We start from the raw sequence: 54751 nt of genomic DNA on the forward strand, positions 1-54751 counted from the left end.
GTGGTCCGGTCCAGGTGGCGACGATGGTGGCTTCGGTCGGCCCGTAGGAGTTGATCATGCGGCGGCCGGGCGCCCACCGGTCGACGAGCGTGGCCGGGCATGCCTCGGCCCCGACGATCAGGGTGCGCAGCGACGGCAGGTCTCCGATGTCCGCCGGGTCGGGCAGCGTGGCGAGGGCGGCCGGCGGTATGAGGGCGTGGCTGATGCGGTGTTCGTCCAGGACGGCGGCGAGTTCGTCGCCCAGCCAGGGCCCGTTGGGCGGGACGACCAGAGTTGCGCCGGACAGCACGGAGATGAACAGCTCCAGCACGGAGGCGTCGAAGCTGGGCGAGGAGAACTGCAGCACACGGTCGCCCGGGCCGACGGCGTAGCGTTCGGCGGCCGCCGTGGCGAAACCGGCGATGCCGCGGTGGGTGACGGTGACGCCCTTGGGAGTGCCGGTGGAGCCGGAGGTGAAGATGACGTACGCCGCGTGATCGGGGAGCGCCCGGCTCGGGACCGGGTCCGTCTCCGGCTCCTGGCCCTCCATCAGTGCGCGTATTCGGCCGAGGTCGTCCAGGACGACGGCGGGAGCGGCGTCGGCGAGCATCAGCGCCCGTCGTTCGGCCGGGTAGTCGGGGTCCACGGGGAGGAAGGCGGCACCGGTGAGGGCCACGGCCAGCTCGGCGGCGATCAGTTCCATCGAGCGCGGCAGGACCAGGGCCACCGTCCGCTCCGGTCCGGCGCCGCTCGCGGCCAGATGGGCGGCGAGCCGGCCGGCCCGCCGGGCGAGTTCCGCGTACGACCAGGTGCTCCGGCCGTCGGTGACTGCGGGGGCGTCGGGGGCGCGCGTCACCCACCCGGTGAACAGCTCACCGAGCGGGACGTGACGGGAGACGTCGCATACGGGGGCCGGGGGGACGGTGCCGGCCCGTGGGGGGACGGGCATGGCGGGGCGCTGGGCGTGCGGGTCCGTCATCGGGGTGCAGTCCTTCGGGCGGGGGCGGCGCGCGGACCCGGCGCGCCGTTCTCGGGCGGCGCGTGGGCACGCCGGAGCGGTGCGGGTCCTTGCGTACGGGGGCGGGTGCGGGGCGCGATCGGGCCGTGCCGGTGGCGCGCACGGACGGACCGGTGCCGGTCCGGCGCACGGCGGGAACGGTGCCGGTTCGGCGCACGGCCGTCGGGCGGTGCCGGATCGGCACGCGGTCGTCGGACGGTGCCGAATCGGCACGTCGTCAGGCGGTGCCGGTCCGGCGCGCGGTCAGTGGGTGCCTGTGCGGCGCGCGGTGCGTCCGGAGATCTGCAGGCGATCGATGGCCCCGGTGGCGGGATCACGGTGGAAACGGCCGCCCGGTTCGACCCGGCCGGTGGCCGGATCCATCAGGTCGCAGGACAGGTCCGGATAGCAGACCAACGGGATGGGGTAGTCGCCGTCGACGGACAGGGTCGGCGTGTCGTCCCCGTCGAGTTTCACCACGTACTCGATGCCCCCGTTGCGGTAGGTTCCGGCGCACTCCGGGAGCGACACGGCGAGTCCGCGGCGGGTGTCGGCGGCCGGGGCGGTGGGCACGCGGACGCCGGTGAGCCGGGCGAGTTCCGCGGCCATGTCACGCCACAGGGCGGTGGCGGCGCCCGCGTTGCCGGTGAAGGCGACGACGACGCCGCTGTCGGGGTCCGCCCGCAGGTGGCAGGAGGTGCCCTGGGCGTTCCCGTCGTGGCCGCACCACACCCGGCCGTCCTGTCGGAAGAGGGCCAGGCCGAGGCCCCAGGAATCGGCGAGGGCACCGGGGTCGGCGGACGGTTCGGGGTGCCGCATCCGGTCGGCGACGGCGGCCGGCAGTCCGGCGGACCCGCCGATCGCTGCCCTGCCCAGGGCGACCAGGTCCTCGGCGCTCGCCAGCAGCGCTCCGGCCGGGGCCTCCACGGGGGCGAGGTTCTGGTGGGCCGGGCGTACCAGGCCCGTTGCCGTGTTGAGGGCGTGGCCGCTGGCGAGCGGCCGGGAGGGGGTGGCGTCGCCCAGGAAGGCGGGGACGATGCCCAAGGGCTCCAGGACGAGCGCTGCCACTGCTTCCTGCCAGGTCATACCCGTCACTTCGGACAGGATGCGGCCGGCGGCGACGTAGCCCGCGTTGGAGTACGAGAAGCCGGTGCCTGGCGGGAACAGGGTGTTCCGGGCGGTGCAGACCGCGGAGAGGTACCGGGAGGCGGTGGTGCCGACGGCGCTGTCTGAGTCGGGTCCGGTGGGGAGGCCGGCGGTGTGACTCAACAGGTGACGCACCGTCACCTCGGGTATCTGACCTGATAAGTCGGGCAGCAGTTCGCTGACGGGTTCGTCCAGGTCCACGTCTCCGTCGTCGGCGAGGAGCAGGACGGCCGCGGCCGTGGCGACCTTGGTGACGGACCCCAGGGGAACGGCCGTCTGCGCGGTGAACGGGGTGTTCGCCACCGCGTCGGCCGTGCCGGTGTGCGCGCTGAGGACATGGGCGCCTGTGTGGACGGCCAGTTGGGCGCCGGGCACGCGGTGGACGCGCGCGAGGGAGTCGAGGTGGCTGCTCAACTCCTGCTGCAAGGAGGTCGGCGGCCGGTGTGCGGCCGGAGCGGCGGTGGGGTACGGCATGGGGAGGGAACTCCTGGTGAGAGCGGGTGCGGGGAGGGGGACGCGGGCGGCCCGCGAGTGAGCGGTGCGGGTGTGCCCGTCGGCGCGCTTACGGCCTGGTGACGAGGACCGGCAGGTGGCGTACGCCGACGATGACGGCCGGATTCTGGTACGTGACGTCGTCGTACGAGGGCACGACGATGGAGGAGAAACGTTCCATCAGCAGTTGCAGGGCGATACGGGCTTCCAGCCGGGCCAGTGGGGCGCCGAAGCAGAAGTGGATGCCATGGCCGAAGGTGAGATGGGGATTGGGGTCGCGGGCCGCGTCGAAGACATCCGGTGCGGTGAAGCGGGAGGGGTCACGGTTGGCAGCCCCCAGGTGCGCCATCAGCAGGGTGTCGGCCGGGATCTCATGCCCGCCGAGCACCACCGGCCGGGTGGTGCGCCGGCCCAGCTCGGGGAAGGGCGGCAGCCAGCGCAGGACTTCCTCGACGGCGTCCGGCACCCGGTCCGGGTTCTCCCGCAGGGCGGTGAGCGTGCCGGGATGCCGGTCGAAGGTGACCATGGCGTTGCCGAGGAGCGCGGTGGTGGTGATGTGCCCGGCGACCAGCAGCAGGGCGACGAACCCGACGATCTCCTGGTCCTCGAGTCGCGTTCCGTCGACCTCGGCGGTGAGGAGTCTGCTCGTCAGGTCGTCACCGGGGTGGGTGCGGCGGTGCCGGATGTGGTCGAGTACGTAGCCGTTCATCTCACGCACGGTCGGGGCGATGGCCTCCAACGCCCGTTCCAGATCGGCCATGTCAAGACTGTCCCCGAGCTGGTCGCCGCCGAAGAGGGTGGCGGCCCACTCCTGGAACAGCCGGTGGTCCTCGGCGGGGATACCGAGGAGTTCGGCGATCACGATGATCGGCAGCGGATAAGCGAGGGTGTCGACCAGGTCGAACCGGTCGCGGTCGGCGACGCCGTCGAACAGCCGCTTGCACACGGCCTCGATGCGCGGTGCGAGGCCATGGACCACTCGCGGAGTGAAGGCCTGACTCACCAGGGTGCGGAGCTTGCGGTGCTCCGGCGGGTCCATGCCGACGAAGTTGCCCTGCCGGAAGGCCTCGAAGTCCTCCTGGGTGGGGGCGATCGGCGTCATGTCGGAGGAGTACGTCGCCGGGTCGGACAGGACCGCCGAGACGCCCTCGTGGTCCACGACGTGCCACTGCCGGCGCTCTTCGTCGTACGTCACGGGGCCGGCGTCGCGTAAGGACCGCCATCGCCCGGGTAACGCGTCAAGAGGCGATTCGGCCCCGGTCAGCTGTGTGCTTGTCACCGTTTCTCCTTGAGTGTGGGCGCGCGTGCCCGACGGTGGACCACCGAGGTGCGCGGTGGCCGACCGCGGGCAGTGCTGGCCGTCACGGGTTCGGCCATCGGGGGTGCGGCACGGCGGGGCGGTTGTCGCTCCGCGCCAGGTGGACCCTTGCGCGGCTCAGCCGGGTCGGCCCACCGAGGGCGGCCGGCTTGTCCACCCCTCAGGCGATGGCGGCCCTGGCGTCAGCGGAACCGAGGACTGCACAGGGGACGGTGGGGCGGCGGTTCCGAGTGGTCCGGACGCCCGCCGAGCCACGGACGAGCCTCCACCTGCGCAGCCCGGCATGACGCGCCCAGGGCACCTTCAGACACCACCACGTCCCCCATTGACTTCCCCGCGCAGCAGCCCTGCGCAGAACTCCCCTGCCCTTCGATGCACGTGTCAAGAACACACTTCGACACGATCATCTCGACCGATTGCGCTCACAGTTTTCACGTTGGGTCACAGGTTCGCAACCCCCCGAAGTTGAAGGGGATGTGACCGTTCAGCGACCCGCCAAAGAGGCCGTGTATCCCGCTCTTTCACCCTCAAACCAAGGCTCTGAAGAGAAAGTGGGACCGCGCTTCGACGCCTCGGGGCACCATCGCATCCGTCGTCCTTGGCCGCACAGCCACCCGCCTGCGGATTCCGTCACGACGGCCGGTAAATGGCGGTGTTGCCACAGCGGCCTCGAAAGAGCCACAAGGCGACCTACGAGGATCTGACATCGCGGCACCGCAACCACCGGCCCTGCCGCCTCTTTTGAGCCAACCCTGCCTCTCAGGACAACACGGTCCAGGCTCTGTGCGAGAAATGATCACCGTGGGCGGAGCCGGAGGACGAGTGAAGCGAACCGGAGGCCGGCGAGACACCGGGCGGCCGGCTCCTCGAAACGGGTGGCGACCGCCCGGGCCTGCTCGGCTCCTGCCGATACAGCGCCCGATGACCTCGCGGTCCTTGTACTGCTCCAGGTCGAAGTCCGGCGGCCGGTCCCGGCCCAAGCACGGCGCCGTCAACCCGCGACACCAAGGTGGAGACCGGCTCGGCGCGCTCGCACCCTCGGTTCGCGCACCCGCGTTCGACGACGGAGTGATGCATCACAACTTCCGCTTGCTACACGCACTTTCGGCCAATCAGCACTCGATGGTGTGCTCGGTAGATCCTCGATCGTGTTCTCGATCTTGCGGGCTGCCGGGCCCCGGTCGCGAATCTGCTCCCGGGCCTCCTCGGAGTTGTCGCACTGGGCCCGGTTGACGGTGAAGCGGGTGTCGTCGTCCCGCATCGCCTGCCGGGCGGCCCGGGGTCGCTGAAGCAGCTCGGAGGTGACGCGGGTGGCGACCTCGTCGTCGCGGGTCAAGTCACGGACCGCCGGCTGGGTTCGAGTGCCAAGCGGGAGGGTACGGCCCAGAGTGCTCGCGTCTTGAGGCTGTGGTCGCCGGGCCGGGGAGCGGACGGTGGCCGTTGGGGGGCTCATGTCGGATGTGATGCGAAGGCGGGAGTACCGGGCGTCCGCGTCCACCACCAGAACCGTGCTTGTCCTCATGGGACTCACTCTGGCCGGCGCGGCGGTGGAGATCGCGACTGTCGGAGGAATGCCGGGCCGGCTCAAGTTGACGGTCATCGTCTGCCTGACGGCTCTGTTCGTCCCTCTGCTCGCGTGGAGTCTGCGGAGCGCGACCGTCATCTCCCGCGAGGGCGTGACGGTCAGAGGACTCAGGCGTGAAAGACGGACGGCCTGGCGGGACATTCAGGGCATCGACATCGAGCCCGGCCCGGGGAGCCGTCCCAGAATGCTTGCCGTGATGTACGACCGGCAGGGGCACCGTACGGCGCTGCCGCATCTCGACGACCGGAACGTGGCGTCCCTGGAGGACGAAGTGCTCGCCCTTTGTGCGCAGTGGAAACGGCTGCGCGGTGGGGACTGGCAGCCGGTGCAGCAGATGGCCACCGCACAGGGATTCTTCCTTCACCTGGCGAGTTCGGTGATGGCCGGCCTCCTGGCCGCACTGGCAGCGATCATGTGGTCGGCCGGTGTCTTTGTCGTCCTGCTGTTCCTCGGCGTGCCACAGGAGGCCGAGGATTACGGCCAGCCCCTGTCGGTCCTCCTCTCGGCCGAGATGCTGCTCATCGTGCCTGCTCTGGCATTCACCGTCACCACGATCCGGGTGATGCTCCACCGCAAGCGTTGAGTCCGGCTCCCCCACGCACGCTCGCTTCCCGCGGCCTGGCCGGCCTCACGCGCACGGTAGAGCTGCGGAGGCAACACAGGGCGGCGAGTCATCCACCCGTCACCGACCACTCCGCCATTTCGCAGATCAGCGGGGCCGTCATGCCCGTCGCGTCGTCAAGACCAGGTGACCCCGGCACGCGCCAGGCGATCACGTACCCGCGCCCACTCCAGCGGACCCATGCCCTCGTCTTCGTACCGCGCGTCGTGCTCCGACACCGGATCCGTCGCTGGATCAGCCATCCGGACGATCTCAGTGATGAGTTATCGCGCCCGCACCCGTCACACATACGACGGGACACCACGAGGCGGAAGGATGACGTGATGAGCGCGGACACGCGACCGGAGGAACTGGGCGTGAACGGTCTGAGCGAGGCGGACGAGCCGGCGTTCTCGAGGCTGGCGGAGCGGCACCGGCGGGAGCTGCACGTGCACTGCTACCGGATGCTCGGGTCATTCGAGGACGCCGAGGACACCGTGCAGGAGACGTTCCTGCGTGCCTGGAGGCGGCGGGAGACCTTCGAGGGGCGGTCGACGTTCCGGGCCTGGCTGTACCGGATCGCCACCAACGCCTGCCTCGACCTGCTCGCCAAGCACCGCCCGCAGCCCGCGACCGGTGGTGAGGTGCTGTGGCTGCAGCCCTACCCGGACCGGCTGCTCGACGAGCTGCCCGCAGGGGACGCGGACGAGCCGGAGACCGTCGCCGTCGCGCGGGAGACGATCGAGCTGGCGTACGTGGTCGCAGTCCAGCACCTCGCGCCGCGCCCACGGGCCGTGCTGATCCTGCGGGACGTGCTCGGCTGGCCGGCGAAGGACGTCGCGGAGACCCTCGGAGACTCGGTCAACTCCGTGAACAGCGCGTTGCAGCGGGCCCGCGCCGGCATGCGGGAGCACCTGCCCGCCGAACGGCAGGACTGGACCGGTGGCGAACAGGACGCCGGGACGCGCGAGCTGGTACGCCGCTTCACCGACGCCAGCGTGGCCACGGACGTCCCGGCGCTCGCCGCGATGCTGCGGGACGACGTCCGGTGCTCGATGCCGCCGACGCCGGGCCTGTACGTCGGCCGCGACGCGGTGGTGAACGACTGGGTGGAGAGCGGCTTCGACGGCATGAAGGGCCTGCGCGCCGTCCCCACCTCTGTGAACCGGCAGCCCGCCGTCGCCTTCTACCTCTGGCGGGAGCAGGAGGGCGCATACCTGCCACTGACCATCGACGTCCTGCGCGTCACCGGTGGGGCGATCACCGAGATCACAACGTTCCACGACGACCAGTTCCCGCGGCTCGGGCTGCCCGAGCGCCTGCCGGCCGACGGCACGCAGTAATCCCGGCGTGGACGCTCGCGCAGCGCGGTGACGCGCGTGTCACGGTCGTCGCGGCGCAGCGGTACGACGCGTTCGACGTCGTGACCCGCGGGCGCGTGCAACCGGAGCTGCACAACGGCCCTGCCGCACGCCAGTCGACGCCCCGTACGCCAGTTAGCGAACGATGGAGGAACGACGTGAACAGCTTGAATGACACCGAGGTCGTCGCAGGCCCGGCTACGGGCCAGACCCGCCTCACCCACCGGCTACGCGGGCTCGCCGGCTCCGGCTTCATTGCCACGCTCGCAGCGATGGTGGCCACCACCCTCGCCGCGGCACTTGCCCAGGCCGTCGGCGTCGACTTCGAGGTCCCCGATGGTGGCGAGACGATCCCGTTGTCCGGGTTCGCCGTGGTGACCGGCTTCTTCTCGGTCGTGGGCATCGTCATTGCCGTCGCTCTTCGTCGTTGGAGCGCTCGCCCCGCCCAGCGATTCGTGTGGACGGCAGTGTCGCTGACCGCGATCTCGTTGGTCCCGCCCCTCCTCTCCGGGGCAAACACCGCCACCACCACCGCCCTCCTCGGGCTACACCTCGTCCCCGCGGCGGTGATGATCCCCACCCTGACGCGGAGCCTGCGCACCCGGACCGATTGACTCTCGAGTCGACGTCGGGCTTGAACCGCGCCAGGACGCGCTCGCAGCCGGGTCCACGAAACGAACCAGGGCCGAGGGGCCGTCGGCCCTCTGGTCAGCTATCCCACCGCACAGCACGCCCTGCTGCCCCATCAGCCACCGAGAGTCCCCATGCACGTCATGCACCGGCTCGTCGCCCGCAGCTGCGCGTTCCCCCCAGTGGCGATGGCTGGGCTGCTTTCGCTGATACGGTCCCAATCCCCCGGGGTTGGATCGAGGATCCAACCCCACTTCGGGGGCCGCACCTCGTCTTCTGCCATGTGATCGCAGGCGCCTGGAACGTGCGCCTTACCATTCTGCTTGATCAAGATGGCGTTGCCGGGGAACCGCCGCCATTCCTGTCGAACATGCCTTTCCTCTGGGTGTGCCTTGGGCACGCTGCCATCAGGAGGGCAGGCGCATCCCATGCCGATGATGTTGTCGCATCGCTCGCACCGCACCTCTTTCATGTGAACGAGTCTCCCATCCGAGAGTGCGGAGCTCACACCTAGCGGCAGGTCGAGTGCTGAAGGAACTGCTCTTCTCGGACCGGTCATGTGTGCTGTCCGACGGCCCCGTTTGCTCGTCATCGGCAGTCTGACGTTCGCGTGGGACCTGTGGCGCAGCCCCTCTTCATGTGCCCCGGCTACTCCTCTCCAGCGGGAAACCCGTGAGGGACAACGCAGGACGGTCGGCCGACTGACTGCCACCAGCCCGTCAGTCATTCCTACAGGTCAGCGGGTCCTTCCGCGCGGCTTAAGGGGGACTGGAGGCAGCGCAGGAGCAGGCAGCGGGGCGCCGTCGTAGCCCTTCACCTCTCCGAACCGCGTCCCCTCCATCCAGTCCCGGCGCGCCTGCTCGATCTCCGCCTGCGACCGTCCGATCCAGTTCCAGAACATGATCAGTTCCTCGTCGAACGGTTCACCGCCCAGCAGCATCAGGCCCGCCTCCGACTCCGCCCGCAGGGGCAGTTCACCGCGGCCGCAGCCGAGGTAGAGCATGGAGCCGGGCAGGACGGGGACGCCGTCGACGTGGGCCTCGCCGGACATGGACAGGACGGCGTACTCGAAGTCCGGTTCGAGGGGGAGGCGTACGTCCGCACCCCGGGTCAGGGCCAGGTCGGCGCCGACGATCGGGGTGTAGGCCGTACCGGGGGACGTCGCGCCGTCGAGGTCGCCGAGGATCAGCGTGGCCGTGAGCCCGGGGGCCGTGACGACCGGCAGCTCGGTGTGGTGTTCGAAGCGGGGCTCGGTGTGGCGGTGGCTGTCGGGGAGAGCGACCCACAGTTGCGCGCCGTGCAGGAAGCGGGCGTGGGAACGCGGGCTCTCCTCCGAGTGGCTGATGGCCCGGCCGGAGGTCATCAGGCCGAGTTCACGCGGGCGGATCGTCTGGAGGCTGCCGGTGGAGTCGCGGTGCAGCACCTCCCCCTCATGGAGCCAGCTCACCGTCTGAAGACCCATGTGAGGATGCGGCGGCACCTGCATGCCGGGCTCGTCGGCGATGTCGTCGGGGCCGTAGTGGTCGACGAAGCACCAGGCGCCGACCATCCGGCGGCCGAGGTTGGGCAGCAGCCGGCGGACTTCGCCGGACTCGCCCAGCCTGACCCGGCGAGGGCTGAGGAGTTCACGCACCGGCTCCGCCACCACGAAGCCACGGCCACCGCACAGGGAGGGGGCCGCCTCGCGCTCAAGATTGCTCATGACGCACAACCTAGTCCGGCGCGGAGGCTTGCGTCAGCGTCACCTTCGACGACGCCTCGACGCCTCGACGCCTCGACACCGAAGAATAGTAGCCATGTACATAGTATCTATGTACTGTATCCGGCATGAGCAACGGTTCCGAAGGTGCGACTCCCGGATTCCTCGTGTGGCGGCTGTCGACGAAGTGGCGGGTCGCGGTCGACCGCGCGATGGCTCCGCTGGGGCTCACCCACGCGCAGTACGCCCTGGTGGCCTCCCTGCACGGCATGCAGCGCTCGGGCGAGCGGCCCAGCCAGCGCCGCCTCGCCGACCACACCGGACTGGAGCCGCTCTACGTGTCGAAGCTGGCCCGAACACTGGAGACCGCCGGTCTCCTGGAGCGCACCCGTGACCCGCGCGACCCGCGCGCCGTGCAACTCACGCTCACCGAACAGGGCCAGGAGGTAACCCGGCGGGCGATCGAGGTCGTGCACCGTCTCCTCCAGCAGCTTCTCGGCCCGCTCGGCGGCCTCGACAGCACCCGCACCCGGGAGTTCACGCGTGAGCTGACGGTCCTGCTCGACGCACCTCTTGATCCCTCCAGCGAGAACGAGACGGAGCAGTCATGACCACCACCGCACCCCACGTCGACCCACGCGTCATCGCCCTGGCCCACTACGCCGGCCGCGCCCTGCTGGAGCACGTGCTCGACCGGCACGGGGTCACCTTCCAGCAGTCGGTCACCCTGCGGCTCGCCGCCCTCGCCGACGGCCCGGTCGCGCGCGAGCGGCTCGTCGACGGCGTCACCGACGCCCTGAAGACCGGCGCGGCCGAGGTGCACGGAGTGCTCGACGAGCTGATCGCCGCGCGCTGGCTGGCTCCGGTCGGGGCGTCGGACGTCCGGATCACGGACGCCGGGCGTGAGCTGTACGCCACGATCTCCCGCGAGACGGCGCCCGTCACCGCCCGGATCTATGCCGGCATCCCCGCGGAGGACCTGGCCGTAACGGGCCGTGTGCTGAGCCTGATCACCGAACGGGCCGGTGCCGAACTGGCCGTCCTGAGCCGCTGATCCGGCCCCCTCCGGCCGGTGGAATAACGGGCCGGCGGGCTCGGTTGTCGGCCTCGAAGGAGGCACCGAGTGAACACGATCCAGGACACGACGTACTACGCCCACGGGACTCCGGCCGAGCGCTGGGAGCGCGCGCGGCTGTTCTTCGACGCCAAGGACTACGCGGCCGCGGCGCGCGTCCTGGCCGGGCTGGTCGAGGAGGTGCCCGAGCAGACCGGGCCCCGGCTGCTCCTGGCGCGCTCCTACTACCACTCGGCGCAACTGCGGCGCGCCGAGGACGAGTTGCGGACGATCGTCGAGAAGGACCCGGTGGAGCACTACGCGCGGCTGATGCTCGGCCGCACCCTTGAGCGGCAGAACCGGCACGAGGAGGCGGAGTCGCACCTGCGGATCGCCTCGGCGCTCGCCGGTGACTTCGAGCAGGGCTGACCCACCCTCCGCCCCGGATGTCCGGCCTCACGTGAGGCCGGGCATCCGCGCGTCGGCAGGCGGTCCGCTACCCCTTGGGCGTCGCGTACGACCGCCGCCCCCGCCGGTGGGCGATCTCGCCCAGCAGGATGTCGACGGCGAGGAAGGCCGCCAGCGGGATGCCGAACAGCGGCAGGAAGTATCCGAGGACGGCGACCCCCGCCAGCAGCGGTACGAGGATCTGCGGCGGTACCTGCTGCCAGGCACCGCGCGGGATCGGACGGCCGAAGGCGCTGCCCCGGCCGCGCTGCCACCACATGCGGTATCCCCACACGATCAGCAGGATCAGGGAGCTCGCGAGCAGCATCAGGGCGATCTGGTTGGCCGGCCCGAAGAGGACGCCGGTGTGCAGGTCGATGCCCCACCGGGTGAGCTTGGCGAGCACGGGGTGATCGGCGAATCGCACCACGTCCATGACCTGGCCGTCGGCCGGGTCGATCGCGACGGCGTCCTGCTTCGAGGGCCAGCCGCGCTGCACCTGCTTCACCACGTACGCCGAGTCCGCGTCGGCGGGCGGCACGATCTCCACCGGGTCGCCGAGGCCCTCGGCCCGGGCCGCCGCCAGGACCTTGTCCAGGCCCACGCCGTGGGCCGCGTCGCCCGCGCGCCCGGTGGCCAAGTCGTGACCGGCGTGTTCACCGCCGGCCGCCGCCGACACCGACGGGGTGGCCTGGCCCAGCGAGGTCCGCAGCTCGTCGATGGTGGTGCCGGCGTAGGCCGACCAGGTCAGACCTGTAGCCGACAGGAAGAAGAATCCGGCCGCCGCCCATACGCCGACCGTGCCGTGCAGGCCGAGCGTGCGCCGGCGCCCCTTCGTCCCGCGTACCGTGCGCAGGGCCCTGCGGCGGGAGAACCACAGCACCAGCCCGCCGGCCGAGATGACCCACAGCCAGCTGGCCGCGAGCTCGCTGTACAGCCGCCCCGGCTCACCCAGGTGCAGATCGCGGTGGAACTCGTCGATCCAGGTGCGCAGCGGCAGCGCGCCCGTCGAGCCGTACTGTTCGAGGGAGCCGCGCACCTTCGCGGTGTACGGGTCGACGAACACGGCGAGGGTGTGGCCCTCGCCGACGCCCGGGACGCCGGACAGCATGACCCTGGTCGTCGCGTCGGCCTCGGGTGAGGGGCGTACGGCCGAGATCGTGCCCTCGGGGTGGGCCTTGCGGGCGGCGGCCACCTGCTCGCCGATCGGCAGCTTCTTCTCGCCGGCCGGGACGGTCAGCTCGTGGTCGTACACGAGCTTCTCGGCCTGGAAGGAACCGGCGTACAGCAGGCCGGTGACGGCGGCGACGAGGAGGAACGGCGCCACCAGTACCCCGGCGTAGAAGTGCAGGCGGAGGATCAGCGGGCGCAAGGGGGCCCAGCCGCCCTTCGGCGGTGCCGGGGCGGCTGGTTGCGGGGCCTCGTCCTTGGCGGTCGAGGGAGCGGTGGTCATCGGCGGGCTTCTCCGGGGACGTCATCAGGGCCGTTGCGGTGGGGGCGGTGGCCGTTGCGGTGCAGTAGTCGGGACGGAGGGGCGTCGAGTTCCCGGCGAACACGTGTGACGTGCGTCACGCTGGAGTGGGAGGTGGCGTGCCATCCTGGCGCGATGGGAACACCGAGCCATCGCCCGCCCCTGGCCGAGCGGGTCGAACAACTCCTCGAAGCGGGGCTCCCGTTGACCGTCGTCGCGGCCGGCGACCCGGTGCTGCGGCAGGGCACCGGGCCGTACGACGGGCAGCTGGGGCCCGGCCTGCTGGCCCGGTTCGTCGAGGCCCTGCGGATCACCATGCGTGCGGCGCCCGGGGTGGGTCTGGCCGCTCCCCAGGTCGGGGTGCCGCTCAGGATCGCGGTGATCGAGGATCCGGCGCCGGTGCCGGAGGAGGTGCGGGTGGCGCGCGGGCGGGTGCCGCAGCCGTTCCGGGTGCTGGTGAACCCCGCCTACGAGCCGGTCGGTGACGCGCGGGCGGCCTTCTTCGAGGGCTGTCTGAGTGTGCCGGGCTGGCAGGCGGTGGTGGCGCGGCCCGCCGAGGTGCGGCTGACCGGGCAGGACGAGCGGGGCCTGGCCCTGGACGAGGTGGTCACGGGCTGGCCGGCCCGGATCGTGCAGCACGAGACGGACCACCTCGACGGCGTGCTGTACCTGGACCGCGCCGAGCCGCGTTCACTGTCGTCCCATCAGGCGGTGGCGGAGCGCTGGGGCCAGCCGACCCCGCGGGAGGCCGCGCGGGCGCTGGGTTTCGAGCTGCCGTAGCGCGAGCGGAGCCGCTCCGCCGACATTCGGCGGCGCCCGTGGCGGGGTCCCCGTTACCGTGACCGCATGTCGCGGGACACGGCTCCCTGCCGCTGGACGAGCCGACGAACCACCTCGAGGGTGTCGGGATGGTCGGCGCCGAACGGTTACCGGGAGCTGTTGGAACCCGCGCACGGGTAGTCCCGGCCGGTGCCGTCCGGGGCGCCGGCCGGGGGCGGGTCACGCGTCCCGGTACGCCTCCAGCAGCCGCAGCCACACCTCGCTGATCGTCGGGTACGACGGGACGGCGTGCCACAGGCGGCCGACCGGGACCTGACCGGCGACCGCGATCGTCGCGGAGTGGATGAGTTCGCCGACGCCGGGGCCGACGAGGGTGACGCCGCGCAGGATCTCGTCCTCGAGGTCGACGATCATGCGGGCGCGGCCCTGGTAGCCGTCGGCGTACAGGCCGGCCCCGGCGACGGTGGACAGGTCCACGTCGACGGCCCTGACACGGTGCCCGGCCTGTTCCGCCTCGGCCAGGGACAGGCCCACGGCCGCGGCCTCCGGATCGGTGAACACGACCTGGGGCACGGCGGCGTGGTCGGCGGTCGCGGCGTGGGCGCCCCAGGGCTCGGCCGCGAGGGTCTCGCCGGTGGCGCGGGCGGCGATGGCGGCACCCGCGACGCGGGCCTGGTACTTGCCCTGGTGGGTGAGGAGGGCGCGGTGGTTGACGTCGCCGACCGCGTACAGCCAGTCGTGGCCGCTCACGCGGAGGCTGTCGTCGACCGGCAGCCAGGAGCCGGGGTCCAGGCCGATGGTCTCCAGGCCGATGTCGTCGGTGCGCGGGGCGCGGCCGGTGGCGAAGAGGATCTCGTCGGCCTCGATGCGCTCGCCCGTGCCGGTGACGGCCACGACCGTCCCGTTCTCCCGGGTCACCGACTCCACCGAGGTGCCCGTGCGGACGTCCGCTCCGGCCTCGGTGAGCGCCTCGGCGATCAGTTCTCCGGCGAACGGCTCCATCCGGGGCAGCAGGCCCTTGCCGCGGACCAGCAGGGTGACCTTCGAGCCGAGGGCCTGCCAGACCGTGGCCATCTCGGTGGCGACCACTCCGCCGCCGACCACGATCAGCCGGCCGGGCACGGTCTTGGAGCTGGTGGCCTCCCGGCTGGTCCACGGCTTGACCGCGTCGAGTCCGGGCAGGCCGGGCAGGGCGGCGCGGCTGCCGGTGCAGACGGCGACGGCGTGCCGGGCGGTCAGGACGCGTTCGCCGCCGTCCGGGCCGGTGACCGTCACCGTGCGGGGGCCGGTGAGCCGCCCGTGGCCGCGATACAGGTCGGCGCCGATGGAGTCGAGCCACCCGACCTGTCCGTCGTCCTTCCAGTTCGAGGTGTAGTAGTCCCGGTGGGCGAGGACCGCGGAGGCGTCGAGGTCGCCCCGCACCGACTGGCGCAGGCCCGGTACGCGGCGGGCGTCGGCACGGGCGATGACCGGTCGCAGCAGGGCCTTGCTGGGCATGCACGCCCAGTAGGAGCACTCGCCGCCGACCAGTTCGCTCTCCACGACCGCGGTGGTCAGCCCGGCCGCGCGGGTGCGGTCGGCGACGTTCTCCCCCACGGGCCCGGCCCCGAGCACCACGACGTCGTACGCGTTGGTTTCCGTTTCCGTCATGGGGTCAGTCTGGTGGGTGGTGTGCGCCCTGGCCACATGGGTAGGGGCGCGGAATACGTGTCCGGTCGGCCGTGTTGTGCCGACGGCTTGACCCCACCCCAGGAAGTAGGGATGTACGCCATGAGCAGCACCGTGGAGCTCACCAAGGAGAACTTCGACCAGACGGTCACGGACAACGAGTTCGTCCTGATCGACTTCTGGGCCGACTGGTGCGGGCCGTGCAAGCAGTTCGCCCCGGTGTACGAGAAGGCGGCCGGGGAGAACCCGGACCTGGTGTTCGGCAAGGTGGACACCGAGGCTCAGCCCGAGCTGGCCGCGGCCTTCGGCATCCAGTCCATTCCCACGCTGATGATCGTCCGGGACCAGGTCGCCGTGTTCGCCCAGCCGGGCGCCCTGCCGGAGGCCGCCCTGACGGACGTCATCGGGCAGGCCCGCAACCTCGACATGGACGAGGTGCGCAAGACGATCGCCGAGCAGCAGGCCCAGCAGCCGGCGGAGTGACCCGCCGGGCCCTTGTGACGGGCCCGGCGAGGGGCGGGGCGCGTCCTAGAAGGGGTAGGGGGCCACGTCTCCGCGTACCGTCGTCCAGCGCAGTTCGGTGAAGGCCTCCAGATTGGCCTCACCGCCGAAACGGGCGCCGGTGCCGGAGGCGGCGACCCCGCCGAAGGGTGCCACGGCCTCGTCGTTCACGGTCTGGTCGTTGATGTGGACGATGCCGGTCGGGATGCGCTCGGCGAGGTCCAGGCCGCGGGCCGGGTCCCTGGTGATGATGCCCAGGGAGAGGCCGTAGGGGCTCTGCGCGGCCAGCGCCGCCGCTTCGTCGGCGGTGGTGAAGGAGCGGACGGGCGCGACCGGGCCGAAGACCTCCTCGGTGTACGCGGGGCTGTGGTCGTCGACGTGGGCGAGGACCGTCGGCCGGTAGAACAGCCTGTCGTGGGTGCCGCCGGCGGCGAGCTTGGCGCCCGCGCTCGTGCTGGCCTCGACCAGGCCGCTGATCTTCGTGAGCTGGCCCGCGTCGATGATGGGGCCGAGGTGGACCTGGTCCCGGTAGGGGTCGCCGACGGCGAGTGAGTCGGCCTTGGCGGCCAGCCGCTCGACGTACTCGTCGTAGAGGGACGCGTGCACCAGATGGCGTCCGGTGGTCATGCAGATCTGGCCCTGGTGGAAGAACGAGCCCCAGGCGGCCGTGGAGATCACCGCGTCGAGGTCGGCGTCCTCCAGCACGATCATGGCCGAGTTTCCGCCCAGTTCCAGGTGGGCCCGCTTGAGGTGACGGCCGGCGGCCTCGCCCACGGCCCGTCCGGCGGCGGTGGAGCCGGTGAAGGAGATGACCGGCACCCGCGGGTCGGCGACCAGGGCCTGGCCGGCGTCCGGGCCGCCGGGGAGCACGTGCAGCAGGTCTTCGGGCAGGCCCGCGGCGGCGAAGACCGCGGCCAGGGACAGCCCTCCGCAGACGGCCGTGCGCGGGTCCGGCTTCAGCAGGACCGCGTTGCCCAGGGCCAGGGCCGGTGCGACGGAGCGGATGGACAGGATCAGCGGGGCGTTGAACGGCGAGATCACGCCCACCACACCGGCCGGGACGCGGCGCGTGTACGACAGGCGCGGCGCCTCGCTCGGCAGGACCTGCCCGGCCGGGCGGGAGGCCAGGGCGGCGGCCTCGTAGCACTCCTGGGCGGCGACGTGCAGTTCGAAGTCGGCCTTGCCGGGGACGGAGCCGGATTCGCGCACGAGCCACGCGCGCAGTTCGGCGGCGTGCTCGGTGAACAGGTCACCCGCCTTGCGGAGCACGGCGGCCCGGGCGAAGTGCGGGGTGCGGGCCCAGGCGCGCTGGGCGGTGGCGGCCCGCCCGGCGGCGGCCCCGACGTCCTCGGGCCCGGCGAGGGTCAGGGTGCCGAGGGCCTGGCCGGTGGCGGGCTCGGTGACGGTGTACCCGGGCCCCGTGAGGCGGTGGGGCTGCCAGCTCCTGGTATCGAGCAACGGCATGACGGCTCTCCGATCGATCGGTCACCGGCTGACGGGGCGGTCGGACTCCCGTACGTGCGCGGCCGGTTCGGCGGTCACATGGCGGGACGCGCCGAACGGACGCGGCGGTGTGCGCCTCGGCCCGCGGGTGAACACGTCCCCGTTTTGTTGAGCATGCAACATCCTAGCCGTGCCGCGGCACGAAAGCCCGGTCGCCGTCCGTCCGCCGGCCGGTCGCGTCGCGCCCCGTCGCGCCGGATCAGCTCGACGCGCGGTGCACCACCGTCGCGCCCAGCACCTTGTGCGTCTCGGGCGCGGTGGCGGGCTGGCGGACCGTGCGGTCGACCAGTTCGGCGAGTTCGCGGCCGGAGGGCAGCTCCAGGCGGACGGTGCTGAGCCGGGGCCTCAGCAGCCGGCCGAGCACCAGGTCGTCGGCGCCGATCACGGCCGTCTCCTCGGGGATGCGGATGCCCTCGTCCAGCAGGGCCCGCATCAGCAGCATCGCGTACTCGTCGTTGTAGGTGAACACGGCGTCCAGGCCGAGCCCGCGCCACCGGGCGGCGAGCCGCGCCGCGGCCTGCTCGTCGTAGGCGAGGGGCAGTTCGGTGAGCGTGGCGTCCGTACCGCGCAACGACTGGCGCACACCGTCGAGGCGGGGTGCGGAGAACGCCTCGAGACCGGGGTCCTGCGGCACGACGACGCCGATCCGGCGCCGGCCGCGGTCGTAGAGGTGGGCGCCCGCGCTGTGGCCGACGATGTCGTGGTCCATCAGCAGGGCGTGCGCGCCCTCGATGGTCTCGGGCCCGAGGGTGACGACGGCCCGCGCTCCCGAGCGCTTGAGCACCGCGACGCCGCGCGGGCCGAGCCCGGAGCCGGGCACGAGGACCGCCACGGGTCGTAACTCGGCCCAGGCGCGGGCGGCTTCGTCGCCGTGCGGACCGCCGGTGCCGTACTGCACGACCGTGTAGTCGAGCCCGGCGAGCGAGCTCTGGAGGTCGGCGAGGAACCGGCTGTAGAGCGGGCCGACGGGGAAGGTCGGCGCGGGGATCAGGACCATCCGGCTGTGCCCCGCGCGCAGGCTGCGGGCCGCCGCGTGCGGTACGTACCCGAGCTCCCTGGCGGCCTCGCGCACACGACGGCGGGTGGGTTCGCTGATCCGTACGGCACTGGTGTTGTTCAGGACGTAGGAGACGGTCGCGCGCGAGACGCCGGCCAGGCGGGCCACATCGGCGCTCGTGGGCACGGAGCGCGACGGTGCGGGGGACGGGGGCGCGGGCGTTTTCGGTATCTGCACCATGACGTACGGCATCTTGGCAGAAGCCCCAATGCGCGCTTTAGGCGGGGGAGTTGTGAGGAAGCCGTGAGCGCTCACGACGGCGGGCGGGCGGGAGTCAGCGCGCCGTGCCCGCCTCCGTCACCCGGTCGACCAGGTCGACCCACGCGGCCTCCAGGCGGGACAGCGGCAGGCCGCACTGCTTGGTCAGGTGATGGATCAGGGCCGGGTCGAGCTGGGCCATCAGCGCGTGGGAGAGGAGTTCGCCGTCCGCCTCGGGGACCGCCTGCCGCAGCAGCATCTCGATGTGGTGCCGCAGGACGCGGCGGGCGGGGACGACGTAGCGGCGGCTCGCGCCGGGGTCGGCCGCCAGTTGCAGCTCCAGCTCGTCGGCCGAGCGGCGCAGCATCGCGAGGCCGAACGCCCGCAGCCGCTCCACGGGCGGCGCTCCGGGCCCGAGGGGCGGCGGGCCGCTGAGGAACGCGGCCTGGAACTTCTTCTCGGAGTGGTCGAGCAGTGCCGTCAGCAGGCCGGTGCGGTCGCCGAACCGGCGGAAGACCGTGCCCTTGCCGACGCAGGCCTCGGCGGCCACGGCCTCCATCGTGACGGCCTCCGCGCCGCGCTCCGCCACCAGCCGTGCGGCGGCCTCCAGCAGCCGGGCGCGGTTGCGCGCGGCGTCGGCCCGCAGGCACGGTTCGTCGGCCTCCAGGGCGGTGCCGAGCTGGAGCAGCTCGGGGTGGTCGACGGGCTCCTGGGGCGTCGGGAGGGGCGGCGGGACGGCGGACATGAAGCCAGCGTAAAGCATCGGGAACAAAACTGGACCGCGGTCCGGTTAGGATGCTAGAACGTTAAACGGACCCCGGTCCGGATCGAAACGCACTGTCTCAGAGCAGTACCTCATACGTGGGAGTCAGCATGTCCGTTCGTATCCTCGCCCTCGTCGGCAGCCTCCGCGCCGGCTCGCACAACCGCCAGCTCGCCGAGGCGGCCGTCAAGCTCGCCCCCGAGGGTGCCGAGGTGGACCTGTTCGAGGGGCTGGCCGAGATCCCCTTCTACAACGAGGACATCGACGTGGAGGGCAACGTCCCGGCCGCCGCCGCGCGGCTGCGCGAGGCCGCGAACACCGCCGACGGTCTGATCCTCTTCACCCCCGAGTACAACGGCACCATCCCGGCCGTCCTGAAGAACGCCATCGACTGGCTGTCCCGCCCGTACGGCGCCGGCGCGCTGAGCGGCAAGCCGGTCGCCGTGGTGGGCACCGCCTTCGGCCAGTACGGCGGCGTGTGGGCGCACGACGAGACCCGCAAGGCCGTGGGCATCGCCGGCGGCACCGTGCTGGAGGACGTCAAGCTGTCCATCCCCGGCTCGATGACCCGTTTCGCCGAGACGCACCCGGCCGACGACGCCGAGGTCGCCGAGCAGCTGACCGAGGTCATCGCCCGCCTGCACGGCCACGCCGGCGCGACCGCCGCGGCCTGACCGCCCTCACCCCGTGCCCGCGGAGGGGCCGAGGCCGGCAACGGCCGTCGGCCCCTCCGGCATGCCTGGAGGGGCCGACGGCTCCCGGGGCGGCCTTTCCGGCATTAATCCGGAGCGGCCGACGGCTCCCGGCAGCCTCTCCGGCATGTCTCACAGGCGCTGACGGCTTCCGGCGGCCTCTCCGGGATGCCTCACAGGCGCCGACGGCTCGGCGGACGCTCCGGTATGTCTCACTGGCGCCGGCGGCTCCCGTCCGCACGCCGCTCAGACCGGCTGCGGCGCGCGCCCGGCGTGGTGGATCGGCGTGCCGGAGCCGGTGAGCGGCGCGCCCGTGCCGCCCTGCCGGACCGCGATGATCTCCGCCGCGATGGACACGGCCGTCTCCTCGGGCGTCCGGGCCCCCAGGTCGAGGCCGATCGGCGACCTCAGGCGGGCCAGCTCGCGCTCGCTCACGCCCGCCTCCCTCAGCCGCCGGTTGCGGTCCTCGTGGGTCCGTCGTGAGCCCATGGCGCCCACGTACGCCACCGGCAGCCGCAGCGCCCGCGTGAGCAGCGGGATGTCGAACTTCGCGTCGTGGGTCAGCACGCACAGCACCGTGCGCCCGTCGGTCCCGGTGCGCCGGAGGTAGCGGTCGGGCCAGTCGACGACGATCTCGTCGGCCTCCGGGAAGCGGGCCCGGGTCGCGAAGACGGGCCGGGCGTCGCACACGGTGACGTGGTAGCCGAGGAACTTGCCCATGCGGACCAGGGCGGCGGCGAAGTCGATCGCTCCGAAGACGATCATGCGGGGCGGCGGGACGGCCGACTCGACGAGCAGGGTGACACCGCCCGGGCAGTGCGACCCGTCCTCGGACAGCTCCACCGTGCCGGTACGGCCGCCGTCGAGCAGGGCTCGGGCCCGGTCCAGCGCGGCACGGTCGAGGTCCGGGGTGCCGCCGAGGCCACCGTCGGGTGAGCCGTCGGGGCGGACGAGCAGGGCACGGCCCAGGAGGCCGGAGGGGCCCCGCACCACCCGGGCCAGGGCCAACGGTTCGGTCCGGACGGCGGCCTCCAGCGCCGCCCTCTCGACCGGACGGCCGCCCACCCGCGGGGTGATCATGACATCGATGGTCCCGCCGCAGGTCAGACCCACCGCGAAGGCGTCCTCGTCGCTGTAGCCGAACCGCTCGACGAGCACCTCGCCGTCCCGGAGGGCCTGGAGGCACAGGTCGTACACGGCTCCTTCCACGCAACCGCCGGAGACCGATCCGACGGCCGTGCCGTCGGCGGAGACGGCGAGCGCGGCGCCGGGAGGGCGCGGGGCGCTGCCGCTGACGCCGACGACCGTGGCGACAGCGAAGTCCCGGCCCTCCTCGATCCACGCGTGCAGGGACCCCGCCAGATCAAGCATCGCCACCCGCCAGCAGCACACGGTCGGGCCGGATCGGCAGATGGCGGTGGCGTACGCCGGTCGCGTGCCACACCGCGTTGGCGACCGCCGCGGCCGCGCCGACGATGCCGACCTCGCCGATGCCCTTGATGCCGACCGGGTCGTCCGGGTCGGGGTCGTCCACCCAGTCGGCCTCGATGTCCGGTACATCGGCGTGCGCGGCGACGTGGTAGCCGGCGAGGTCGGCGCCGTAGAGGCCGCCGCTCGCCCGGTCCCGGACGGCTTCCTCGTGCAGGGCCATGGAGATGCCCCAGATCATGCCGCCGACGAGCTGGTTACGGGCGGTCAGCGGGTTCACGATCCGGCCGGCCGCGAAGATGCCCAGCATGCGGCGCACCCGGACCTCTCCGGTGCCCGGGTCGACGGCGACCTCGGCGAACTGGGCGCCGAAGGCGTGCCGCTCCTTCTGGGCGAGGGCCCCGAGGGCCTCGGCCGTGTTCGACCGTACGGTGACGCCCTCCGGCGGGATGTCCGCGCCCGGCGCGAGAACGTCGCGCAGTTCCCGGGCGGCGGCCGTGACGGCCCAGCTCCAGGAGCGGGTGCCGGCCGAACCGCCGGCGATCGACGCGGGCCCGAGGTCGCTGTCCCCGATCCGCACCCGGACCCGGTCGGCGGGCACCTCCAGGGCGTCCGCGGCGACCAGGGTGAGCGCGGTGCGGGCGCCGGTGCCGATGTCCGCGGCGTTGATCCGCACCGTGTAGGTGCCGTCCGCCTCAGCGGTCAGGGCCGCCGTGGACGGCATGGCCATCGTGGGGAAGGAGGCCGCCGCGGTGCCCGTGCCGAGCAGCCAGCGGCCCTCCCGGCGCACGCCGGGCCGCGGGTCCCGTCCGTCCCAGCCGAACCTGCGGGCGCCTTCCCGGAAGCAGGGGATCAGGTTGCGGCTGCTGAACGGCAGCCCGGAGACCGGGCCCACCGCCGGCTCGTTGCGGACCCGCAGCTCGATGGGGTCCACGCCGCACCGTTCGGCGAGCTCGTCGAGCGCCGACTCCAGCGCGAACGAGCCCGGTGCCTCGCCCGGCGCGCGCATCCAGGTCGGCGTGGGGACGTCGAGCTTCACCAGCCGGCTGGCCGTGTGGTGGGCGTCGGCGGCGTACATCGAACGGCTCGCCGCGGCGCTCGGCTCGACGAAGTCGTACACGGACGAGGTCTGGTTCAGCGACCGGTGCTCCAGGGCGCGCAGCCGGCCGTCCGCGTCGGCGCCGAGCCGGACCCGCTGTGCGGTGGGGCTGCGGTAGCCGGCGAGCGAGAACATCTGGCGGCGGGTCATGACGACCCGCACCGGGCGTTGCAGGACGGTCGCGGCCATCACCGCGGCCACCTGGTGCGCACGGGCGCCCTTGCTGCCGAAGCCGCCACCGACGTGCTCGGACCGCACCCGCACCGAGCCGCGGTCGAGGGAGAACAGCTTGGCGAGCTCGTCGGCGACCCAGCCGGTTCCCTGGTTGGAGTCGACGACCTCGAGCCGGCCCCCCTCCCACCGGGCCGCCGCCGCGTGCGGCTCCATCGGGTTGTGGTGCTCCTCCGGAGTGGTGTACTCCGCGTCCACCAGCACGGTGGACGCGGCGAGTCGGGCCTCCAGGTCGCCCTTCTCCACCACGGCCGGCATGTGCCCGTCGACCGCGTACGCCTCGGTCTCGCGCCCGGCGGAGAACGCCACGTCGTGCGGCTCCTGGTCGTAGTGCACCACGAGGGCGTCGGCGGCCTCCCTGGCCTGTTCGGGGGTTTCGGCGACGACCAGGGCCACCGGCCAGCCCGCGTGCCGCACCCGGTCGTGCTGGAACAGGCCGACGCTCGGGTCCGGTGGGACGCCCATGACGCCGATGTAGCCGGTGTCGACGCGCGGGGCGTTGTGGTGGTGGAGCACGGTGAGGACGCCGGGCATGCCGAGCACGGCCTCGGTGTCCAGGGCGCGGACGCGGCCGCGGGCGACGGTGGACAGCACCAGCCAGCCGTGGGCGAGGTCGGCGAAGGGGATCTCGCCGGCGTAGCGGGCCGCTCCGGTGACCTTGTCGCGGCCTTCCACGCGCGTGTGCGCGGTGCCGACGGCTCCCTTGGTCGCGGTGGTCATCGGGCCGCCTCCTCGGCGAGTTCGCTGAGCACGGCCACGACGAGGTTGCGCATGAGGGTCACCTTGTATCCGTTGTCGGGCAGGGGCCGCGCGGCGGCCAGTTCGGCGTCCGCGGCGGCCGCGAAGTGCGCGGCGTCGGCCGGTGCGCCGGTCAGGGCGCGTTCGGCCGCGTGGGCACGCCAGGGGTGGGAGGCGACCGCGCCGAAGGCCAGGCGCACGTCGTGGACGTGGCCGTCCCGTACGTCGAGTGCGGCGGCGACGGAGCCGATGGCGAAGGCGTACGAGGCGCGCTCGCGCACCTTGCGGTAGCGGGAGTTGGCCGCCGTGGCGGTGGGGGGCAGGGTGACACCGGTGATGAGCGCACCCGGCGGCAGGGCTGTCTCCAGCTGCGGGGTCTCCCCCACCGGCAGGTAGAAGTCGGCGAGCGGCAACTCGCCCGCTCCGGCGGCCGTTTCGTACGACACGCGCGCGTCGAAGGCGGCCAGTGCCACGCCCATGTCGGAGGGGTGGGTGGCCACGCAGTGGCCGGAGGCTCCGAGGACGGCGTGGTTGTGGTGCTCGCCCGCGATCGCCGGGCAGCCGCTGCCGGGAGCGCGCTTGTTGCAGGGTGAGGTGACGTCGGTGAAGTAGCCGCAGCGGGTGCGCTGGAGCAGGTTGCCTCCGACGGTGGCCATGTTGCGCAGCTGCCCGGAGGCGCCGGCCAGCACCGCCTGGGCGAGTGCCGGGTAGCGGCGCCGGACCTCGGGGTGGGCGGCCAGGTCGCCGTTGGTGACGGTCGCCCCGATGCGCAGTCCGCCGTCCTCGGCCGACTCCACCCTGTTCAGGGGCAGTTCGCGTATGTCGACGAGCCGGGAGGGCCGCTCGACGCCCGTCTTCATCAGGTCGACGAGGTTGGTGCCGCCACCCAGGAAGCGGGCCTCGTCGTCCCCGTCGAGCAGCGCCACGGCGCCGGAGACATCGTAGGCGCGCTGGTAGCCGAACTCCCTCATGCCGCCGCCCCCTTCGTCTCCCGCGCCGCGCGGGCCACGGCCTGGACGATCGACACGTAGGCGCCGCAGCGGCACAGGTTGCCGCTCATGCGCTCGCGGATCTCCTCCGGGGTGAGCGGTGGTGGCCCCGCTTCGGGCCGGACGTCGCCGGTGGCCGCGCTCGGCCAGCCGGCCGCGTGCTCCTCGATCACGGCGATCGCCGAACAGATCTGGCCCGGCGTGCAGTAGCCGCACTGGAAGCCGTCGAGGTCGAGGAACGCCTGCTGCACCGGGTGCAGCCGGTCTCCGTCGGCCACGCCTTCGATGGTGGTGATCTCGCGCCCTTCGGCGGCGACCGCCAGTTGCAGGCAGGCCACGCTCCGGCGGCCGTCGATCAGGACGGTGCAGGCGCCGCACTGCCCCTGGTCGCAGCCCTTCTTGGTGCCGGTCAGGTCCAGGCGCTCACGCAGGGCGTCGAGCAGGGTGGTGCGGTGGTCGACGGTCAGCGTGTACTTCTCGCCGTTGACGGACAGGGTGAGGTCGCTGGACGTCGATGGGGGCATGGAAGCCTTCTCTCTCACATCGCGAGTTCGTGGAGCACGGGCGCGCCGGACAGTGGTGCCGTCGCGCGACCCTGCGGGATGCGGGCGGGCCGGCCCGGGGCGCGACGGCCGCGGGCTGTGCGTACGGACGGCACGCCGATACGATGGGACAAGCGGACAGTTGTCCGTTACCGGGAAAACGTAACGGACAACTGTCCGCTTAACAAGGGTCCGGTTTCGGCCACGGCCCGCGAGGAGAGCGAGTGCGGCAGAACAAGGACGCTCCCCTGCGCTCGGACGCGCAGCGCAACCGCGAGCGCATCCTGGAGGTGGCGCTGGTGGAGCTGACGCGCTCGGCGGACGCCCCGCTGAGCACGATCGCCAAGAAGGCGGGCGTCGGGCAGGGCACCTTCTACCGCCACTTCCCCACCCGCGAGGCACTCGTCCTGGAGATCTACCGGCACGAGATGCAACAGGTCGCCGACACCGCGGCAGCGCTGCTGGAGAGCCGGGAGCCGGACCGGGCGCTGCGCGAATGGATGGACCGGCTCGCGCGGTTCGCCATGGCCAAGGCGGGTCTGGCCGACGCCATCCGCCAGGCCACCAGCGCACCGGGGCAGCCGGCGAAGCCCGGGCACGCCCGGGTCACCGAGGCGGCCGAACGGCTGCTCCGGGCCGCCGAGAAGGCCGGCACCATCCGGCCCGGAATCACCGCCGACGACCTCTTCCTCGCGATCGGCGGGCTGTGGACGATCGACCCCCACAGCGACTGGCAGCCCCGCGCCACCCGGCTGCTCGACTTCGTCATGGACGCGCTGCGGGTGGGGGCGCCGGGGCGGTGACGCGGGTTCTGGCCCACCGGGCCCGTCAGGCGATCGCCGTGCGGGCCAGGTCCCGCAGTTCCACGAGCGCGGCGGCGCTCCAGGGCTGCCTGGCCCATGCCGAGCACCTCCTCGGCCGGCCGAACCGCACCCCGCGGGGGCCGGCTCCGGCTGCGACTGGCCCTCACATGCGGCGCCTGACCCGGCCGTGACCCTCGTACGCCGGGCGGTGCCGCCGCACGCCCGGGTCGTGTTCGTGGACAGGTCCGCCGGGGAAACCGCACCACACCGGCGTCACCGCCTCGCGAAACCACCCCTCGGCGTGATCCGGATCGCGTCGGCGGCCCGCCCCGGCGTCCTGGCGCTGCGGCAGACTGTCCGAGCGCCCTCCATCCACGATTTCGGGAGCTTGAGGCATGAGCGTGCAGCGGTATCCCCTGACCGGGGTCACGGTGGTCAGTCTCGAGCAGGCCGTGGCGGCGCCCTACGCCACCCGGCAGCTCGCCGACCTCGGTGCCCGGGTGATCAAGGTGGAGCGGCCGGGCGGCGGCGACTTCGCGCGCCGGTACGACACGACCGTGCACGGCCACTCCAGCTATTTCGTCTGGCTCAACCGCTCCAAGGAGTCCCTCACGCTCGACCTGAAGGACCCCCGCGGCAAGGAGATCCTGCACGACCTCCTCGACGGCGCCGACGTCTTCGTGCAGAACCTCGCCCCCGGCGCCGCCGCCCGGCTCGGTCTGGACGCCGCGACCGTCACCGGCCGCCGCCCGGGCCTGATCCCCTGCACCGTCTCCGGCTACGGCACGACCGGCCCCTGGGCCGACCGCAAGGCCTACGACCTGCTCATGCAGTGCCAGACCGGGCTGGTGTCCCTGACCGGGACGCCCGAGGGGACCGCCCGGACCGGGATCTCCGTCGCCGACATCGCCGCCGGGATGTACGCCTACAGCGGCGTTCTCACGGCCCTGTACACGCGCGCCACCACCGGTGAGGCCCATCCCGTGGAGGTCTCCCTGTTCGAGGCGCTCGCGGAGTGGATGGGCCAGCCCGCCTACTACACCCGCTACGGCGGCACCCAGCCCCCGCGTCTGGGCACCCAGCACGCCACCATCGCGCCGTACGGCACGTACACCGCCGGTGACGGCAAGGAGGTGCTGTTCTCCATCCAGAACGAGCGCGAATGGGTGGCCCTGTGCGTCGAGTTCCTCGGCCGGCCGGAGCTGGCCGACGATCCCCGGTTCGCCACCGGATCCGACCGTGTCACCCACCGCGAGGAGCTCAACGCCGTCGTCGCCGAGCGGTTCGCCCGTTCCGGCTCCGACGAGATCCTCAAGGACCTGGAGCGCATCGGCATCGCCTGCGCCGGGGTCAACGACGTGCCCGCCTTCCTGGACCACCCCGTGCTGGCCGCCCGCGGCCGCTGGAGCGAGGTCGAGGTGCCGGGCGGCGCCACCGTGGAGGCCCTGCTCCCGCCCGCCGACCTCGCCGGGGTGCCCGCTCGCATGGACCCGGTCCCGGCGGTGGGCGAGCACACCGAGGCGATCCTCACCGAACTGGGCCGCACCCCCGAGGAGGTGGCCGCCCTCCGCGCCGACGGAGTCGTCTGACCGGCGCGTTCGGTTCAGTGCCGCCACTCATGGACACTCGCGTCCGGTGCCGCTGGTCCGAACGTCACCCGTAAGCGGGCGTCAACTCACGTACCGCCCTCCGAGCGGGACTCGGTGGCCGGGCCCGCCGCCTCGGCCTCCTGCTTCTTCGACGCCCGCAGGCTGGTGAACGTCGTCACCGCGAGCACGAGCACGATGAAGCCCAGCGAGAACGGAATGCCGATCTCGGGGACATGGACGCCGGACTCGTGCAGCGCGTGCAGGATCAGCTTCACACCGATGAAGCCGAGGATGATCGACAGCCCGTAGGAGAGGTGCACGAGCTTCTTCAGCAGACCGCCGATGAGGAAGTACAGCTGGCGCAGACCCATCAGGGCGAAGGCGTTCGCGGTGAAGACGATGTACGGGTCCTGGGTCAGCCCGTAGATGGCCGGGATCGAGTCGAGGGCGAACAGCACGTCCGTGGAGCCGATCGCGAGCATCACGACCAGCATCGGGGTCATGATCCGCTTGCCGTTCTCGGTGACGAACAGCTTCGTGCCGTGATAGCGGTCGGCGACGCCGAAGCGCCGCTCCGCGATCTTCAGCAGCTTGTTCTCCTGGTACTCCTCCTCGTGCTCCTCCTTGCGGGCGTCCTGGACCAGCTTCCAGGCGGTCCAGATCAGGAACGCGCCGAAGAGGTAGAACACCCAGGAGAAGGCGGAGATGATCGCCGCGCCGGCCGCGATGAACACCGCCCTCAGCACCAGCGCCATCAGAACGCCGATCATCAGCACCCGCTGCTGGTACTGCGACGGCACCGCGAACTTGCCCATGATCAGCACGAAGACGAAGAGATTGTCGACGCTGAGCGACTTCTCGGTGATGTACCCGGCGAAGAACTCACCGGTGGGCCCGCTCCCACCGAAGTACCACAGCCCCAGGCCGAACAGCACGGCCAGGACGATCCACACCACCGTCCACGTCCCGGCTTCCCTGAGGGACACGTCATGCGGCTTGCGTCCGACGAAGAAGTCGACGGCGACCAGCACGCACAGGGCTGCCACGGTCAGCAGCCACACGGTCAGCGAGACGTTCACTTGTTGCTCCTGGTGCGGTGTGGGGAGAGGACATGATGATCCCCGGTGGCTGGTTTCCGCCACACCTTCCAGGTGAACAGTGGGTCAAAGCTGCACGTGCCGGAGCGCCTCCAGGACGTCCTGGTCCGTCAGTTGGCCGAAGTTCTCGTACCACAGGCCGACGGCCATGAACGCGGCCGGCCGGTGCAGACAGATCACCTCGTCGGCCTCGGCGCGCATCAGGCCGGCTCCCTCCGGGGAGCACACGGGCGCGGCCAGCAGCACCCGCGCGGGTGCCTGACGGCGGACGAAGCGCAGCGCGGCACGGGCCGTGGAGCCGGTCGCCAGACCGTCGTCGACCACGATCACGGTCCGTCCGCGCAGGTCCGGGGCAGGACGGCCCTGCCGGTAAAGCCGCTCGCGGCGGCGCAGTTCGGCGCGCTCCCGTTCGATGACGGGGGCGAGGGCGCTCTCGCGGATGCCGAGGTGGCGCAGGGCGTCCTCGTCCAGCAGCGGCACCTCGTCGCCGGCCATCGCGCCGACGCCGAGCTCCTCCTGGTGGGGTGCCCCGATCTTGCGGACGACGAGCACGTCGAGCGGGGCGTCCAGGGCGGCCGCGACCTCCCGTGCCACGGCGACGCCCCCGCGGGGCAGGGCGAGGACGACGGGCTCGGGCAGGTCCCCTTCGCGCTGCCGGGTGCGCAGTGTTTCGGCCAGTTCCTCACCGGCCTGCCGGCGATCACGGAACCGCATGACGGTCACCTCCGCTTCCGCGAGGGAGAGGTCCCCGCCCGGGCCGGTCCGAACGGGGCCGGTCCCGACTTCCGCGTACCCCCGGCCTCACGGGCCGATACGTGCCCGCCGGTCACCGGCCCATGGCGTCCCGCACCCGCTCGTCGCACCACTGCCGGGCCGTCTCGGTGACCTGGTCGAGCGCGCCCGGTTCCTCGAACAGGTGGGTGGCGCCGGGCACCACGTGGAGGGTGTGCGGGCCGGGCAGCCGCCGGGCCGCCTCCTCGTTGAGCCGCAGCACATGCGTGTCCCGGCCGCCCACGATCAGCAGCACCGGTGCCTCCACCTGGTCCAGGGCGTCACCCGCGAGGTCGGGGCGTCCGCCGCGCGAGACGACCGCCCGTACCGGGCCGGGGCGCCGCGCGGCGGCGACGAGGGCCGCGGCCGCGCCGGTGCTGGCACCGAACAGGACGACGGGCAGGTCCGAGGTGCCGGGTTCACTCGCCAGCCAGTCGAGGGCCGCCGTCAGCCGGCGGCCCAGGAGCCCGATGTCGAAACGGAGTTCGGCGGTGACGGCGTCCTGCCGTTCCTCCTCCTCGGTGAGCAGGTCGATCAGCAGGGTGCCGAGTCCGGCGGTGCGCAGGCCGACGGCGACCGCACGGTTGCGGGGGCTGTGCCGGGAGCTGCCGCTGCCGTGCGCGAACAGCACGACCGCGTGGGCGTCCGGCGGCACGGTGAGGTCACCGGGGAGCGCGGCGCCCTCGGCGGGCACGGTGACGGTCCGGGAGATCATCGTCGGCCTCCTCTGCCTCATCTCGGCCTTTCGCCCCCACCGCAGCCTCCTCCCCCACCGCTCAGCCTCCTCCCCCCATCGCTCGGCCGCCGCTGTTTCCCGGGGTACCCGCCCCAGGGCGGACGTCCCATGGCGTGGCGCGATCCGTGGGATGCGTGTCGTTGACGCCACGCGGCGGGCCGGTGGAGCGTGGGGGGCGTGACCGATCGCCGTGTCGTCTTCGTCGTCTTCGACGGTTTCCAGCCGCTCGACCTCACCGGGCCGCACGAGGTGTTCCACAGCGCGGGCGGGTACGCCTGCGAGGTCGTGGCGCCCCGGGCGGGGCCGGTCCGGTCGGTGAGCGGGCTGCTCGTGCACGCCGGGCACGGCGTGGCGGAGCTCGACCCGGCCCGTACGGACACCCTCGTGGTGGTGGGCGGCCGGGGCGTCGACCGGGCCCGGGAGGACGAGGCACTGGTCGCCTGGATCGCCGCCGCCGCGGCCGGTGCCCGCCGGGTGGCCTCGGTGTGCAGCGGGGTGTTCCTGCTGGCGGCCGCCGGGCTGCTGGAGGGGCGGCGGGTCACCACGCACTGGGCACGCGGGCGGCAGCTGGCCCGGGAGCATCCCGGAGTGCTCGTGGACTGCGACCCGATCTTCGTCCGGGACGGCCGGGTGTGGACGTCGGCCGGGGTGACGGCCGGGATGGACCTCGCGCTCGCCCTGGTGGAGGACGACCTGGGCCGGGACGTCGCGCACGAGGTGGCCCGCCGGCTGGTGCTGTTCCTGCGCCGCCCCGGCGGGCAGTCCCAGTTCAGCGTGGCGCTGTGGTCACGGCAGCCGGCGACGGACCCGGTGCGGGCCGCCGTCGCCGCGATCCACGCCGATCCGGGCGCCCGGCACGACATCGCGGGCCTCGCCGCGCACGCCGGCCTGAGCCCGCGCCACCTGCAACGCCTCTTCACCGCCGAACTCGGCGCGCCGCCGGGCGCGTACGTCGAGCGGGTGCGGGTCGAGGCGGCCCGGCGCGCGCTCACGGCAGGGGACGAGCCGGTCGAGGCCATCGCGCGCCGCTGCGGTTTCTCGACGGCCGAGACCCTCCGTCGTACGTTCCACCGCCGGCTCGGTGTCGCGCCGTCGGAATACCGCGCCAGGTTCCGCTCCACCGCGGGCCTCCCGGCGGAACCCGCAGAGGAAGGAAGAAGCACATGACGACCTACGGCCTGCTGATCTTCGAGGACGCCGAGGAGCTCGACTTCGTGGGGCCCTGGGAGGTGTTCACCGTCTCGGCGCGGCTGCGGGGCGGGGCCGACACGGCCGTCCTCATCGCGGAGCACCCCGGGCCCGTGCGCTGCAACAAGGGGTTGCGGGTCCTGCCCGACCACACCCTGGAGGACCATCCGCCGCTGGACGTGCTGCACGTGCCGGGCGGGCGGGGCGCGCGTGAGGTCCAGCCGGACAACCCGGTGGTCACCGACTGGATCGGGAAGACGGCGCGGCGGACGGCGTGGGTGCACGGCGTGTGCACCGGCACGTTCCTGCTGCACGCCGCCGGACCCGCCCGGGGACGCCGGGTGGCCACGCACCGCGATCACGAGGACACCTTGGAAGCGCGGGGGGACGTGACCGTGGTCCGGGACGCCCGCTACGTCGTGGACGGCGGCCTGGTCACCAGCCAGGGCGTCTCGGCCGGTATCGACAGCGCGTTGTGGCTGGTCGGCCGGTTGCACGGGCGGGAGCACGTCCGGGCCGTGCGGCGTTCCATCCAGTACGACCCGGCGCCGCCCTACCTCGCGGACGAGCCTGTCTGATCGACTGGACGGGTGACCGGGCCGCATGGGTGGGCGGGCCGGGGGCAGTCGATGTTGATGGGTGGTGACACGGGCGACGGCGGGCAGGGACGGCAGCCGGGCGAGTGCGGACACCGGGCGGTGCCGCGTGGCGGCGATATCCGGATCGAGGCGTGGGCGGCGTGCAGAGAGCACTGTCTGGCCGAGGCCGTGCTGGCGATGGTGGAGTGTTTCGCCGATGTCTCCGGGGTGCGGCCGACCGCCGTGGACCGGGTGCGGCTGGCCGAGGCCAGTGACGACGATCTGCTCGCCTCGTTGCTCGACGAGATCATCTTCCGGCTGGAGGTGTACGGCCAGGTCCCCGTGGACGTGGAGGCGGACGAGGCCGACGGCGGCCTGGACGTGCGGCTGGCGGTCACGGGCATCGCGGACGTGGAGATCACGGGGGCGGTTCCGACGGCGGTGGCGTGGGACCGGCTGCGGATCGGGCCGGACCCGTTCGGGTGGTCGTGTGCGGTGAGCGTGGGCGCCTGACCCCGGTGAGCTGACGCCCCGCCTGAGGAGTGGGCGCCGGCCCCCGGTCGATCCGGCCCGGATCGTGTGTCCGCGGACCACCGGGGGTACCCCGGGCCACATGACCGGCATCGAACTCAGCAGCGACGCGTTCAACGACCACTCCTTCCTCGCGCGCCGGTACGCGTACGAAGGGCCGAACATCTCTCCCCCGCTGAGCTGGAGCGGCGTACCGGACGACGCGGCCGAACTGGTCCTGCTGTGCGAGGACCCCGACGCCCCGTCGGGCACCTTCGCGCACTGGGTCGTGGTCGGCATCGACCCGCACAGCGACGGCGTGGCGGCCGGGCAGAGCCCACCGGGCGGTACGGAACTCGTCAACGGCTACGGTCAGCCCGGCTGGGGCGGCCCCCATCCCCCGCCGGGCGACGACGCCCACCACTACGTCTTCCGGCTCTACGCCCTGTCCGAGCCGTGCGTCCTGCCCGACGCCCCGCGCGCCGACCAGGTGCACGCGGAGGTCGACAAGCACCGCCTCGCGGACGGAACGCTCGTGGGGCTGTACCAGCGCTGAGCCCTCACCCCGTCGGCACAACGATTCGTTGTGGCGCAGGTGTGTGATGGTTGTTTGCCGCCCGGGCCCACCTCTCGCTTGGATGACTCCCGGACAACACCGGGTTGTCCGCGAGAGCGGGGAGTGCGCCGGGTATGGCGGGCAGGCGGTCGCTGGGGCGGCGGTTCGGGTGGCTGTGGGGCGCGTACGCGGTCAGCACGGCCGGCACATGGCTCGCGTTCGACGCGTTCGCCCTGATCGCGGTCCTGGCGCTGCACGCCGGGCCGGCGCAGGTGTCGCTGCTGGCCGCGGTGGGACCGGCGGTCGGCGCCGCCGTGTCGGTGCCGCTCGGGCCGTGGGTCGAGGTGCGCCGCAAACGGCCGGTGATGATGGCGACGGACCTGATCCGGTGCCTGGTGCTGCTCAGCGTCCCCATGGCGTTCGCCCTCGGCCGGCTCGGCTTCGGCCAGCTGCTGCTGGTGTCGGTGGTGGTGGCGGCGGCCGACATCACCTTCAACGCGGCGGCCGGGGCGTTCCTCAAGGACCTGCTGCCACGGCAGGACCTGCTCGTGGCGAACGGCCGGTTCGAGGCGACGACGTGGACCGCGAGCATGGTCGGGCCACCGCTGGGCGGGGCCGCGATCAGCCTGTTCGGGCCGGTGACGACGGTGGTGGCCGACGCCGTGAGCTATCTGCTCTCGGCGGCCGGTCTCCGGGCGATCGGCGACGCCGAGAAGCCCCCGGCGCGGACGGAACCGGCGGTGACCCGGGCCGATGACCTGCTCGACGGCTGGCGCCACATCCTGGCCGACCCGGTCCTGCGTCCGCTGTTCCTCAACTCGCTCGTCGTGAACTCCCTCATCATGGCGGGGTCCCCGCCGCTGCTGATCCTGATGGTCCACGACCTGCACTTCGCCCCGTGGCAGTACGCCCTCGCCTTCGCGGTGCCCTGCACCGGCGGTCTGCTCGGCTCCCGCCTGGCCCCCCGCCTGGTCGCACGTCACGGCAGGCACCGGGTCCTGTTCACCGCGGGGGCGCTGCGGGCCTGCTGGCCGGTCGGCCTGGTCTTCACCGGTCCCGGCGCGCCCGGTCTTGTCCTGGTCATGCTGGTCGAGTTCGGCCTGATCGCCTGCTGTGGCGTGTTCAACCCGGTCCTCGCCACGCACCGCCTCGACCGCACCCCCAGGGACCGCGTCACGCGCACGCTGGCCGCCTGGTCGGCCACCGGCAAGGCCGTCACCGCGACGACGACCGCCCTGTGGGGTGTGCTGGCCGCCCGGACCGGTCCCCGGACGGCCCTCGCGCTGGCCGGCATCCTGCTGCTGGCGACGCCGCTGCTGCTCCCCCGCCGGGAGCACGCCACGGGGACCGGCTCCGAACCGGCCCCCGTGGCGGTGGAACAGGACGGCGGCTGACCGGCCCGGCCGGATCAGACCGCCCCGGGCACGTCCTCCGTGACTCCGTTCAGCTCCGAAGCCGGATCGCTGCCGTACGGGCGGGTCAGTATTTCCATGCCGTGACCGGCCGGGTCGAGGAAGTAGACGCCCCGGCCGCCGTCGTTGCGGTTGATACGGCGGGGGTGGTTGCCGTGCGGGTCGGCCTGGATGGGGATCCGGGCCTTCACGAGGCGGGCCAGTGCCTCGTCGAACTCGTCCTCGGAGACGAGGAACGCGTAGTGCTGCATGGGGATGTCGGCGTCGATGGTGAGGAAGTCCAGTGTGACGCCGTTGGCGGTCGTCACCGGCAGGAACACCCCGGTCGGTGCCCCGACTTCGAGTCCGAGGATCTCTGCGAGGAAGTGAGCGGACTTCTCCCGGTCACGGGACAGGACGATGGTGTGATTGAACTCGACTGACACGGTTGAATGCCTCCACGGGCATCTCCGCGGCGCCTCCATGCCTCACCCGGACGGTGACCGGCACGCGATGCCGCGCGCAGGATCGTAGGCAGGAGCGACGGGGGTCGTCGAGCGGTTTTCGGCCGTGTTCCGCGGACGCCGAAGGGGCGGCCGTGCGGACGCCGAGGGGCGGCCGGAGAACCGACCGCCCCGTGTGGCGAGTTGTGGAGCTCAGTACCAGCCGGTGTACACCAGGTCATGGCCGTCGCACGCGAGCAGGGCGCGCGAGACGCGGCCGTTGAGGTTGTTGCCCATCTTCGTGTACGCGTAGTTGATGCCGGAGTCGACGGTCTCCGAGACCCAGCCGTCGACGCGGCCGACGCCGCTGTCGGAGCGCTGCAACACGGCCTCGCAGCCGGGCCGGGAGTTCTCGATCCGGGCGAACGAGCCGCACTTGTCGGAGTAGAAGTACTTCAGCGCCATGCCCTCGGCGTACTTGGTGGCTCCGATCTGCCGGAAGGAACCGGAGCAGAAGGAGGTGGTGGGGTACTGCCCCTCCTGCCCGTACAGCCCGTAGTTGCCGCCCGAGTACGACTGGGCCTGGGCGGTGGTCGGAAGGAGCGCCATCACCGCGGCGGCGCCCCCCGCGGCCAGCAGTGTCCTGAGTGATCGGCGGCTCATGAGCCCTCTTTCGTGTATCGGCGGGTGATGCGGTCGGGAGCGACGACCGGCCCCGGCCGTCGCTCGCTGGTCGTGACCGTACGGGGCGCCACCACACCGCCGACACCTGACATTCGTCAGGGTCGAAGCCGCGGTCCGTTCCCCGCCCGGCCGGGCCCTGACATTCGTCAGGACCGCCCGCCGCGTCCGGGCTCCTATCGTGGCGCCGCGGGCCGAGGCCCCGCGGGACCACCCGGGCGATACAGGAAGGGCAACCATGCGCATGCTCCTGCGCGGCGCGGCCGCGCTCGCGGCCGTCGTCACGGTCGCGTCACTCACGAGTGGTGCGGCGGCACAACCCCGGACGGGGAAACCCGCCGGAACCGTCCAGATCTCCCAAGCCGCGCAGATCCCGCCCGGTGTCACCGCCGCCGGAGTGGCCGTCTTCGACCGTGAAGCCGGCACGTTCACCGAACAGGTCAACGCAAGCGCGCAGTTCCGGTCCGCTTCGATCGTCAAGCTCCTGCTGGTCCTGGACTTCCTGTGGGACCGCGGGCCGGACTACACCATCCCCGCGGCGGACCGCGCCCGGCTGGAGCCGATGCTGCGCGGCAGCGACGACAACGCCGCGAACCACTACTGGTCGACGTACGGCGGCCCGGCGATCATCAAGCGGATGACCGACCGGCCCGCGGTCGGTCTGCGCGACACGGCTGCACCGCCCGCCGGCTACGAGGGCTTCTGGGGCTACACCGCCATCTCCGCCCGGGACACCGTGGCCATCTACCGGTACATCCTGGAGAAGGCACCCGCGCCCGTCCGGGACTTCATCATGGACAACCTGCGCCGCTCCACGCGCTGTTCGGCCACCGACCACTTCGACCAGCACTTCGGTGTCGCGGGGGCGTTCGACCGACCCTGGGCGGTGAAGCAGGGCTGGTCCGGGAAGTTCGCCGAGGGCACGTGCGGGCCCGATACGGCGTCCTCGGCATCACGGGCTGAGCCGGCCGCTCCCGCTCCTCGCGGCGCAGCACCCCGTGCCGCGGCGGGCGTGAACCTCACCCGCCCCGCGCTGCACACCACCGGAACGGTGGGCCCCGACGACCGTTCGATCGTGGCCGTGCTGACGCTGCACCAGGACGGCACGTCGTACGGCAAGGCCTACACCGACCTGGGCGTCCTGACCCGCTCCCTGAACGTGCCGGGGGCGAAGCGGCCCGCCGGGACCTGGTTCGGCACCTGGGGCGAGTTGGTGAGCGTCCGCAAGGGCCCGAGCACCGGCGACGACCGTATGACCCGGCTCCCGGCCGGCGTCGAGGTCCTCGTGGGCTGCCAGATCCGGGGCGAGGAGGTCAGCGTGCCGCCGTACACCAACGACTGGTGGGCATACCTGCCGCAGTACGGGGGTTACATCTCCAGCATCTACATCAGCTCGCCGGACAACCGGCTGCCGAACGTCCCGGAGTGCGGCTCGCCGCGGCCGTGACGGGAGCGGGGGACGAGCGGTGGGCGGGGCGTCGGCCCCGCCCACCGCTCGCGTGCGTGCGGCTCAGCTCTGGTACTCGGCGAGGTAGCGCATCACCTTGTCCACGTGCGGCCGGACCCGCTGCGGCACACCGCGTTCCTCGATGACCGTGCGGTCACTGGTGCGGTAGCCGGCGGCGACCAGCGCGGGCAGGTCCTTCTTCGGCAGGCCGGCCTGCTTGAAGCGCTGGTCGAGCCAGCACACGTACAGGCTCATGGTGGAGATCGCGTCCGGCGGCGACAGGTAACTCTTGTCCCCGTCACCGTCGCCGTCCACCGCCCAGGCGCGGAACACCGACGGCGTCCACATGGCGATGCCGTACTCCTCGCTCGCCGGGCGGGAGGCCTTCGGGTCGAAGTTGCTCTCGGCCTTGATCATCGCGGCGAGCAGGGCGGGGGTGATCTCCTCGTCGGAGCAGCGGTGGGCCGCGCGGGCGATGACGGGGCGCAGCGCCTCCGGTACGTCGGAGTCCTCGGGGATCTCCCCGGCCGGCCGGCCGGGGGTGCCGGTGAGGGTGGGGGTCGCGCCGCCGCGCTCGTCGTCCTGGCCGCCGCCTCCGCCTCCCCCGAGCAGGGCGGCCCCGGCGACCGCGGCGGCGGTCAGGACGATCAGCCCGGCCGCGACCGCGGGCGCCGTCCGTCTTCCGTGGCGGTGGGGCCCGCCGGTGACGGCCTCCACGCGGGCGGCGACACCGGCGGCCGTGTGCGGGAGGCGGCCGGCGTGGTCGGGGGCCAGGCAGTCGGCGATCAGCCGGCGCAGGTCCTCGTCCAGCCCGGCGTCGAGCCGCAGGGGCGCGGTGCCGCGGGCGTAGGTCTGGGCGGCGAGCGAGCGGGCCCGGGCCGTCGCACCCGAGAAGGGGTGCAGGCCGCCGGTGAGCACCTGGTGGGCGAGGACGCCGAAGGCCCAGATGTCGGCCGTGGGCCGGACGACGGCGCCCTGGGTTCCGGTGCGCTGGGACCACCACTCGGGCGGCAGGTGGTCGAGGGTGCCCAGGGGCGGCAAGTGGGCGTGGGTGCCGTCCAGTTCGGCGGTGAGGCCGAAGTCGGCCAGCCAGACCTGACCGTCGGGGCCCAGCAGGACGTTGGCGGGTTTGAGGTCGCCGTGCACCCAGCCGGCGTCGTGCATGTGGGCGAGCCCGGCGGCGACGCCGCGCAGCACACGGTCGGCGTCGGCGATCGGCCCGCCGGTGTCCGCGGCGTCCAGCACGTCCTTCAGGCTGGCCTCGGCCCGGTCCATGACCAGCGCGATCGCGCCGTCCAGGGTGGGCAGCCGGGGGGCCTCGACGGTGCACACGGCGTGGGTGCGGACGAGGTGGGGGTGGTCGGCCTCCGCGCTGAACCGGACCTCGCGGGCCACGAGTTCGCCGAGCGCGGCACGCTGCCCGGGGCCCAGGGAGCCGGTCGGCAGCACCTTCACGGCCACGGGCGTGCCGTCGGCGACGGCACGGGCCTCGTAGACGGTCCCCCAGCCGCCGGAGCCGATGACCGGGCCCAGTTCCCAGTCCTCGATGCGGAACCCCTGCGGGAGCCGGGGCGGGCGGGGCGTTTCCAGCTCGTCGTCCCGTTCCTCGGGCGTGGTCATGCGCCTGCCTCCTGCGGGTCCGTGAGGCGGCCGGCTGTGGCGCGGGGCGGCAGCAGTGCGAGGTGCTCCTCGCGGACCAGGCCGAAGCGCAGGGCGACGGAGGCGAGCCGGGTGCGTTTGGCGCCGGTGCGGCCGCCGTCGGCCGTGGCCGCGGTGTCCTCGCCGAGGTCGAGGCGCAGTTTGGTGAAGGCCAGGTAGTCGATGTGGTAGTTGACCGCGGAGCGGGTCAGATCGCGGCAGGACGCCAGCGGCCGCAGCCGCTCCACGATCTGTCCGACGCCGGGCAGAGCGGAGTCGGAGGGGTCGCGCAGCCGGGGTTCGCACAGGGCCACCAGGACGAGGAAGTACTTCGACGTCGGGTCCAGGGCGAAGGGGTGCACGGTCTGTTCGCCGCCGCCCGGCACGGACTGCTCGCCGAGATAGGCGTGCTGGGGTGCGAAGACCTTGAACGCGGCGGTGCCGGACAGGGCGGGCAGCACCACCCGCGAGAACTCGAAGGGCACGGGCGCCCCGAGCCGCCCCGGCGCGACGGTCAGGTACTCTCCGGCCCCTTCCAGGTTCTCCACGACGTACGAGACGCTGCGGCTGAAGTTGGACAGCCGCCAGTAGTCCCCGGCCGCTTCCAGTTGCCCGGCCCGGCGGGAGATCCCCGGGTCGGTCAGGACGATGCGGACCCCCGCTCCGCCGCGCCCGAAGTCGGCGATGTCCCCCGGCCCCAGGTGGATCAGTTCGGGACTGCCCGTTCCCTCCGCGCCCCACTGGTCGGTACCGGGCAATTGCACGATGATCGTTTCCACGCGGACTCCCCCGCTGATGTCGCCCCCGATTTGGTCGCGAGGATTGTACGGTCGGCCCCCGCGCCCGGCGGGGCCGCTCAGCGGGCGTTTTTCAGGCGTGGTCCGCGCCCGCTCGCGACGGCGCCGACGCCGGCAATCTCTGTCACGCCGAACGTGGCGTCGTGGTTCCACTGTTCACAGAGTGCCGGCCGTCCGGGCGGGTGATCGCCTGGGATGGGGGGATTCGGGCAGGGGAGGGCGGGGCTGTGCGCGGCCACCGGACGCCGGTGGCCGCATCCGGTCAGCCGAGGCAGATGACGAGCAGGCAGAGTTCCTTCGACCCGGAGTCGGAGGTGGAGGCCGCGGGCGGTTCGGCCGCCGCGGGCGGGGGCGTCGAGGGGGCCGTCGGCTGCTGGGCGTCCGAACCGGTTCCGGCGGCCGGCGCTGCCGTCGGCTCGGTGGCCGTCGAACCCGAAGAGCCGGACGAGCCGGACGAACCTGACGAGCCGGACGAGCCGGACGAGCCGGCCGAACCGGCGTTGCCGGTGACGGTGTCGACGGTGTCGACGGTGTCCGGGACGGTCCTGCGCTGCGACGGGGTCGTCAACCGCAGTTCGCGGGGCGCGGCGGCCGCGTCCGTGTGGGTGTCCGTCGGGGTGGTGCGGGGGTCGGCGGCCCGGGACTGCTGGTGGCGCGAGGCGCGGTCGGTGTGCTGCGTGGCGCGCGGGGAGTCGTGCCGGCTCGACGTCGGCTCGGTGTAGGTGGGCGCCTCTCCCGCGGCGCCGCCCATGGCGGTGTCCTCGGGCGTCGCGGCCGCCTGCACGCCGGGCTTGGCGTTGCCGTTCATCGCGGCGACGGTCAGGCCGCCTCCGACGAGCGCGACCGCCGTCGCGACCACGGCCCGGCGCTGGTTCTTCTTCCAGCGGGCCATCTGACGGCGCCGGGCCGCCCGTCCCTCCGGGCGTGCCTCATAGCCCTCGGTGGTGCCGGTCTCCACCGAGGCGTCCTCCTCCGGAAAGCCGGAACCGGCGGCGGGGGCCTCCCTCGGCGGCGGGATCTCGTCCCATCCCGTCCCGTCGTGTCCGCTCTCGGTGGCCGGGTACTCCCAGGCCGGTTCCGCGGAGGCCAGGACGGGCGCGGGGGCGGGGACCGGGCGGTTGAAGGCGGAGGGGTCGATGTCCGGGGCGTAGGCGCCGCACCCCGGGCAGACCAGGGCGCCGTTGAGGTGCCGACGGCACGAGGAGCAGTAGTCCATGTGTGGTTTTCCCGATCTGGCTGTTCCGGCGGCTCGCCGGCCGCGCCTGGTCACGTTCGCACGTGGGATCGAGCCGTAACGCTAACGAGACTTTGAAAGGGCCGTGTGCAGCCTGTGTGACACCCCTGCACAGATCCTCTGGATCTCGCGTGTGCCTTCGGCGGCCCATGAGTAGAACCCGCGACATCCGGGGAAGCTCGGGCACCCACCGCCAGGACCGCGCCCTCGGCACACGCCTTCCCCAACTGCCCTGATTTTCCTGCGAACTGACGCACAACCCTTTGGGCACCCCGCGGGTCACACCATGCAGGAGCAACCACCTCGAAGAGTTGCAAGGGGGAAATATGCGATTCACCCGTTCCGTCCTGGCCGCGTCCGCTGTGGCGGCACTGTCCGTGGGAACGATGACCGCCCTGGCGTCGCCGGCCTCGGCCGCGCCCAACACCACCCCGCAGAAGGTCTGCGGCAGCGGCTACAAGACGGTCAACTCGGCGACCGTCGGCTCGTTGGGGACCGTCTACCTGACCTACAACGCCTCCAACGGCAAGAACTGTGTGACGACCATCCGCAACAACCCGGGCACGGCCGTGAGCATGTCCGCCTGGGTCTCCGTCCCGGACACCGAGGAAAGCGACTACGACGAGGGCGTCTTCACGTCGTACGCCGGACCGACCTACGCCTATGGCAAGGGCCACTGCGTGGACTGGGGCGGCAGCATCGCCAACACGTACGTGCAGGTGTACGGCTCCAACTGCGGCTCCCTGAAGGAGCACCGGGTCACCTTCACCCGCTGACCCCCTCCGGCCGGGCCCCACGGGTGACCGTGGGGCCCGGCTTCCGCGTGCCGTCGTTACGCCCAGGCCGTCGCCGGAACGAACGAGCTGTCCTGCCGGAACAGATCCGTTCCGTCGGAGCGCTCCGCGCGCAGCTGATAGGCGTAATGGCGCAGGTAGTACCCCGGGTAGTTGTACGACTCGAAGCGGACCGAACCCGAGGAGGCGCCGGCTCGCAGGAGGAACGTGGCGTCCTTGGCGAAGGTGCTCGTGCCGTCGTTCGGGTCGAAGCGGGCGCGGAAGTCCCAGTGGCGCAGGTAGTTCCCGGCCGCGTCGCGGAAGGAGAGGCCGCTGCCGTCGGCGAGGCCGGCGACGACCGTGAAGGTGGCGGCCTGCTTGTCGGCGGTGCTGCTGGAGGCGCTCACCACGGGCAGGTTGAGCAGGGAGGACTGCTGCTCCCAGTAACGGGTCGAGTAGTTGGCCGAGCGGAAGGAGCGCGTGACGTTGCGCGCCAGGCTCGGACCGCCCGTGACGGTCTCCTTGACGACCGTGAAGTGCCGTGCGGTGCCGGAGATCGCGGGCAGCGCGGCGGCAGCCGACCAGGTGGCGAAGGTGTCGTAGCTGTCGCTGTAGTAGTAGTTCCCGTCACCGTAGCCGTCGAAGAACATCCGCCAGCCGCCGTTGTCGAGCTGCACCAGCGCCGGTCCCTCGCGGTAGCTGCCCCAGCCCGCCCAGTCACCCGTCCGGCGGATCGTGTACGGGCCGGCGAGGTTCGAGGCGGTGGCGTACTCGATGTACTTCGTCGTCTCGTTCTTCGGGAAGGCGTGGTACGTGGAGCCGATCTTCACGATGAACGTGTCGATGTGGTTGGCGCCGATGCCGGCCAGGGCGACCGGTGAACTCCACGCCGTCAGCGCCGAGTTCGTGGCCCTGAGCAGATACGGCGTGAAGATCCACTCGTCGTTCACGGTGGAGCAGGAGACGATGATGTGCACGCTGCCGTCACTGTCGACGAACCACTCGGGCGCCCAGGCGCGGGACAGGCCCGCGACGGGGACGGTGTAGTCGTACAGGAACGTCCAGTTGACGCGGTCGGAGCTGCGGGCGAAACCGATGGTCGTGCTGGGGTCCTGCCAGGTGTGCGTGGTGTAGGTGAGGTAGTAGAAGCCGTCGGTGTGTCTGATGACGCTGGCGTCGCGGATCCGGTTCGCGGGCGGGGTGTACGCCGAGGAGCGCAGCAGCCGGAAGTCGGTGGCGTCGTCGGACTGGTAGACGTTGACGGTGCCGTCGTTGCTGTCGAGGAACGGCACGATGGTGTAGCGGGTGGCCGAGCCGTTGGGGGGTGCGGCGGCCAGGGCGGTGCCGAGCAGCCCGGGGGTTTCGCCGAGCAGGACCGCCGAGGCGGGCACGGCGGCCAGGGCACGCAGCAGCGTGCGGCGGGACGGGGCGGCGGGGCGTGGGATCACGGGCGACTCTCCCTGGAACACCGAGGTTCGATATATCGAACCAGGTTCGGCAACTCGATCAGAAGTGGGGCTCAGAAGGTAAGGGCGGCGCGGAGGTGCGTCAATGGTTTGAACAGGTGCCGATGTGCCCAGTGAGGAGGAAGTGGCCCATGGGTGAACTTCCACTCCCTCGTCGGCGTTCCCCCACCGGCCACCGGACGTTACCGTTCGGTAGACAAGCCGCTTCCGGAGGTGTCCGATGACGCTCGACCGTTGCGAAGGCCTGGCGGAGACCGCCCGTGCGCTGGCCGCCGGGGAGGTGACGTCGCGGGCGCTGGTCGAGCGGACGCTGGCGCGGATCGAAGCGACGCAGCCCGGTCTCAACGCCTTCCGTGTCATCCGCTCCGAGGCCGCGCTCGCCGAGGCCGACGCCGCCGACCGTGAACTGGCCGCGGCCGCGGACCGGGGTACGGCCGCGCACCGCGCGCACCGGCCGCTGCTCGGCGTTCCGGTGGCGGTGAAGGACGACATGGACGTGGCCGGTGAGCCGACCGCGTTCGGCTGCTGCGGGGAGTTCCCAAAGGTCGCCGAGGACGGTGAGGCGGTGCGGCGGCTGCGCGCGGCCGGTGCCGTGATCATCGGCAAGACCAACACCTGCGAGTTCGGGCAGTGGCCCTTCACCGAGGGACCCGCCTTCGGCGCCACCCGCAACCCGTGGAGCACGGACCACACCCCGGGCGGTTCCTCGGGCGGCTCGGCCGCCGCGGTCGCCGCCGGGCTCGTGCCCGCCGCACTCGGCTCGGACGGCGCCGGATCGGTGCGCATCCCGGCCGCCTGGACGCATCTGGTCGGCATCAAGCCGCAGCGCGGCCGGGTCTCGACCTGGCCGCGCGGTGAGTCCTTCCAGGGCATCACCGTCAACGGCACCCTGGCCCGCAGTGTGGCCGACGCGGCCCTGTTGCTGGACGCGGCGAGCGGCAACCACCCGCAGGACCCGCACCGGCCCCCGCCGGTCGACGTGTCCGGGGCCGTCGGCCGCGACCCCGGGCGGCTGCGCATCGCGCTCTCCCTCAAGCCCCCGTTCACGGCGGTGCCCGCCCGGCTCCTGCCCGAGGTGCGCACCCGGGTGGTCGAACTGGCCGAGCGGCTCGCCGCGTCGGGGCACTTCGTCGAGGAGGCGGACCCGCCGTACGGGCAGATCGGGCTGACCTTCGTGCCGCGTGCCACGGCCGGGATCGCCGAGCGCGTGGGCGAGGCGCCCTTCCCGGCGTTGCTGGACCGGCGCACCCTGGGCGCGGCGCGGCTGGGACGGCTGCTCGGCGGAGCCCCGCTGCGGGCGGCCCGGCGCGCGGAGAGCGTGCTGCACCGGCGGATCGGCGGGTTCTTCACCTCCTACGACGTCGTTCTCGCGCCCACCACCGCCGCTCCCCCGCCCCGGATCGGGGCCCTGCTCGAACTGAGCGGCTTCGCCACCGACCGGGCGATGATCGCCGCCTGCCCCTACGCCTGGCCGTGGAACGTGCTGGGCTGGCCCGGGGTCAACGTGCCCGCCGGTTTCACGCCGGACGGACTGCCGGTCGGCGCGCAGTTGCTGGGCCCGGCGAACAGCGAGCCGCTCCTGGTGCAGGTGGCCGCGCAGTTGGAGGCGGAGCTGCGCTGGGCCGACATGTGGCCGTCGCCGCCGGTCACGGCACGTTCCGCCGCCGCCTGAGCGACCGTACGCTGGTCTCATGGCGGACGCGTCGATGGTCGGGCTCATGGGGCGGGTCACCGGAACGATCGGGCCCGGGCTGGTCGGCGAGGTGATCGTCCGGGTGCGCGGCGGTGCCGAGCACTTCCTCGCCCACCCGGCCTCGGCGGCGGACCGGATCGAGACGGGCACGGTGGTGATGGTGGTCGAGTACCTGCCGCCGAGAACCGTCTACGTCACGCCGGCGTACGACAGTTGAGCCCCCTGCGACGCAGGTGAGAGCCGTACGCGTCAAGCTTGTGCCAAGGATGCGCCGGTGTCTGTACCCGGGCTCCGGGCAGGAGCACACTCCCCTTCGTTCGGTGCCGAGAGGGCACCAGGCAAAGGGGGGCGAATGCCGATGGTCGTCGGCGTCGTCGCGGGGGTGGCGGTTGCCGCCGTCCTCGCGCTGATCGGTCTGTTCAAGCTCATGTGGCGGGTCGCCGAACCCAACGAGGCACTGATCATCTCGGGGTCCAAGCACCGTACGGAGGGCATCGAGGAGGGCATGGGGTTCCGCATCGTCACCGGACGCGGGACGCTGGTGATGCCCGGCGTGCAGGCGGTGCGCAAGCTCTCGCTCGATCTGAACGAGACCGAACTCCAGGTGGACTGCGTGACCCACCAGGGCATCCCGCTGAAGGTGCGGGGCGTGGTCATCTTCAAGGTGGGCGACGACTTCGTGTCGATCGCGAACGCGGCCCGCCGCTTCCTCGACCAGCAGAAGCTGATGTCGGAGCGGGTGCACAACGTCTTCGCCGGTCATCTGCGCTCCATCGTGGGCGGGTTGACGGTCGAGGACATGATCCGGGACCGGGAGAAGCTCACCGGTCAGACGCGGGCCGCGTGCGGCACCGAGATGGAGAAGCTGGGCCTGATCGTGGACTCGCTGCAGATCCACGAGATCGAGGACCCGACCGGGTACATCCAGAACCTCGCCATGCCGCACGCGGCGGCCGTGCAGCGCGACGCGCGGATCGCTCAGGCGGAGGCCAACCGGCTGGCCACCGAGGCCGAGCAGCAGTCGTTCGCGCGGATGGCCGAGGCCACCCGGGACAGCGAGATCCTCCAGGCCGGCTATCAGGCCGAGCGCGACAAGGCGGCCGCGAAGGCCCGGCAGGCCGGACCGCTCGCCGAAGCCGGCGCCCGGCAGGAGGTCGTCGTCCAGGAGACGCGGGTGGCGGAGCTGGAGGCGCACCGGCGCGAGCAGCAACTCCAGGCGGACGTGCGCAAACCCGCCGACGCGGCGGCCTACGAGACGCGCACCCTGGCCGAGGCCGACCGTGACGCGCGGATCTCCTCGGCCCAGGCGCAGGCGAAGGAGACGGAACTGGCGGCGGCGGCCGAGGCGACCCGGGTCAAGACGGCCGCGGGCGCCGAGGCCGAGGCCACCAAGGCCCGGGGCGAGGCGGCCGCGCAGGCGACCCGCGCCACCGGTGAGGCCGAGGCCGCGGCGGCGCAGGCGCGGGGCCTGGCCGAAGCCGAGGCGGCCAGGGCCAAGGGCCTCGCGGAGGCGGAGGCCATCAAGGCCCGCGCCGCCGCCCTGGCCGAGAACCAGGAGGCCGTCGTCGCCCAGCAACTCGCCGAGAACTGGCCGGAGATCGTGAAGGCCGGCGCGTCCGCCTTCGGCAATGTCGACAACATGGTGCTGCTCAACGGCGCCGACGGCATGGCGGACCTGTTCGCCAAGGCCCTGACCATGGGCGGCACGGGGCTGGGCCTGGCCCGTCAGCTGCTCGCGTCGATGGATCACAAGGGGCAGGCACCGCAGGGCGCCTCGTCCCTCAACGGGCAGCCACAGAAGGTGCCGCTGGACGACAGGTGACCCGGGCGGCTCCACCCCTTCCCTGCGACGGGCGGAACCGGAAGGTGCCGTCGGACGGAAAGTGACCCGGGCGGCGTGCGCACGGAGGCAGCCTCTAGGGTGCCCCCGTGAGCACGCCTACCGATGACAACGTCCCCGGCCGTCACGGCCCCTCCGCCACCGTCCAGGCCGACCCCCGCGAGGTGGGCCCGGTGCGGACGGAGTACTCCCCCGCGCACGACGGCGACCCCGACCCGGGGGAGATCGTCTGGACGTGGGTGCCCTACGAGGAGAACGACGGGCGGGGCAAGGACCGCCCGGTACTGGTGGTCGCCCGCGAGGCCGGCGGCACCTTCCTGGCCGTGCAGCTGTCCAGCAAGCAGCACGACGACGACCGGGAGTGGGTGGGGATCGGCAGCGGACCGTGGGACCGGTCGGGCCGGTTCTCGTGGGTCTCCGTGGAGCGGGTGCTGCGCCTGCACGAGGACGGCATGCGCCGGGAGGCCTGCGCCCTGGACCGCATGCGGTTCAACCGGGTCAGGCGCCGCCTTCAGGAACGCTACGGCTGGAGCTGAACGCCTCCTCGAAGGCGCCCAGCACCGCACGGTCCCGCGTCCGGTCCAGGATTGCGAACACCACGTGCTCGAAGGCCTGTGCGAAGCGGCCGCCGGGTGCGAGCAGTGCCCGGAAGGCCTCCGCCACCTGGGCGGGGTCGTTGCGGAACACCCCGCAGCCCCAGGCGCCCAGGACGAGCGCGCGGTAGCCGTGGGCCGCGGCGGTCTCCAGGACGCGTTCGGCCCGGGACGCGAGGGCTCGCGGCAGTTCGGCGGCCCGCTCGGGCGCCGTGCGCAGCACCACGCCCGCGTTGGGTGCCGGCGAGGTCAGGAATCCGGCGGTGTACGGCTCGGCCAGCAGCGCGCCCCGGTCGTCACGGAAGACGGGCACGGCCGGTGAGTGGATGACACGGTCCGTGTAGAACGGGTCGCGGTGGGCCCGGTGGTGGTCGTAGAAGTCCCGGGCCCGCAGGAGGCAGGTGTACAGCGCGGAGGCCCGGCACAGGGCTTCCTCCTGGGCCTGGGCGCCGTTCAGATAGCCGCCGCCGGGGTTGCGGGCGGAGGCGAAGTTGAGCACGGCCACGTGACCGCCGAGCCGGCGGGCCGCCTCAAGGCTGCTCTCGCCCGTGACCTCGACCAGCGTCTTTCCCGCCCCTGTCACCCGATCGGCGGGCACCGGCACCGGTTCAGGACCGTACAGGCGGGTTCCCTCGCGCGCCGCCCGCAGTTCCGCGGCGATGGCGACCTCCCGGCCGTCCGGAGCCCGGTAGGCCCCGGCCGCGACGATCTGCTCGGTCTGCTGCGCGATACCGCGCAGGCGCGCGCTCACGGCGCCACCCCCGTCCGCGCCGTGACCGCGCGCCGCGCGGCCGGTCTTGTCGTGCTCACGCAGGCATCGTGGGCGATGCCGCGTCCCGGGTGCAACCGGGTTTTCGCCACGGGAGAACGCCCGGGAAAGTGCCTGGAAACTCCGGGGCGGGCCGGGTGACGGCCCGGGAACGCCCCGCTTCGCCCTCTTGTGCCGAGCGGCGTGAGCGTCTTGGGTGGATCGGGTGGTCCCGGCCCGGGCCTCCGAAGTGCCCGGACCGGTGGCATGGTGGAATCTCAGGAGGATCCCGACATGTCCGATTCGGTAGGTGGCTGTACCCGGCCACGCACCTCATTGTCCGAAGCCGAGGTCGAGGCACTCGTCCGCGGCATCTGCTTCAAGACCGGCCCACCGCGCCGCCTCGGTGTCGAGGTGGAATGGCTCGTTCACGAGCTGCGCGAACCGCAGCTCCCCGTCACGACCGAACGACTCGAAGCGGCCTACACGGCACTGCGGCCGCTGCCCCTGAGGTCGGCGCTCACCGTGGAACCCGGCGGCCAGCTGGAGCTGAGCTCGCCCCCCGCCGCCTCACTGACGGAACTCATCGACACCGTCTCCGCCGACCTCGACGCCGTCCGCGCGGTCCTGCGCCGCGACGACCTCGCCCTCGTCGGCATCGGCCACGATCCCTGGCACGAACCCCGCCGGTTCCTTCGCGAACCGCGCTACGACGCCATGGAGAGGTGCCTGGACCGCACGGGCCCCGCCGGCCGCGCCATGATGTGCGCCTCCGCCTCCGTGCAGGTGTGCCTGGACGCCGGCCACGCGGAGCCCGGGCCGCAGGGCCTGGTGCGGCGCTGGTGGCTGGCCCACCAGCTGGGCGCGGTGCTGGTCGCCGCGTTCGCCAACTCCCCGCTCGCCGGGCACCGGCCGACCGGCTGGCTGTCCACCCGGCAGCTGGCGTGGACCCGGATCGGCGCCGGCCGGGCGGGCGGACCGCGGCTGGACACCGACCCGCGCGGCGCCTGGGCCCGGCACGTGCTGGACTCCCCCGTGATGTGCGTACGGCGGGACGGCGGGCCCTGGGACGTCCCCGAGGACCTCACCTTCCGCGACTGGATCCGCACGGGCGCCCCCCGGCCGCCCACCCGGGAGGACCTCGACTACCACGTCACGACGCTGTTCCCGCCGGTCAGGCCGCGCGGCCATCTGGAGCTGCGCATGATCGACGCGCAGCCCGGCGACGACGGCTGGATCGTGCCGCTCGCCGTGACGGCGGCCCTGTTCGAGGACCCGGAGGCCACCGAGACCGCCTACCGGGCCGTGAAGCCGCTGGCCGAACGGACGCTGGGGCAGGCCGCACCGCACAATCCGCTGTGGCTGGACGCGGCCCGCAGCGGCCTGGCCGACGCGGAACTGCGCGAGGTGGCCGTCACCTGCTTCACGACCGCGCTCGACGCCCTGCCCCGGCTCGGCGCCGCACCGGAGGTCGTCGAGGCCGTCACGGCCTATCTGGACCGCTATGTCGTCCTGGGCCGCTGCCCCGCCGACGACCTGCTCGACCGACAGCGCGGCACGGACGGTCGCGCCCACGGGAAGGACTTCCGCCGATGACCGACACCGAGCCCGCCGTCGACGCCGGCGCCGTCGACCCCGAGACGCTCCGCGCGCGGGCGGTCGCCTCCCTCGTCGTGGCCCGCGAGCGCACCACCCTGCTGACGGGCTGCGTCGAGGACCCCGACCTGACCGCGCAGCACTCGCCGCTGATGTCGCCGCTGGTGTGGGACCTGGCGCACATCGGCAACCAGGAGGAGCAGTGGCTGCTGCGGGCCGTCGCCGGGCACGAGGCGATACGCCCGGAGATCGACGGCCTCTACGACGCCTTCGAGCACCCGCGCGCGGAACGGCCGAAGCTGCCCCTGCTGTCGCCGGCCGAGGCCCGCGCGTACGCGGCCGACGTGCGCGGAAGGGCACTGGACGTGCTGGAGCGGCAGGCGTTCCACGGGACGCGGCTGACGGAGGCAGGGTTCGTCTTCGGGATGATCGCGCAGCACGAACAGCAGCACGACGAGACGATGCTGATCACCCATCAGCTGCGTACCGGCCCGCAGGCCCTGACCGCGCCCGACCCGGATCCGGTGCCGCTGTTCACCGGTCCGTCCGAAGTCCTGGTCCCGGGCGGCCCGTTCACGATGGGCACCTCCGACGAGCCGTGGGCCCTGGACAACGAACGCCCCGCGCACCGGCGTGAGGTGGCGCCCTTCCGCATCGACACCACCCCGGTGACGAACGGCGCCTACCAGGCCTTCATCGAGGACGGCGGTTACGACAACCCGCGCTGGTGGGCGCCCGACGGCTGGGCACACATCCACAAGCACGGCATCGACGCTCCGCTGTTCTGGCGGCGGGACGGCAAGCAGTTCCTCAGGCGCCGTTTCGGCGTCACCGAGGTCGTCCCGCCCGACGAGCCGGTGCTGCACGTGTGCTGGTACGAGGCCGACGCCTACGCCCGCTGGGCGGGGCGCCGGCTGCCCACGGAGGCCGAGTGGGAGAAGGCGGCCCGGCACGACCCGGCCGGTGACCGCTCGATGCGCTATCCGTGGGGCGACGCCGACCCGGGGCCCGAACACGCCAACCTCGGTCAGCGGCATCTGCGTCCAGCACCCGCCGGGAGCTATCCGGCCGGTGAGTCGCCGCTCGGCGTGCGCCAGTTGATCGGCGACGTGTGGGAGTGGACGGCGAGCGACTTCCTGCCGTACCCGGGGTTCAAGGCGTTCCCGTACAAGGAGTACTCGGAGGTCTTCTTCGGACCCGAGTACAAGGTGCTGCGCGGTGGTTCGTTCGCCGTGGACGCGGTGGCCTGCCGGGGCACCTTCCGCAACTGGGACTATCCGATCCGCCGGCAGATCTTCTCCGGATTCCGCACGGCCCGGTCGGAGGACGTCTGATGTGCCGTCATGTGGCGTACGTCGGGCCCGAGGAGCGGCTGGGCCGGCTCCTCGTGGAGCCGCCGCACGCGCTGTACCGGCAGTCGTGGGCGCCCCGGCACCAGCGGTACGGGACGGTCAACGCGGACGGTTTCGGGGTGGGCTGGTACGCGCAGGGCGATCCGGTGCCGGCCCGTTACCGCCGGGCGGGCCCGATCTGGGCGGACCTGTCGTTCGCCGATCTCGCCCGGGTCGTGCGGTCCACCGCGCTCCTTGGCGCGGTGCGGGACGCGACCCTGTCGGGCGCGGACGCGGAGGCCGCCGCGGCCCCGTTCGCCGCGGGGACCTGGCTGTTCAGCCACAACGGCGCGGTCAGGGGCTGGCCGGGCTCGCTGGCGACCGTGTCCCGGACGCTGCCGCACGAGGACCTGCTGTCACTGGAGGCCCGCAACGACTCGGCCCTCGTGTGGGCCCTGGTGCTGGCGCGGCTGCGGAGCGGCGACGAGGAGAGCCAGGCGATGGCCGACACGGTCCTGGAGGTCGCCGCCGCGGCCCCCGGCTCCAGGCTCAACCTCCTGCTCACCAACGGCGAGACCATCACCGCGACCGCCTGGGGCGACGCCCTGTGGTACCTCACCCGGCCCGGCGGCGGCACCGTCGTGGCCTCCGAACCCTACGACGACGATCCGCACTGGCGGGAGGTCCCCGACCGGACCCTGCTCGTGGCGAGCCGCACCGACGTGCTGCTCACGCCGCTGAAGGAGCCGGCCGACGACGTCATGCCCTCCCCCTCGCCGAAGGAGTCCCGTACGTGAGCCCGTTCCACCTCACCCGCACCCTGCCCGAGGACGCCACGGACGCCGCGCTGCGCGCCGACGTCCACCGGGGCCTGACCGGCCGCCCCAAGACCCTGCCGCCGAAGTGGTTCTACGACGCGCACGGCAGCGACCTGTTCGAGAAGATCACCGAACTGCCCGAGTACTACCCGACGCGCGCCGAGCGGGAGATCCTCCTCGCGCACTCCGGCGACATCGCGGCGGCCACCCGGGCGCGCACCCTGATCGAGCTCGGCTCCGGCTCCTCGGAGAAGACGAGGCACCTGCTCGACGCCCTCACCGAGCTGCGCACCTACGTCCCGGTCGACGTCAGCGGGAGCGCCCTCACCCAGGCCGGGCAGGCGCTCGCCGCCGAGCGGCCGGGGCTCGACGTGCACGCGCTGATCGCCGACTTCACCGCGGAGCTGACCCTGCCGGACACGCCGGGCCCCCGGCTGGTGGCGTTCCTCGGCGGCACCGTCGGCAATCTGCTGCCCGCCGAGCGCGCCGCGTTCCTGGCGTCCGTACGCGCCCTGCTCGCCCCGGGCGACGCCCTGCTGCTGGGCACGGACCTGGTCAAGGACGAGGAGGTGCTGGTCCGGGCGTACGACGACGGGGCCGGGGTGACGGCCGCGTTCAACAAGAACGTCCTGACCGTGATCAACCGGGAGCTGGGAGCCGACTTCGAACCCGCCGCGTTCGACCATGTGGCGCTGTGGGACGCCGGGCACGAATGGATCGAGATGCGGCTGCGTTCCCGCACGGCGCAGACCGTCAAGGTGCCGGCGCTGGACCTCGCCGTCGACTTCGCCGCGGGCGAGGAGATGCGGACCGAGGTGTCGGCCAAGTTCCGGCAGGAGGGCGTACGCGGTGAACTGTCCGCGGCGGGGCTGGAGCTGGCCCACTGGTGGACGGACGGCGCGGGCCGGTTCGCGCTGTCGCTGAGCGTGGCGCGCTGACACCGGGGAACCCGGGGGCGGCGGTGACGGCGGGAGACGACGTCTCGCGCTTCGCCGCCGCTTGGGGCACGGTGGAATGACGCGTGACACTCCCGTCACAGGAACGTCATGGGAAGAGGAGCAGCGGCATGTCGAACCACACCTACCGGGTCACGGAGATCGTCGGCACCTCACCGGACGGCGTCGACCAGGCCATCCGCAACGGCATCGACCGGGCCTCGCAGACGCTGCGCAACCTGGACTGGTTCGAGGTGACGCAGGTGCGCGGTCAGCTGGAGGACGGGCAGATCGCGCACTGGCAGGTGGGCCTCAAGGTGGGCTTCCGCCTCGACGAGTCGGAGTAGACGGCCGCGGGCGGGCCCTGATCCCGTCACCGGTCCCGCTCCGGCGGGGCGGTGACGGTCTCAGGTCCGCCCTTCCCGCTCCTGCGCCGCCCTCAGCTGCGCGGACCGGGTCACCCAGTCGGCCCGCACGACGGTGAAACCCGCGCGCCGGGCGTCCGCGCAGACCAGTTCGTCGTCGTCCACCAGGACGCGGATCTCGCGGGTGCGGGCCAGCCGCCGCAGCACGGCCAGCTTCGTGAAGCGGGCGGGCCGCCGGTCGGCGTCCCCGCGCATGTACACGGGTCCTTCGGGCAGTCCCTGGGCGGCGAGCCAGTCCAGCGTGTCCCGCCGGCAGCGCTCGGGCCGCCCGGTGAGGTAGACGATCTCGCACGCGCGCGCGTGCTCCTCGACCAGCGCGATGCCCTCCGGGATCGGCGGGTCCTGCGGCGCCGCGGAGAAGAAGCCGTCCCAGTCCTTCGGCCTGCGTTCCAGGAACGTCTGCCGGTGCGCGGTGTCGGCGAGGGTGTTGTCCAGGTCGAACACGGCCAGCGGGGCCCTGCTGCGGTCGTCACTCACGCCGCCCAGCCTAAGCGCATTCGGGACGGACGGGGCCGGGAATTGGTCCGTACTTGTCACCGGGGGCGTGAACGCGCCATGGGCGGTGGGTAATTCGACTTTCCAGTTGATGACTCAAGCACAGCACTGCCATACTCCGCTTCCAGCCTCGCCACCACCGTGGCCGGGGCCGTTCGGGGACTCACACCGCACCCCGAGGCCGTCCACGTGAATCCGGACAGGGAGTTTCCCGGATTCACGAACCCCCCACAGAGCCCGCACCCCACCGCGCGTCCGGCGTCTGTTCACCCTGCCCGAAAACCGGACGCGTCCACCGACCCGGCAGGGTCGAGTGCGGGGCACGATGCAGCGAAGAAGGTGCGCCTGTGCCCGAATTCCCACCGCGGCGGGATGACACTCCGACATTCCCGCCACCGCACGTCGAACAAACTCCGCCGGCTCGCATATCCGACCATCCCGAATTTCAGTCCCTGCGTCGTGCGCAGCGTCGATTCGGCCTCCGGGCGACGATCGTGTCCGTCGGTGGATTCCTGCTGTATGTGGTGCTGTCGAGTTTTGTGCCCGGGGTGATGAACCAGCCGTTGTCCGGCCGCCTCACCGTCGGACTCGCCCTCGGTCTGGGGCAGTTCGTCGTCATGGGCGTGACGGCGTGGTGCTACGCCCGGTACATGCGCGCCCGGGTCGATCCGCTCGCCCGCGGCCTGAGGTCCCGGCTGCACGAGACCGAGAGCCGCCGGGCCCGGTCGGCGGGAGTCCCGCGGGGCACCGGGCAGCCGCTCCCGCACGGGACGAGGGGGTTCCGCACGTGGTGACCGCCGCCGCCATCGACGGCGGCAGCCTGCGGCTGACGTTCGTCCTGTTTCTCACCGTGGTCGTGATCACCCTGTTCACGGCCCTGCTGACGGCGCCGCAGCGAGACGAGATCAGCGAGTTCTACCTCGGCAACCGCGCCATGTCCCCGCTGCGCAACGGTCTGGCCATGTGCGGCGACTACCTGTCCGCCGCCACCCTGCTCGGCAGCACCGGCCTCGTGGCCCTCACCGGCTACGACGGACTGATGTACCTCGGCGGCACCACCGTCGCCTGGATGACGGTGCTGCTGCTGATCGCCGAACCCCTGCACCGCACGGGCAGATTCACCCTCGGAGACACCGTGGCCCTGCGCCTGCCGCGGCGGCAGCGGCCGGTCCGGGTGGCGCTCGCGGTCTGCATCCTGGCCATCGCCACTCTCTACCTGGTCGCCCAACTCGTGGGCAGTGTCGCCCTGTTGACCCAGTTCACCGGTGTACCGAGCGGCACCACCCGCACCCTGTGCGTGGTCGTGATCGGCGTCTTCGTGATCCTGTACGCCTCGCTCGGCGGCATGCCCGGCGCGACGGTCATCCAGATCATCAAGGCCGTGATGCTGGTGGTGGGCGTGCTGTTCACCGCGGGCTGGGTGCTGCACCACTTCGACTGGAACCCCGACCTGCTGCTGGAGCGGGCCGCCGAGCGCAGCGGCTCGGGCCCGGGCTTCCTCGAACCCGGGCTGCGCTACGGCGGCACTGTCAGCGACAAGCTGGACTTCCTCAGCCTTGAACTGGCCATCGTCCTCGGCCTCGCCGCCCTGCCGCACGTGCTGATGCGGC

The 54751-nt window shown here is 72.6% G+C and carries 54 protein-coding genes (2 of these 54 cut by a window edge); 29 read left to right on the forward strand and 25 right to left on the reverse strand.

Annotation, left to right across the window (positions count from 1 at the left end):
- From AB0I06_RS00895 to AB0I06_RS00910, 4 genes are all read right to left on the reverse strand, one after another.
- Positions 1-958: the 5' portion of a non-ribosomal peptide synthase/polyketide synthase gene (locus AB0I06_RS00895; RefSeq protein ID WP_363116568.1), read on the reverse strand. It extends 17648 nt beyond the left edge of the window; 958 of the gene's 18606 nt are visible here — the first part of the coding sequence; the start codon lies at positions 956-958; its stop codon lies beyond the left edge, outside the window.
- Between the two features lie 282 nt (positions 959-1240).
- On the reverse strand, positions 1241-2596 hold the full coding sequence (locus AB0I06_RS00900) for a serine hydrolase domain-containing protein (RefSeq protein ID WP_363116569.1): 1356 nt from the start codon (positions 2594-2596) through the stop codon (positions 1241-1243).
- A gap of 88 nt (positions 2597-2684) precedes the next feature.
- Complete coding sequence (locus AB0I06_RS00905) at positions 2685-3809, reverse strand: cytochrome P450 (protein ID WP_363116570.1); 1125 nt, start codon at positions 3807-3809, stop codon at positions 2685-2687.
- Positions 3810-4923: 1114 nt separating this feature from the next.
- Complete coding sequence (locus tag AB0I06_RS00910; protein ID WP_363116571.1) at positions 4924-5532, reverse strand: DUF6192 family protein; 609 nt, start codon at positions 5530-5532, stop codon at positions 4924-4926.
- Between AB0I06_RS00910 and AB0I06_RS00915 the strand changes: the two genes are divergently transcribed.
- The 3 genes from AB0I06_RS00915 to AB0I06_RS00925 all read left to right on the forward strand — a co-directional run bounded on the left by AB0I06_RS00915 (position 5453) and on the right by AB0I06_RS00925 (position 8093).
- The gene (locus AB0I06_RS00915; RefSeq protein WP_363116572.1) at positions 5453-6100 is read left to right on the forward strand and encodes a PH domain-containing protein; all 648 of its coding nucleotides are present in this window, start codon (positions 5453-5455) and stop codon (positions 6098-6100) included. The genes AB0I06_RS00910 and AB0I06_RS00915 overlap by 80 nt on opposite strands.
- A gap of 362 nt (positions 6101-6462) precedes the next feature.
- Positions 6463-7461, forward strand: a complete 999-nt coding sequence (locus tag AB0I06_RS00920) for an RNA polymerase subunit sigma-70 (protein WP_363116573.1) — start codon at positions 6463-6465, stop codon at positions 7459-7461.
- Between the two features lie 176 nt (positions 7462-7637).
- Positions 7638-8093 carry a DUF6069 family protein gene (locus AB0I06_RS00925; protein WP_363116574.1) on the forward strand — a complete coding sequence of 152 codons (456 nt, stop codon included), beginning with the start codon at positions 7638-7640 and terminating at the stop codon, positions 8091-8093.
- A gap of 752 nt (positions 8094-8845) precedes the next feature.
- Here AB0I06_RS00925 and AB0I06_RS00930 read toward each other — a convergent pair.
- Positions 8846-9811 carry a pirin family protein gene (locus tag AB0I06_RS00930; protein WP_363116575.1) on the reverse strand — a complete coding sequence of 322 codons (966 nt, stop codon included), beginning with the start codon at positions 9809-9811 and terminating at the stop codon, positions 8846-8848.
- Positions 9812-9936: 125 nt separating this feature from the next.
- Here AB0I06_RS00930 and AB0I06_RS00935 point away from each other — a divergent pair, with 125 nt between their 5' ends.
- The 3 genes from AB0I06_RS00935 to AB0I06_RS00945 all read left to right on the forward strand — a co-directional run bounded on the left by AB0I06_RS00935 (position 9937) and on the right by AB0I06_RS00945 (position 11291).
- Positions 9937-10419: a MarR family transcriptional regulator gene (locus AB0I06_RS00935; protein WP_363116576.1), complete on the forward strand. Its 483-nt coding sequence runs from the start codon at positions 9937-9939 to the stop codon at positions 10417-10419.
- On the forward strand, positions 10416-10862 hold the full coding sequence (locus AB0I06_RS00940) for a MarR family transcriptional regulator (protein ID WP_363116578.1): 447 nt from the start codon (positions 10416-10418) through the stop codon (positions 10860-10862). Before AB0I06_RS00935 ends, AB0I06_RS00940 begins: the two co-directional genes overlap by 4 nt.
- A gap of 69 nt (positions 10863-10931) precedes the next feature.
- Positions 10932-11291 (forward strand): tetratricopeptide repeat protein, encoded by a 360-nt coding sequence (locus AB0I06_RS00945; RefSeq protein ID WP_363116579.1) that lies wholly within the window; start codon positions 10932-10934, stop codon positions 11289-11291.
- Between the two features lie 67 nt (positions 11292-11358).
- Here the strand turns inward: AB0I06_RS00945 and AB0I06_RS00950 are convergent, their stop codons facing one another.
- Entirely contained in the window at positions 11359-12762 is a 1404-nt protein-coding gene (locus tag AB0I06_RS00950) for a PepSY domain-containing protein (protein ID WP_363116580.1), read from the reverse strand.
- 153 nt (positions 12763-12915) lie between these two features.
- Here AB0I06_RS00950 and AB0I06_RS00955 point away from each other — a divergent pair, with 153 nt between their 5' ends.
- Positions 12916-13560, forward strand: a complete 645-nt coding sequence (locus AB0I06_RS00955; RefSeq protein ID WP_363116581.1) for a peptide deformylase — start codon at positions 12916-12918, stop codon at positions 13558-13560.
- Positions 13561-13779: 219 nt separating this feature from the next.
- Here AB0I06_RS00955 and AB0I06_RS00960 read toward each other — a convergent pair whose 3' ends face one another.
- Positions 13780-15210 carry an NAD(P)/FAD-dependent oxidoreductase gene (locus tag AB0I06_RS00960; RefSeq protein WP_363116582.1) on the reverse strand — a complete coding sequence of 477 codons (1431 nt, stop codon included), beginning with the start codon at positions 15208-15210 and terminating at the stop codon, positions 13780-13782.
- A 120-nt stretch (positions 15211-15330) separates the two neighbouring features.
- Between AB0I06_RS00960 and trxA the strand changes: the two genes are divergently transcribed.
- Positions 15331-15711, forward strand: a complete 381-nt coding sequence (gene trxA, locus AB0I06_RS00965) for a thioredoxin (RefSeq protein ID WP_363116583.1) — start codon at positions 15331-15333, stop codon at positions 15709-15711.
- A 45-nt stretch (positions 15712-15756) separates the two neighbouring features.
- Here trxA and AB0I06_RS00970 read toward each other — a convergent pair whose 3' ends face one another.
- The 3 genes from AB0I06_RS00970 to AB0I06_RS00980 form a co-directional block, all read right to left on the reverse strand.
- On the reverse strand, positions 15757-17193 hold the full coding sequence (locus tag AB0I06_RS00970) for a benzaldehyde dehydrogenase (protein ID WP_363116584.1): 1437 nt from the start codon (positions 17191-17193) through the stop codon (positions 15757-15759).
- Between the two features lie 238 nt (positions 17194-17431).
- The gene (locus AB0I06_RS00975; protein WP_363116585.1) at positions 17432-18469 is read right to left on the reverse strand and encodes a LacI family DNA-binding transcriptional regulator; all 1038 of its coding nucleotides are present in this window, start codon (positions 18467-18469) and stop codon (positions 17432-17434) included.
- A gap of 94 nt (positions 18470-18563) precedes the next feature.
- The gene (locus tag AB0I06_RS00980) at positions 18564-19232 is read right to left on the reverse strand and encodes a helix-turn-helix domain-containing protein (protein WP_363116586.1); all 669 of its coding nucleotides are present in this window, start codon (positions 19230-19232) and stop codon (positions 18564-18566) included.
- Positions 19233-19360: 128 nt separating this feature from the next.
- Here AB0I06_RS00980 and AB0I06_RS00985 point away from each other — a divergent pair, with 128 nt between their 5' ends.
- Positions 19361-19924: an NAD(P)H-dependent oxidoreductase gene (locus AB0I06_RS00985; RefSeq protein WP_363116587.1), complete on the forward strand. Its 564-nt coding sequence runs from the start codon at positions 19361-19363 to the stop codon at positions 19922-19924.
- 264 nt (positions 19925-20188) lie between these two features.
- Here the strand turns inward: AB0I06_RS00985 and AB0I06_RS00990 are convergent, their stop codons facing one another.
- Genes AB0I06_RS00990 through AB0I06_RS01005 form a run of 4 tightly spaced genes read right to left on the reverse strand, consistent with a single transcriptional unit; the run spans position 20189 to position 24951 of the window.
- A complete protein-coding gene (locus AB0I06_RS00990; protein ID WP_363116588.1) occupies positions 20189-21313 on the reverse strand; it encodes an XdhC/CoxI family protein in 1125 nt (374 codons plus the stop codon).
- Positions 21306-23420 carry a xanthine dehydrogenase family protein molybdopterin-binding subunit gene (locus tag AB0I06_RS00995; RefSeq protein WP_363116589.1) on the reverse strand — a complete coding sequence of 705 codons (2115 nt, stop codon included), beginning with the start codon at positions 23418-23420 and terminating at the stop codon, positions 21306-21308. Before AB0I06_RS00995 ends, AB0I06_RS00990 begins: the two co-directional genes overlap by 8 nt.
- Complete coding sequence (locus tag AB0I06_RS01000; protein WP_363116590.1) at positions 23417-24409, reverse strand: xanthine dehydrogenase family protein subunit M; 993 nt, start codon at positions 24407-24409, stop codon at positions 23417-23419. The genes AB0I06_RS00995 and AB0I06_RS01000 overlap by 4 nt, the downstream gene beginning before the upstream one ends.
- Positions 24406-24951: a 2Fe-2S iron-sulfur cluster-binding protein gene (locus AB0I06_RS01005; RefSeq protein WP_363116591.1), complete on the reverse strand. Its 546-nt coding sequence runs from the start codon at positions 24949-24951 to the stop codon at positions 24406-24408. The genes AB0I06_RS01000 and AB0I06_RS01005 overlap by 4 nt, the downstream gene beginning before the upstream one ends.
- 242 nt (positions 24952-25193) lie before the next feature.
- Between AB0I06_RS01005 and AB0I06_RS01010 the strand changes: the two genes are divergently transcribed.
- Both AB0I06_RS01010 and AB0I06_RS01015 read left to right on the forward strand, forming a co-directional pair.
- Entirely contained in the window at positions 25194-25772 is a 579-nt protein-coding gene (locus AB0I06_RS01010) for a TetR/AcrR family transcriptional regulator (RefSeq protein WP_363116592.1), read from the forward strand.
- Between the two features lie 395 nt (positions 25773-26167).
- Positions 26168-27361: a CaiB/BaiF CoA-transferase family protein gene (locus AB0I06_RS01015; RefSeq protein WP_363116593.1), complete on the forward strand. Its 1194-nt coding sequence runs from the start codon at positions 26168-26170 to the stop codon at positions 27359-27361.
- Positions 27362-27447: 86 nt separating this feature from the next.
- Here AB0I06_RS01015 and AB0I06_RS01020 read toward each other — a convergent pair whose 3' ends face one another.
- The 3 genes from AB0I06_RS01020 to AB0I06_RS01030 all read right to left on the reverse strand — a co-directional run bounded on the left by AB0I06_RS01020 (position 27448) and on the right by AB0I06_RS01030 (position 29944).
- Complete coding sequence (locus AB0I06_RS01020) at positions 27448-28440, reverse strand: TerC family protein (protein WP_363116594.1); 993 nt, start codon at positions 28438-28440, stop codon at positions 27448-27450.
- Positions 28441-28524: 84 nt separating this feature from the next.
- The gene (locus AB0I06_RS01025; protein ID WP_363116595.1) at positions 28525-29172 is read right to left on the reverse strand and encodes a phosphoribosyltransferase family protein; all 648 of its coding nucleotides are present in this window, start codon (positions 29170-29172) and stop codon (positions 28525-28527) included.
- A gap of 112 nt (positions 29173-29284) precedes the next feature.
- Positions 29285-29944 carry an alpha/beta family hydrolase gene (locus AB0I06_RS01030; RefSeq protein WP_363116596.1) on the reverse strand — a complete coding sequence of 220 codons (660 nt, stop codon included), beginning with the start codon at positions 29942-29944 and terminating at the stop codon, positions 29285-29287.
- A gap of 198 nt (positions 29945-30142) precedes the next feature.
- On the opposite strand from AB0I06_RS01030, the gene AB0I06_RS01035 reads away from it, so the two are divergent.
- The 5 genes from AB0I06_RS01035 to AB0I06_RS01055 all read left to right on the forward strand — a co-directional run bounded on the left by AB0I06_RS01035 (position 30143) and on the right by AB0I06_RS01055 (position 34191).
- On the forward strand, positions 30143-31132 hold the full coding sequence (locus AB0I06_RS01035) for a DJ-1/PfpI family protein (RefSeq protein ID WP_363116597.1): 990 nt from the start codon (positions 30143-30145) through the stop codon (positions 31130-31132).
- On the forward strand, positions 31129-31731 hold the full coding sequence (locus tag AB0I06_RS01040) for a DJ-1/PfpI family protein (protein WP_363116598.1): 603 nt from the start codon (positions 31129-31131) through the stop codon (positions 31729-31731). The genes AB0I06_RS01035 and AB0I06_RS01040 overlap by 4 nt, the downstream gene beginning before the upstream one ends.
- Before the next feature lie 57 nt (positions 31732-31788).
- Entirely contained in the window at positions 31789-32244 is a 456-nt protein-coding gene (locus tag AB0I06_RS01045) for an archease (RefSeq protein WP_363116599.1), read from the forward strand.
- A 100-nt stretch (positions 32245-32344) separates the two neighbouring features.
- Positions 32345-32797, forward strand: coding sequence for a YbhB/YbcL family Raf kinase inhibitor-like protein (locus AB0I06_RS01050; protein ID WP_363116600.1), 453 nt, complete (start codon positions 32345-32347; stop codon positions 32795-32797).
- A 134-nt stretch (positions 32798-32931) separates the two neighbouring features.
- Entirely contained in the window at positions 32932-34191 is a 1260-nt protein-coding gene (locus AB0I06_RS01055) for an MFS transporter (RefSeq protein WP_363116601.1), read from the forward strand.
- A 14-nt stretch (positions 34192-34205) separates the two neighbouring features.
- Here the strand turns inward: AB0I06_RS01055 and AB0I06_RS01060 are convergent, their stop codons facing one another.
- Together AB0I06_RS01060 and AB0I06_RS01065 are read right to left on the reverse strand one after the other, a co-directional pair.
- The gene (locus AB0I06_RS01060; protein WP_363116602.1) at positions 34206-34634 is read right to left on the reverse strand and encodes a VOC family protein; all 429 of its coding nucleotides are present in this window, start codon (positions 34632-34634) and stop codon (positions 34206-34208) included.
- A gap of 210 nt (positions 34635-34844) precedes the next feature.
- Complete coding sequence (locus tag AB0I06_RS01065) at positions 34845-35294, reverse strand: hypothetical protein (protein WP_363116603.1); 450 nt, start codon at positions 35292-35294, stop codon at positions 34845-34847.
- Positions 35295-35550: 256 nt separating this feature from the next.
- On the opposite strand from AB0I06_RS01065, the gene AB0I06_RS01070 reads away from it, so the two are divergent.
- Positions 35551-36759: a hypothetical protein gene (locus tag AB0I06_RS01070; protein ID WP_363116604.1), complete on the forward strand. Its 1209-nt coding sequence runs from the start codon at positions 35551-35553 to the stop codon at positions 36757-36759.
- Between the two features lie 63 nt (positions 36760-36822).
- Here the strand turns inward: AB0I06_RS01070 and AB0I06_RS01075 are convergent, their stop codons facing one another.
- From AB0I06_RS01075 to AB0I06_RS01085, 3 genes are all read right to left on the reverse strand, one after another.
- Positions 36823-38379: a serine/threonine-protein kinase gene (locus AB0I06_RS01075; protein ID WP_363116605.1), complete on the reverse strand. Its 1557-nt coding sequence runs from the start codon at positions 38377-38379 to the stop codon at positions 36823-36825.
- Positions 38376-39176 (reverse strand): serine/threonine protein kinase, encoded by an 801-nt coding sequence (locus AB0I06_RS01080; protein ID WP_363116606.1) that lies wholly within the window; start codon positions 39174-39176, stop codon positions 38376-38378. Before AB0I06_RS01080 ends, AB0I06_RS01075 begins: the two co-directional genes overlap by 4 nt.
- Before the next feature lie 280 nt (positions 39177-39456).
- Entirely contained in the window at positions 39457-40410 is a 954-nt protein-coding gene (locus AB0I06_RS01085) for a hypothetical protein (protein ID WP_363116607.1), read from the reverse strand.
- Positions 40411-40754: 344 nt separating this feature from the next.
- Here AB0I06_RS01085 and AB0I06_RS01090 point away from each other — a divergent pair, with 344 nt between their 5' ends.
- The gene (locus AB0I06_RS01090) at positions 40755-41204 is read left to right on the forward strand and encodes a spore-associated protein (RefSeq protein WP_363116608.1); all 450 of its coding nucleotides are present in this window, start codon (positions 40755-40757) and stop codon (positions 41202-41204) included.
- Positions 41205-41260: 56 nt separating this feature from the next.
- On the opposite strand, the gene AB0I06_RS01095 is transcribed toward AB0I06_RS01090, so the two are convergent.
- Entirely contained in the window at positions 41261-42649 is a 1389-nt protein-coding gene (locus tag AB0I06_RS01095) for a glycoside hydrolase family 43 protein (RefSeq protein ID WP_363116609.1), read from the reverse strand.
- Between the two features lie 238 nt (positions 42650-42887).
- Here AB0I06_RS01095 and AB0I06_RS01100 point away from each other — a divergent pair, with 238 nt between their 5' ends.
- From AB0I06_RS01100 to AB0I06_RS01115, 4 genes are all read left to right on the forward strand, one after another.
- Positions 42888-44339, forward strand: a complete 1452-nt coding sequence (locus AB0I06_RS01100) for an amidase (RefSeq protein WP_363116610.1) — start codon at positions 42888-42890, stop codon at positions 44337-44339.
- A gap of 19 nt (positions 44340-44358) precedes the next feature.
- Positions 44359-44577 carry a hypothetical protein gene (locus AB0I06_RS01105; protein WP_362238327.1) on the forward strand — a complete coding sequence of 73 codons (219 nt, stop codon included), beginning with the start codon at positions 44359-44361 and terminating at the stop codon, positions 44575-44577.
- Between the two features lie 135 nt (positions 44578-44712).
- On the forward strand, positions 44713-46182 hold the full coding sequence (locus AB0I06_RS01110) for an SPFH domain-containing protein (protein WP_363116611.1): 1470 nt from the start codon (positions 44713-44715) through the stop codon (positions 46180-46182).
- A 107-nt stretch (positions 46183-46289) separates the two neighbouring features.
- Complete coding sequence (locus tag AB0I06_RS01115; RefSeq protein WP_363116612.1) at positions 46290-46736, forward strand: type II toxin-antitoxin system PemK/MazF family toxin; 447 nt, start codon at positions 46290-46292, stop codon at positions 46734-46736.
- Here AB0I06_RS01115 and AB0I06_RS01120 read toward each other — a convergent pair.
- Positions 46699-47544 carry a TIGR02452 family protein gene (locus tag AB0I06_RS01120; RefSeq protein ID WP_363116613.1) on the reverse strand — a complete coding sequence of 282 codons (846 nt, stop codon included), beginning with the start codon at positions 47542-47544 and terminating at the stop codon, positions 46699-46701. The two genes, AB0I06_RS01115 and AB0I06_RS01120, sit on opposite strands and share 38 nt — an antisense overlap.
- Before the next feature lie 291 nt (positions 47545-47835).
- Between AB0I06_RS01120 and egtA the strand changes: the two genes are divergently transcribed.
- The 5 genes from egtA (at position 47836) to AB0I06_RS01145 (ending at position 52568) form a co-directional block, all read left to right on the forward strand.
- The gene (egtA, locus tag AB0I06_RS01125; protein WP_363116614.1) at positions 47836-49137 is read left to right on the forward strand and encodes an ergothioneine biosynthesis glutamate--cysteine ligase EgtA; all 1302 of its coding nucleotides are present in this window, start codon (positions 47836-47838) and stop codon (positions 49135-49137) included.
- Positions 49134-50471, forward strand: coding sequence for an ergothioneine biosynthesis protein EgtB (gene egtB, locus AB0I06_RS01130; protein WP_363116615.1), 1338 nt, complete (start codon positions 49134-49136; stop codon positions 50469-50471). Before egtA ends, egtB begins: the two co-directional genes overlap by 4 nt.
- A complete protein-coding gene (egtC, locus tag AB0I06_RS01135; RefSeq protein ID WP_363116616.1) occupies positions 50471-51265 on the forward strand; it encodes an ergothioneine biosynthesis protein EgtC in 795 nt (264 codons plus the stop codon). Before egtB ends, egtC begins: the two co-directional genes overlap by 1 nt.
- The gene (gene egtD, locus AB0I06_RS01140; RefSeq protein ID WP_363116617.1) at positions 51262-52224 is read left to right on the forward strand and encodes an L-histidine N(alpha)-methyltransferase; all 963 of its coding nucleotides are present in this window, start codon (positions 51262-51264) and stop codon (positions 52222-52224) included. Before egtC ends, egtD begins: the two co-directional genes overlap by 4 nt.
- A 128-nt stretch (positions 52225-52352) precedes the next feature.
- Entirely contained in the window at positions 52353-52568 is a 216-nt protein-coding gene (locus AB0I06_RS01145; RefSeq protein WP_033307910.1) for a dodecin, read from the forward strand.
- Between the two features lie 60 nt (positions 52569-52628).
- On the opposite strand, the gene AB0I06_RS01150 is transcribed toward AB0I06_RS01145, so the two are convergent.
- Positions 52629-53123, reverse strand: coding sequence for a hypothetical protein (locus AB0I06_RS01150; RefSeq protein WP_363116618.1), 495 nt, complete (start codon positions 53121-53123; stop codon positions 52629-52631).
- 443 nt (positions 53124-53566) lie between these two features.
- Here AB0I06_RS01150 and AB0I06_RS01155 point away from each other — a divergent pair, with 443 nt between their 5' ends.
- Complete coding sequence (locus AB0I06_RS01155) at positions 53567-53935, forward strand: DUF485 domain-containing protein (protein WP_363117009.1); 369 nt, start codon at positions 53567-53569, stop codon at positions 53933-53935.
- On the forward strand, positions 53929-54751 hold the 5' portion of the coding sequence (locus AB0I06_RS01160) for a cation acetate symporter (protein WP_363116619.1). It continues 773 nt past the right edge of the window; the window shows 823 of its 1596 coding nt (coding positions 1-823); its start codon is at positions 53929-53931; its stop codon lies off the right edge, out of view. Before AB0I06_RS01155 ends, AB0I06_RS01160 begins: the two co-directional genes overlap by 7 nt.

It is taken from the genome of Streptomyces sp. NPDC050674 (assembly GCF_040654575.1).
Classification (GTDB): Bacteria; Actinomycetota; Actinomycetes; order Streptomycetales; family Streptomycetaceae; genus Streptomyces.

Excerpts from the sequence above, each read along its gene's own strand:
- AB0I06_RS00900 (WP_363116569.1), bottom strand. The coding sequence starts at position 2,596 with ATGCCGTACCCCACCGCCGCTCCGGCCGCACACCGGCCGCCGACCTCC.
- AB0I06_RS00915 (WP_363116572.1), top strand. The coding sequence starts at position 5,453 with ATGGGACTCACTCTGGCCGGCGCGGCGGTGGAGATCGCGACTGTCGGA.
- AB0I06_RS00910 (WP_363116571.1), bottom strand. The coding sequence starts at position 5,532 with ATGACCGTCAACTTGAGCCGGCCCGGCATTCCTCCGACAGTCGCGATC.
- AB0I06_RS00920 (WP_363116573.1), top strand. The coding sequence starts at position 6,463 with ATGAGCGCGGACACGCGACCGGAGGAACTGGGCGTGAACGGTCTGAGC.
- AB0I06_RS00930 (WP_363116575.1), bottom strand. The coding sequence starts at position 9,811 with ATGAGCAATCTTGAGCGCGAGGCGGCCCCCTCCCTGTGCGGTGGCCGT.
- AB0I06_RS00935 (WP_363116576.1), top strand. The coding sequence starts at position 9,937 with ATGAGCAACGGTTCCGAAGGTGCGACTCCCGGATTCCTCGTGTGGCGG.
- AB0I06_RS00940 (WP_363116578.1), top strand. The coding sequence starts at position 10,416 with ATGACCACCACCGCACCCCACGTCGACCCACGCGTCATCGCCCTGGCC.
- AB0I06_RS00950 (WP_363116580.1), bottom strand. The coding sequence starts at position 12,762 with ATGACCACCGCTCCCTCGACCGCCAAGGACGAGGCCCCGCAACCAGCC.
- AB0I06_RS00955 (WP_363116581.1), top strand. The coding sequence starts at position 12,916 with ATGGGAACACCGAGCCATCGCCCGCCCCTGGCCGAGCGGGTCGAACAA.
- AB0I06_RS00960 (WP_363116582.1), bottom strand. The coding sequence starts at position 15,210 with ATGACGGAAACGGAAACCAACGCGTACGACGTCGTGGTGCTCGGGGCC.
- trxA (WP_363116583.1), top strand. The coding sequence starts at position 15,331 with ATGAGCAGCACCGTGGAGCTCACCAAGGAGAACTTCGACCAGACGGTC.
- AB0I06_RS00970 (WP_363116584.1), bottom strand. The coding sequence starts at position 17,193 with ATGCCGTTGCTCGATACCAGGAGCTGGCAGCCCCACCGCCTCACGGGG.
- AB0I06_RS00975 (WP_363116585.1), bottom strand. The coding sequence starts at position 18,469 with ATGGTGCAGATACCGAAAACGCCCGCGCCCCCGTCCCCCGCACCGTCG.
- AB0I06_RS00980 (WP_363116586.1), bottom strand. The coding sequence starts at position 19,232 with ATGTCCGCCGTCCCGCCGCCCCTCCCGACGCCCCAGGAGCCCGTCGAC.
- AB0I06_RS00985 (WP_363116587.1), top strand. The coding sequence starts at position 19,361 with ATGTCCGTTCGTATCCTCGCCCTCGTCGGCAGCCTCCGCGCCGGCTCG.
- AB0I06_RS00990 (WP_363116588.1), bottom strand. The coding sequence starts at position 21,313 with ATGCTTGATCTGGCGGGGTCCCTGCACGCGTGGATCGAGGAGGGCCGG.
- AB0I06_RS00995 (WP_363116589.1), bottom strand. The coding sequence starts at position 23,420 with ATGACCACCGCGACCAAGGGAGCCGTCGGCACCGCGCACACGCGCGTG.
- AB0I06_RS01000 (WP_363116590.1), bottom strand. The coding sequence starts at position 24,409 with ATGAGGGAGTTCGGCTACCAGCGCGCCTACGATGTCTCCGGCGCCGTG.
- AB0I06_RS01005 (WP_363116591.1), bottom strand. The coding sequence starts at position 24,951 with ATGCCCCCATCGACGTCCAGCGACCTCACCCTGTCCGTCAACGGCGAG.
- AB0I06_RS01015 (WP_363116593.1), top strand. The coding sequence starts at position 26,168 with ATGAGCGTGCAGCGGTATCCCCTGACCGGGGTCACGGTGGTCAGTCTC.
- AB0I06_RS01025 (WP_363116595.1), bottom strand. The coding sequence starts at position 29,172 with ATGCGGTTCCGTGATCGCCGGCAGGCCGGTGAGGAACTGGCCGAAACA.
- AB0I06_RS01030 (WP_363116596.1), bottom strand. The coding sequence starts at position 29,944 with ATGATCTCCCGGACCGTCACCGTGCCCGCCGAGGGCGCCGCGCTCCCC.
- AB0I06_RS01040 (WP_363116598.1), top strand. The coding sequence starts at position 31,129 with ATGACGACCTACGGCCTGCTGATCTTCGAGGACGCCGAGGAGCTCGAC.
- AB0I06_RS01045 (WP_363116599.1), top strand. The coding sequence starts at position 31,789 with ATGGGTGGTGACACGGGCGACGGCGGGCAGGGACGGCAGCCGGGCGAG.
- AB0I06_RS01050 (WP_363116600.1), top strand. The coding sequence starts at position 32,345 with ATGACCGGCATCGAACTCAGCAGCGACGCGTTCAACGACCACTCCTTC.
- AB0I06_RS01055 (WP_363116601.1), top strand. The coding sequence starts at position 32,932 with ATGGCGGGCAGGCGGTCGCTGGGGCGGCGGTTCGGGTGGCTGTGGGGC.
- AB0I06_RS01065 (WP_363116603.1), bottom strand. The coding sequence starts at position 35,294 with ATGAGCCGCCGATCACTCAGGACACTGCTGGCCGCGGGGGGCGCCGCC.
- AB0I06_RS01070 (WP_363116604.1), top strand. The coding sequence starts at position 35,551 with ATGCGCATGCTCCTGCGCGGCGCGGCCGCGCTCGCGGCCGTCGTCACG.
- AB0I06_RS01075 (WP_363116605.1), bottom strand. The coding sequence starts at position 38,379 with ATGACCACGCCCGAGGAACGGGACGACGAGCTGGAAACGCCCCGCCCG.
- AB0I06_RS01085 (WP_363116607.1), bottom strand. The coding sequence starts at position 40,410 with ATGGACTACTGCTCCTCGTGCCGTCGGCACCTCAACGGCGCCCTGGTC.
- AB0I06_RS01090 (WP_363116608.1), top strand. The coding sequence starts at position 40,755 with ATGCGATTCACCCGTTCCGTCCTGGCCGCGTCCGCTGTGGCGGCACTG.
- AB0I06_RS01100 (WP_363116610.1), top strand. The coding sequence starts at position 42,888 with ATGACGCTCGACCGTTGCGAAGGCCTGGCGGAGACCGCCCGTGCGCTG.
- AB0I06_RS01105 (WP_362238327.1), top strand. The coding sequence starts at position 44,359 with ATGGCGGACGCGTCGATGGTCGGGCTCATGGGGCGGGTCACCGGAACG.
- AB0I06_RS01110 (WP_363116611.1), top strand. The coding sequence starts at position 44,713 with ATGCCGATGGTCGTCGGCGTCGTCGCGGGGGTGGCGGTTGCCGCCGTC.
- egtA (WP_363116614.1), top strand. The coding sequence starts at position 47,836 with ATGTCCGATTCGGTAGGTGGCTGTACCCGGCCACGCACCTCATTGTCC.
- egtB (WP_363116615.1), top strand. The coding sequence starts at position 49,134 with ATGACCGACACCGAGCCCGCCGTCGACGCCGGCGCCGTCGACCCCGAG.
- egtC (WP_363116616.1), top strand. The coding sequence starts at position 50,471 with ATGTGCCGTCATGTGGCGTACGTCGGGCCCGAGGAGCGGCTGGGCCGG.
- AB0I06_RS01145 (WP_033307910.1), top strand. The coding sequence starts at position 52,353 with ATGTCGAACCACACCTACCGGGTCACGGAGATCGTCGGCACCTCACCG.